The 51,717-nt window shown below is 63.8% G+C and carries 37 protein-coding genes and 1 tRNA gene; 22 read left to right on the top strand and 16 right to left on the bottom strand.

The window, feature by feature from the left end:
• A partial coding sequence (locus ACH196_RS28985; protein WP_396650319.1) for a molybdopterin-dependent oxidoreductase occupies nucleotides 1–2,598 on the top strand: 2,598 nt, incomplete at its 5' end.
• 43 nt (nucleotides 2,599–2,641) lie between these two features.
• On the opposite strand, the gene ACH196_RS28980 is transcribed toward ACH196_RS28985, so the two are convergent.
• The 5 genes from ACH196_RS28980 to ACH196_RS28960 all read right to left on the bottom strand — a co-directional run bounded on the left by ACH196_RS28980 (nucleotide 2,642) and on the right by ACH196_RS28960 (nucleotide 9,045).
• Nucleotides 2,642–3,685, bottom strand: a complete 1,044-nt coding sequence (locus tag ACH196_RS28980; protein WP_396650318.1) for a DUF1254 domain-containing protein — start codon at nucleotides 3,683–3,685, stop codon at nucleotides 2,642–2,644.
• Between the two features lie 11 nt (nucleotides 3,686–3,696).
• Nucleotides 3,697–5,109, bottom strand: coding sequence for a DUF1254 domain-containing protein (locus ACH196_RS28975; protein WP_396650317.1), 1,413 nt, complete (start codon nucleotides 5,107–5,109; stop codon nucleotides 3,697–3,699).
• 61 nt (nucleotides 5,110–5,170) lie between these two features.
• The gene (locus tag ACH196_RS28970; RefSeq protein WP_396650316.1) at nucleotides 5,171–6,190 is read right to left on the bottom strand and encodes an HAD family hydrolase; all 1,020 of its coding nucleotides are present in this window, start codon (nucleotides 6,188–6,190) and stop codon (nucleotides 5,171–5,173) included.
• Between the two features lie 83 nt (nucleotides 6,191–6,273).
• The gene (locus ACH196_RS28965; protein WP_396650315.1) at nucleotides 6,274–8,088 is read right to left on the bottom strand and encodes an arylsulfatase; all 1,815 of its coding nucleotides are present in this window, start codon (nucleotides 8,086–8,088) and stop codon (nucleotides 6,274–6,276) included.
• Nucleotides 8,089–8,133: 45 nt separating this feature from the next.
• Nucleotides 8,134–9,045 (bottom strand): formylglycine-generating enzyme family protein, encoded by a 912-nt coding sequence (locus ACH196_RS28960; RefSeq protein WP_396650321.1) that lies wholly within the window; start codon nucleotides 9,043–9,045, stop codon nucleotides 8,134–8,136.
• A 327-nt stretch (nucleotides 9,046–9,372) separates the two neighbouring features.
• On the opposite strand from ACH196_RS28960, the gene ACH196_RS28955 reads away from it, so the two are divergent.
• A complete protein-coding gene (locus ACH196_RS28955) occupies nucleotides 9,373–11,883 on the top strand; it encodes an SH3 domain-containing protein (protein ID WP_396650314.1) in 2,511 nt (836 codons plus the stop codon).
• A 417-nt stretch (nucleotides 11,884–12,300) separates the two neighbouring features.
• Complete coding sequence (locus ACH196_RS28950) at nucleotides 12,301–14,334, top strand: adenylate/guanylate cyclase domain-containing protein (protein ID WP_396650313.1); 2,034 nt, start codon at nucleotides 12,301–12,303, stop codon at nucleotides 14,332–14,334.
• Between the two features lie 3 nt (nucleotides 14,335–14,337).
• Here ACH196_RS28950 and ACH196_RS28945 read toward each other — a convergent pair whose 3' ends face one another.
• The 7 genes from ACH196_RS28945 to ACH196_RS28915 all read right to left on the bottom strand — a co-directional run bounded on the left by ACH196_RS28945 (nucleotide 14,338) and on the right by ACH196_RS28915 (nucleotide 23,231).
• Complete coding sequence (locus tag ACH196_RS28945) at nucleotides 14,338–15,339, bottom strand: ABC transporter permease (protein WP_396650312.1); 1,002 nt, start codon at nucleotides 15,337–15,339, stop codon at nucleotides 14,338–14,340.
• Between the two features lie 424 nt (nucleotides 15,340–15,763).
• Nucleotides 15,764–16,762, bottom strand: coding sequence for an ABC transporter permease (locus tag ACH196_RS28940; protein WP_396650311.1), 999 nt, complete (start codon nucleotides 16,760–16,762; stop codon nucleotides 15,764–15,766).
• Nucleotides 16,763–16,925: 163 nt separating this feature from the next.
• Nucleotides 16,926–18,428 carry a sugar ABC transporter ATP-binding protein gene (locus ACH196_RS28935; protein WP_396650310.1) on the bottom strand — a complete coding sequence of 501 codons (1,503 nt, stop codon included), beginning with the start codon at nucleotides 18,426–18,428 and terminating at the stop codon, nucleotides 16,926–16,928.
• Between the two features lie 359 nt (nucleotides 18,429–18,787).
• Nucleotides 18,788–19,771 (bottom strand): ABC transporter substrate-binding protein, encoded by a 984-nt coding sequence (locus tag ACH196_RS28930; protein WP_396650309.1) that lies wholly within the window; start codon nucleotides 19,769–19,771, stop codon nucleotides 18,788–18,790.
• A gap of 158 nt (nucleotides 19,772–19,929) precedes the next feature.
• Nucleotides 19,930–21,066, bottom strand: a complete 1,137-nt coding sequence (locus ACH196_RS28925) for a LacI family DNA-binding transcriptional regulator (RefSeq protein ID WP_396650308.1) — start codon at nucleotides 21,064–21,066, stop codon at nucleotides 19,930–19,932.
• A 186-nt stretch (nucleotides 21,067–21,252) separates the two neighbouring features.
• On the bottom strand, nucleotides 21,253–22,575 hold the full coding sequence (locus tag ACH196_RS28920) for an ATP-binding protein (protein WP_396650307.1): 1,323 nt from the start codon (nucleotides 22,573–22,575) through the stop codon (nucleotides 21,253–21,255).
• A complete protein-coding gene (locus tag ACH196_RS28915; protein WP_396650306.1) occupies nucleotides 22,572–23,231 on the bottom strand; it encodes a response regulator in 660 nt (219 codons plus the stop codon). Before ACH196_RS28915 ends, ACH196_RS28920 begins: the two co-directional genes overlap by 4 nt.
• Nucleotides 23,232–23,357: 126 nt before the next feature.
• On the opposite strand from ACH196_RS28915, the gene ACH196_RS28910 reads away from it, so the two are divergent.
• The 6 genes from ACH196_RS28910 (at nucleotide 23,358) to ACH196_RS28885 (ending at nucleotide 28,352) form a co-directional block, all read left to right on the top strand.
• A complete protein-coding gene (locus ACH196_RS28910) occupies nucleotides 23,358–23,636 on the top strand; it encodes a PepSY domain-containing protein (protein ID WP_396650305.1) in 279 nt (92 codons plus the stop codon).
• Nucleotides 23,623–23,853: a hypothetical protein gene (locus tag ACH196_RS28905; protein ID WP_396650304.1), complete on the top strand. Its 231-nt coding sequence runs from the start codon at nucleotides 23,623–23,625 to the stop codon at nucleotides 23,851–23,853. The genes ACH196_RS28910 and ACH196_RS28905 overlap by 14 nt, the downstream gene beginning before the upstream one ends.
• A gap of 2 nt (nucleotides 23,854–23,855) precedes the next feature.
• Nucleotides 23,856–24,638, top strand: a complete 783-nt coding sequence (locus ACH196_RS28900; protein WP_396650303.1) for a glycosyltransferase family 2 protein — start codon at nucleotides 23,856–23,858, stop codon at nucleotides 24,636–24,638.
• Nucleotides 24,635–24,928 (top strand): lipid-A-disaccharide synthase N-terminal domain-containing protein, encoded by a 294-nt coding sequence (locus ACH196_RS28895; RefSeq protein WP_396650302.1) that lies wholly within the window; start codon nucleotides 24,635–24,637, stop codon nucleotides 24,926–24,928. Before ACH196_RS28900 ends, ACH196_RS28895 begins: the two co-directional genes overlap by 4 nt.
• 191 nt (nucleotides 24,929–25,119) lie before the next feature.
• Complete coding sequence (locus tag ACH196_RS28890) at nucleotides 25,120–26,505, top strand: ArnT family glycosyltransferase (protein ID WP_396650301.1); 1,386 nt, start codon at nucleotides 25,120–25,122, stop codon at nucleotides 26,503–26,505.
• 380 nt (nucleotides 26,506–26,885) lie between these two features.
• Entirely contained in the window at nucleotides 26,886–28,352 is a 1,467-nt protein-coding gene (locus ACH196_RS28885; RefSeq protein ID WP_396650300.1) for a calcium-binding protein, read from the top strand.
• 217 nt (nucleotides 28,353–28,569) lie between these two features.
• Here the strand turns inward: ACH196_RS28885 and ACH196_RS28880 are convergent.
• Nucleotides 28,570–28,646: transfer RNA gene (locus ACH196_RS28880), tRNA-Arg, on the bottom strand.
• Between the two features lie 249 nt (nucleotides 28,647–28,895).
• On the opposite strand from ACH196_RS28880, the gene ACH196_RS28875 reads away from it, so the two are divergent.
• The 12 genes from ACH196_RS28875 to ACH196_RS28820 all read left to right on the top strand — a co-directional run bounded on the left by ACH196_RS28875 (nucleotide 28,896) and on the right by ACH196_RS28820 (nucleotide 46,442).
• Nucleotides 28,896–30,170: an aspartate kinase gene (locus ACH196_RS28875; RefSeq protein WP_396650299.1), complete on the top strand. Its 1,275-nt coding sequence runs from the start codon at nucleotides 28,896–28,898 to the stop codon at nucleotides 30,168–30,170.
• 78 nt (nucleotides 30,171–30,248) lie between these two features.
• Nucleotides 30,249–32,519 (top strand): phosphoenolpyruvate--protein phosphotransferase, encoded by a 2,271-nt coding sequence (gene ptsP / locus ACH196_RS28870; protein WP_396650298.1) that lies wholly within the window; start codon nucleotides 30,249–30,251, stop codon nucleotides 32,517–32,519.
• Nucleotides 32,520–32,804: 285 nt separating this feature from the next.
• Nucleotides 32,805–34,160, top strand: a complete 1,356-nt coding sequence (locus ACH196_RS28865) for an amidohydrolase family protein (protein ID WP_396650320.1) — start codon at nucleotides 32,805–32,807, stop codon at nucleotides 34,158–34,160.
• A 181-nt stretch (nucleotides 34,161–34,341) separates the two neighbouring features.
• Complete coding sequence (prfA, locus tag ACH196_RS28860; RefSeq protein WP_396650297.1) at nucleotides 34,342–35,421, top strand: peptide chain release factor 1; 1,080 nt, start codon at nucleotides 34,342–34,344, stop codon at nucleotides 35,419–35,421.
• A complete protein-coding gene (gene prmC / locus ACH196_RS28855) occupies nucleotides 35,414–36,307 on the top strand; it encodes a peptide chain release factor N(5)-glutamine methyltransferase (protein WP_396650296.1) in 894 nt (297 codons plus the stop codon). Before prfA ends, prmC begins: the two co-directional genes overlap by 8 nt.
• A gap of 328 nt (nucleotides 36,308–36,635) precedes the next feature.
• Nucleotides 36,636–37,529: a DUF4167 domain-containing protein gene (locus tag ACH196_RS28850; protein WP_396650295.1), complete on the top strand. Its 894-nt coding sequence runs from the start codon at nucleotides 36,636–36,638 to the stop codon at nucleotides 37,527–37,529.
• 206 nt (nucleotides 37,530–37,735) lie between these two features.
• A complete protein-coding gene (gene clpB / locus ACH196_RS28845; RefSeq protein WP_396650294.1) occupies nucleotides 37,736–40,348 on the top strand; it encodes an ATP-dependent chaperone ClpB in 2,613 nt (870 codons plus the stop codon).
• A gap of 456 nt (nucleotides 40,349–40,804) precedes the next feature.
• Nucleotides 40,805–42,343: a hypothetical protein gene (locus ACH196_RS28840; RefSeq protein ID WP_396650293.1), complete on the top strand. Its 1,539-nt coding sequence runs from the start codon at nucleotides 40,805–40,807 to the stop codon at nucleotides 42,341–42,343.
• 142 nt (nucleotides 42,344–42,485) lie between these two features.
• Nucleotides 42,486–42,914: an endonuclease domain-containing protein gene (locus ACH196_RS28835; protein ID WP_396650292.1), complete on the top strand. Its 429-nt coding sequence runs from the start codon at nucleotides 42,486–42,488 to the stop codon at nucleotides 42,912–42,914.
• A 512-nt stretch (nucleotides 42,915–43,426) separates the two neighbouring features.
• Nucleotides 43,427–44,251: a hypothetical protein gene (locus ACH196_RS28830; protein ID WP_396650291.1), complete on the top strand. Its 825-nt coding sequence runs from the start codon at nucleotides 43,427–43,429 to the stop codon at nucleotides 44,249–44,251.
• Nucleotides 44,252–44,433: 182 nt separating this feature from the next.
• Nucleotides 44,434–44,826, top strand: a complete 393-nt coding sequence (locus tag ACH196_RS28825; protein ID WP_396650290.1) for an MmcQ/YjbR family DNA-binding protein — start codon at nucleotides 44,434–44,436, stop codon at nucleotides 44,824–44,826.
• A gap of 143 nt (nucleotides 44,827–44,969) precedes the next feature.
• Nucleotides 44,970–46,442 carry a L,D-transpeptidase family protein gene (locus tag ACH196_RS28820; RefSeq protein ID WP_396650289.1) on the top strand — a complete coding sequence of 491 codons (1,473 nt, stop codon included), beginning with the start codon at nucleotides 44,970–44,972 and terminating at the stop codon, nucleotides 46,440–46,442.
• 22 nt (nucleotides 46,443–46,464) lie between these two features.
• Here the strand turns inward: ACH196_RS28820 and ACH196_RS28815 are convergent, their stop codons facing one another.
• The 3 genes from ACH196_RS28815 to ACH196_RS28805 all read right to left on the bottom strand — a co-directional run bounded on the left by ACH196_RS28815 (nucleotide 46,465) and on the right by ACH196_RS28805 (nucleotide 50,902).
• Nucleotides 46,465–47,541 carry a class I SAM-dependent methyltransferase gene (locus ACH196_RS28815; RefSeq protein WP_396650288.1) on the bottom strand — a complete coding sequence of 359 codons (1,077 nt, stop codon included), beginning with the start codon at nucleotides 47,539–47,541 and terminating at the stop codon, nucleotides 46,465–46,467.
• A gap of 204 nt (nucleotides 47,542–47,745) precedes the next feature.
• Nucleotides 47,746–48,723 (bottom strand): alpha/beta fold hydrolase, encoded by a 978-nt coding sequence (locus ACH196_RS28810; protein ID WP_396650287.1) that lies wholly within the window; start codon nucleotides 48,721–48,723, stop codon nucleotides 47,746–47,748.
• Nucleotides 48,724–48,943: 220 nt separating this feature from the next.
• Nucleotides 48,944–50,902 carry a M23 family metallopeptidase gene (locus tag ACH196_RS28805; protein ID WP_396650286.1) on the bottom strand — a complete coding sequence of 653 codons (1,959 nt, stop codon included), beginning with the start codon at nucleotides 50,900–50,902 and terminating at the stop codon, nucleotides 48,944–48,946.
• Nucleotides 50,903–51,254: 352 nt separating this feature from the next.
• Between ACH196_RS28805 and ACH196_RS28800 the strand changes: the two genes are divergently transcribed.
• Nucleotides 51,255–51,563 (top strand): hypothetical protein, encoded by a 309-nt coding sequence (locus tag ACH196_RS28800; protein ID WP_396650285.1) that lies wholly within the window; start codon nucleotides 51,255–51,257, stop codon nucleotides 51,561–51,563.
• The last annotated feature ends 154 nt before the right edge of the window (nucleotides 51,564–51,717 follow it).

Raw genomic sequence — 51,717 nt, 5'->3', positions numbered from 1 at the left:
GCGGACGGCAGCGTTGCCGTCCGCGGCGACCCCGATCATCCGGCCAATTTCGGAAAACTGTGCTCGAAAGGTTCGGCACTCGCCGAGACGCTTGGGCTCGATGGCCGCCTGTTGCATCCGGAGATCGGCGGCAAGCGGACGGACTGGAACGTGGCGCTCGACCTCGTGGCGCGCCGTTTTTCCGAGACGATAGCGACGCACGGCCCGGATTCGGTCGGCTTCTATGTGTCGGGCCAATTGTTGACCGAGGATTATTACGTCGCCAACAAGCTGATGAAGGGTTTTATCGGGTCGGGCAACATCGATACCAATTCGCGGCTGTGCATGGCCTCGTCGGTCGCCGGCCACCGGCGGGCCTTCGGCGAGGATATCGTGCCGGGCAGCTACGAGGATTTCGAACAGGCCGACCTGGTCGTGCTCACCGGCTCGAATACGGCCTGGTGCCACCCGGTGCTCTACCAGCGCCTGCTCGTGGCCCGCGCGGCGCGTGGGACCAGGATCGTCGTGATCGACCCGCGCCGCACCGCCACGGTTGCCGACTGTGACCTGCATCTTGCGATCAGGCCGGGCACGGACGTGCTGTTGTTCAACGGCCTGCTGGCGCATCTGGTGCGCACCGGCGCGGTCGACGCCGACTATGTCGCGGCTCACACCAGCGGCTTCGACGCGGCGATCAATCTTGCGGATGCCGACGCGCCGACGATCAGGCGGGTTGCCGAGGGATGCGATGTCGCCGTCGCCGATATTGAGCGCTTTTACAGTTGGTTCGCGACGACCGAGCGCTCGGTGACGGTCTACAGCCAGGGCGTCAACCAGTCGGCGCACGGCACCGACAAGGTCAACGCCATCGTCAACTGCCATCTCGCCACCGGCCGCATAGGAAGGCCCGGCATGGGACCGTTCTCGGTCACCGGCCAGCCCAACGCCATGGGCGGGCGCGAGGTCGGCGGCCTCGCCAACCAGCTTGCCGCCCATATGGGCTTTGACAACCCGGCAGATGTCGACCGCGTCGCCCGCTTCTGGGGCGCGCCGCGGATCGCAAGGCGCGCCGGGCTGAAGGCCGTCGACATGTTCGAGGAGGCCGCCGACGGGCGCATCAAGGTGCTGTGGATCATGGGCACCAATCCCGCCGTCAGCATGCCCGACGCGGGAAGGGCGCGCGCGGCGCTGAAAAGGTGCGACTTCGTCGTTGTCTCCGACATCGTGCGCACCGACACCACGCGCTTCGCTAACGTGCTTTTGCCCGCCGCCGGCTGGGGCGAGAAGGACGGCACCGTCACCAATTCCGAGCGTCGAATGTCTCGCCAGCGCCCTTTCGCGCAAATGCCCGGCGAGGCCCGCCCCGACTGGTGGATCGTCACCGAAGTGGCCCGCCGCATGGGGTTTGCGGAAGCCTTCGACTATTCAGGGCCGGCGGCGATTTTTCGTGAGCACGCCGCGCTCTCGGCGTTCGAGAATGAAGGCGCCCGGCTGTTCGACATCGGCGATCTCGCGGACATGAGCGACGCCGGCTACGAGGCATTTTCCCCTCGGCATTGGCCGGCGCGGCGCGGTTCGTCCCCGACCGCAGACAGGCTCCTGTGTGACGGGGCTTTTCCGACGCCGGACGGGCGTGCGCGGTTCATCGCTGTCCGCCAGGAAGGCCCGGCGCTGCCAGTGGATGCCGCCCATCCCATCGCGCTCAATACTGGCCGCCTGCGCGACCAGTGGCACACGATGACGCGCACCGGCCTCGTGCCGCGGCTGATGGCCAATGCGCCGGAGCCGGCGCTTGAGATCAACCCGGCCGACGCCGCCGAAATCGGCCTGCGGGAGGGCGACCTCGCGCGTCTTGACAGCCGCTACGGCGGCGGCCGCGCCAAGGTGCGCATCACCGAAACCCAGCGCCGTGGCGAGGCCTTTCTGCCGATGCACTGGAGCGGCCGATTTGCCGCCAACGCGGCGGCGGGTCCGTTGTCGACGCCGCTCGCCGATCCGCTCTCCGGCCAGCCCGAACTGAAACACGTGCCGGTGCGGATCTCCCGCGAGCCGATCGAATGGGCCGGCGTGCTGATGACCCGGCGCGACCTCCGCCCGACCGGTTTTGTCCACTGGAGCCGCGCCGCTGTTGCGGGCGGATGGGTCTATGAGCTTTGCGGCACCGAATCCCCGGACCAGGGCATCCTGCTCGCCCGCGGGCTGCTCGACATCGTCCCCCGCGACCAGTTGCTGGAATATACCGACAGGCGAGGCCAGGCATTCCGCGCAGCGGCCACCGACGCCGCCGGCGGACTTGCCGAGGCGCTGCTGGTCGGTCGGCCCGGGCAGTTGCCCGGGCGCGAATGGCTGCTGTCGCTTTTGGCGTCGGGCGAACCGCTGTCGCCGCAGGACCGCCGCGCGCTGCTGTCGGGACGCGCGCCGGTGCCGATGCCGGCGGTCGGCCGTATCGTCTGCTCGTGCTTCAGCGTCGGCATCAACCAAATTGCCGCTGCGGTAACGGGTGGTTGCAGCAGCGTCGAGGAGGTCGGCGGGGCGGTACGCGCCGGCACGAATTGCGGCTCCTGCCGGTCCGAGATCAAGTCGATCCTCGATATGTCCCGCTTGCAGGCGGCTGAATGATGTCGTCAGAAGCACCGGCCGCCGGCGTTCTTCCAGCAGGTCTTCACTTCGCCGGTTGCGGCTCCGGGAATGTCCACTTGCCGCCCAGTATCTCGGCCCTCGGGCGATAGAGCCGCACCGTATAGTTCCAGCCCTCCATGATCGGCAGGCAGTTGGCAACCTTACCGTCGCAACCGCCGAACTGGATGGTGACTGCGCCGCCATCGCCCTTCTTGGCGGTGATGTTGTTGACGGAATAGGCGTTGTACGGATTCTTTTCGTAATAGCCCTCGGCATTGTAGAGGCTGACCGACCAGAAGGCGTCGACCGGCACGTCCTTGACGTCCAGCTTGTAGACCGTGGCGCCGTCGTTGCCGGCGGGCGTGACGTTGAGATAGATCGCGTCCTTGTCGGGATTGCCGCCCCAGGCGGCTGCGCTGCCGATCAGATGCCGGACCGGATCGACCTCCTCCTTCGTACCGAATGCCTTTTTGAAATCGGGAAGGGTGCTGCTGAGGACGAGCAGTGCGTCGCGGACCTTCTTCTGGCTTGCCTGGTCCCAGGCGGGAGCCTCGAATTTTCCCGGCCCGCCGGGCTGGTCGACCTTGATCGCATCCTGCAGCGCGTGGACCCTCTTCACATCCTCAGCATCTGCGGGGTCGACCAGGGTGCGGATCGCGACCAAGACATAGCGCGTGCCCACCTTCTGCTTGTCCAGCGTGTAGCTTCCCGCGCCATAGTTCACCTCCGGCACGTAGTGATCCTCATTGATTACCTGCATCGACATGAAGCGGTCTCCCGCATCGGGCAGCGTGATGGTGACCGGCCCGGCATCGAGATCGAAACCGGCGCCGGAATAAAGCGTATCGCGGTTCATGCGGATTACCGGCTGACGGTCGATCGGCGTCGGTTCGCGATGATGCAGGAATTTGCCGATGCCGCCTGCATCCTTAGTGGTCGATCCGAAATAGAGATCGCTTTCCGCGCGAACGAAATTGTCGGCGGTGACGGGCACCGTATTCTCGGCGGAAGCGGCCCCCGTCAACGAAAACACTGCAACATTTCCAGCCGTCACCAGGACGGCCGCGCCGGCAAAAAGACGTTTCATGACTTCCTCTCCTACTCTGCCGCTGCCTTCTCGACATCCGGCAGCCGCCACGTCTTGTCGAAGAGTGCTTGTGTCGGTGCATAGAGGCGGAACATCAGCTCAAAGCCGCGCTGCGGGTCGGTCGGCACCCAATTCGTCTCCTTTCCGGCCGGCGCCTTTGGTCCGAAGAAGATGTCGACCGAACCGTCGGCGTTCTTCTGAAGCTCGGCGGCGTTCGAGGCGCGGCTGGCGCGCTCCATGTTCCTGACAAGCGCATGGGTCTGACGGTCATAGACGGTGACGGACCAGTATTGATCAACCGGCGGATCCGGCGGCACCGTCAGGCGGTAGGATTTGCCGCCGTCGTAAGGGTCCCCATCCTTGTCGCGGATGGAAATAAGATAAAACTGGCCTGCCCCCAGGCGCTTTATCGAGATGTAGGCGTAGGTGTAGCCGAGCCCGCGCGCATCGATCGCGTATTTGTTCCTGTCGGCGTAGGTTGTCCCCTGGGCTTCTATCGCCTCGGGCAGGGCCGGCATGGTCCAGCGGCTGCCATCCCAGAAAGGCGGAAAGCCAGCATCGTATCGATGCTCCAGAAGAGCCTTCGCCTCGCTGATCGCTGTGGCGAAAATTGCCTTTGTCGCCTCGTCCGGCGCGAACGGCTTGCCCTTCTCGATGCCGATCGTGCGCAGTTGGTCGATCATCGCGCGGTCGCGTTCGATCCAGGGCTCCGACTGCACGACCCGGTCGAGATGTTCGTAGAAGCTTGGATCGTAGCGGATCGTGGAGTCGAACTCGATGTCCCTGACATCGCTAAACACCGTCTCGGGCGGATTGGCCGCGGCCGAGAGCGGATAGAATTTCACACGCTTGGCGTAATCGATCGAGGCGGCGACGTCAGCGTCGGCATGGCTCTTCAGGTTCGGGCGCACGAGCGCATAGCCGCCATAGGTGTCGGATTGAAGCGGACTATAGCCCTCCGGCACCTTCTGGTCGTAGCCAGGCGGCAGGATCACGAACTTGCCGCCGGCCCCTTTGTCCACGCCGAGCAGGCCGACATCCTCAAGCGACGTCTGCCATTGCGTGACGATATTGCCGTTGAGCGACCCGTTTTTATCTCCAGGCGGCACTTCGAGCACCATCGGCCCTTCTTTCGTGTCGAAGAAACCCATGAAGTAGAGCGTGTCGGGATTGGGCGTCAGCGTCTGGTTGCGATCATCGAGTGGCCGCCCCCAGTAGATGAACTGGTTCACCTTGCCCGGTGTCTTGGTCAGCATCTCCTGGCGCATCAGGTCGGTGTTGACCGCCGGCATCCCCCAGATCGCTGCCTCCACCGCGCGGCGCTCGATGGCGTGCTTCTGAAGTTCCCCGGCGTTGAAATCCTGCGCCAGCGCAAATGGCACGGCGCATATCAGGGCCAGCGCTGCGAGTACCGCTTTGATCACGATATCCTCCTCGGAACCTCAAGCGCGGCGTCTGAGGCACAATTCACCGCCGCGCTTCCGATCACTGTGCTGCCGGAAAAATCACCTTCCAGTCGTTCTTCATGCTGATCACCGGCCAGCCCTTCGCCGCCGCCTCGTCGAGCCCCTTGTCCAGCTTGCCGATCTGCGAGGTGCGGTCATAGGCATATTCGCGCTCCGCATCGTCGTGATGCACATAGAGAGCGAGGCGCGCGCCCGGCCCGCCCGACACATATTGCAGCATCTGCAGGTCCCCGTCGGAATTGCCGAAGGCGATGATCGGCCAGCGGCCGATATGCTGCTGGATGCCGACCGGTTTGCCGGGACCGTCGTCGATGAATTGCACCTTGTCGGTCTTGATCAGTTCAGGCTTGCCGTCGCTGGTAAGCCGGAATTCCGTCACGCCGGACGAACCCACCACCTGTTCCGGCGGAATGCCGTAGGCAGTTTCCGTCCAGGGCCGCATGAAGTCGATGCCGCCGCCCGACACGATGAAGGTCTTGAAGCCGTTGGCGCGCAGATACTGCATCACCTCCAGCATCGGCTGATAGACCAGTTCGGTGTAGGGCCGCTCGAAGCGCGGGTGGCGCGCGGTTTTTGTCCAGTCGAGCACCGCATTCGAGAATTCGTCGGTGGTCATGCCGCCATGCGTCGCCGCGACGACGGCAAGCAGACCCTTCTCCCCGATAGTCGCGGCCGTCTTCACGTCGCCCTCCAGCAGCGCCTTGAAGGGCTGTTCGTCCTTCCACTCCGGATGCTGCGGCGCCATTGCCTTTACGCGGTCGAAGGCGAAGGCCATCTGGAAATAGAAGGGCTGCTCGCACCAGAGAGTGCCGTCATTGTCGAATGTGGCGATGCGCTCTTCGGCCGACACGAAGTCGGGTGAGCCCTGCGTGGTAACGCGCTGAACAAACTGGGTGATCGCCGACTTGGCAGCGCCGTCGTTCCACGAAGGCAGCGGATCGGTCTGCGCGAGCGCACGAAATTGCGGAAAGGCGATTAGCCCGACGGCAAGCAGGGCTGCCAGGAACGTCCGCCTGGTCAGGGAAGCAAAAGAAGACATACAATCCCTCTATACTGCTTTGAGCTCGTAGGAGATGCGCACCGGCCCGTCTTGCGGGCGGGCTGGTGCGCAGGCAATGCCTGCTACGGGCTCTGCAACTGCTGCTGGATCATCTGATTCAGCGCGCCACGAACCTTGTCGAGGTCAAGGTTCTCCTTGAAAGCCTCATTGCGCTTCATGGCATCCATCGTCGTTTCCATGACGTTCGCCGGGTTGAAGCTCGGCGGGAAGGAACGCGGCGGAAAATCCTTGAACGTCGCCACGAACTGGAAGACCTCGTCCATCACCCCGTACATCATGTGGACATGGTTCATCTGCCAGTCCCAGAAGGTGTTGGACGTGATGTCAGCCCGTTCGAACGGATCCTGGAACAGGTTGAAGATCTTCTGCAGGCGAAGCGTGGTGAACGGCTCGGCCCAGACGCCCATCGTGCCTTCCTTGCGCTGCTCGGAGAACACGTATTTGTAGTCGCCCTGCCGCATGCCCACCAGCAGGCCGTCGTCGTCGGAATAGAAGAACTTGTCGCGGGCGCTTTTCGTGCCGTTGTTGGTGGCGGCGCTACCAGTCACGCTCGTCAGGAAGACCGACTGGTCGTAGCCGTCGAGATGCACCTTGTAGTCGATGCCGTTGGCCTTGTAGCCGGCCTTGAGCTTGGCAACGATGTCGGGTTCCCCGGCGATCGCGCAGAGCGTCGGGATCCAGTCGTTGTGGCTCATGATCTCGTTGGTGACGGTGCCGGGTGCGATCTTGCCCGGCCAGCGAACGAGGCAGGGAACGCGGAACGCGCCTTCCCAATTGGTGTTCTTCTCCGAGCGGAACCATGTCATGGCGCCGTCCGGCCAGGTGTTCATGTGCGGCCCGTTGTCGGTCGAGTAGATGACGATGGTGTTGTCGGCGATGCCCATGTCGTCAAGGGCCTTGAGCAGGCTGCCAACCGTATCGTCGTGCTCCATCATGCCGTCGATGTATTCGCTGTCCCCGTGGGTATAGCGGCCGCGATGGCTGTCGCGGACATGCGTGCGCAGGTGCATACGGGTCGAATTGAACCAGGTGAAGAACGGCTTTCCGGCGGCCTGCTGCCGTTTCATGAAGTCGATGGCCGCGGACGAGGTCTCGTCGTCGATCGTCTCCATCCGCTTCTTGGTGAGCGCGCCGGTGTCCTCGATGGTCTGCTTGCCGACCTTGCCGAAACGCGGATCCTCGGTCGGATCGTCGATTTCGGTCGCCTTGCAGCGCAGCACACCGCGCGGGCCGAACTTGGCAAGATAGGCCGGATCCTTCGGATAATCAGGCAGTTCCGGCTCTTCCTCGGCGTTCAGATGGTAAAGGTTGCCGAAGAACTCGTCGAAACCGTTCACCGTCGGCAGCGACGGGTTGCGGTCGCCGACGTGGTTCTTGCCGAACTGGCCGGTCGCATAGCCGAGGTTCTTCAACAGGCCGCCGACCGACGGGTCGAGTTGGCTCATACCCATCGGTGCTCCGGGAAAGCCGACCTTGCTTAGTCCGCTGCGGATAATGTGCTGGCCGGTCAGGAATGCCGAGCGCCCGGCTGTACACGACTGCTCGCCATAGTAGTGCTGAAACTTCAGGCCTTCCCGGGCGATGCGGTCGATGTTCGGCGTCTCGTAGCCCATCAGGCCGTTGGAGTAGGCGCTGATGTTGGCAATGCCGATGTCGTCGCCCCAGATGACCAGGATGTTGGGCTTGCCTCCCGTGGAAGCGGGCGCGGCAGGCTGTTCCTGAGCCTGTGCGGCTGTCACGAACGATGTCAGCGACGACGTTGCGGCAAGAGCGGTTCCGGCGAAAAGGATACTACGCCGGCTTACATTGATATCTTCGGGGTGGCCAAGAGCGTTTCCGCGCGCGCGACCGTCGTCGCCTTTCGAGGTGTCGTCCATGTCCTGCTCCTCCTTTTCATGCCGATAGTGCCGAACGGGTTTCCGTCATTTTCTGCGCACACAGCGGAAGCTGACATGGCTGGTCGAGGTGTCCACTGCCTCGGCGTGGCGGGCCGCGGGGCGATAGCGGCGGCAGTAATTCGGCGCGCAGAGATGCGAGCCGCCCTTCAGCACTTTTTGCGGAATCCTGCTTTCCGGCTGGCGCGGATCGTAGCTGCCCTCTTCCGGCGCGCCGCGCGGATTGACCGGGACGCAGCAGGCTTTCGCCTCGTCCGCCGGGTGCCGGGTCGACCACCAGTCGGACGTCCATTCCCACGTATTGCCGATCATGTCGTAAAGGCCGTAGCCGTTGGGCGGATAGCTCCGGACCGGCGATGTACGCTCGTGGCCGTCGGCCAGTAGGTTCTGATGCGGGAATTCGCCCTGCCAGGTGTTCGCCATATGCTTGCCATCGGGCGTGAATTCGTCGCCCCAGGCAAATTCGGCGCCGTCGAGTCCGCCGCGCGCCGCATATTCCCATTCCGCCTCGGTTGGCAGGTCCTTGCCCACCCATTGCGCATAGGCCAGCGCGTCGGCATAGGCGACATGCACGACAGGGTGGTTGTCCTTTTTGAAGAGGCCGCTTCCCGGCCCGATCGGATGCCGCCAGTTGGCGCCCCGGGCGAATTCCCACCAGTTGCTCCAGTTCCTCAGGTCCACCGGGCCGGCGGATTTGCGGAAGACCAGCGAGCCCGCGAACAACATATGCGGCAAGGCGACCGGATAGTCCTTGGGGTCGGGCACTTTCTCCGCTACGGTGACATGGCCGGTCGCCTTCACGAATTCTTTGAACTGGCGGTTGGTGACGGGCGACCTGTCGATGAAAAAGCCATCGACCCGCACCCGGTGCGATGGCGCTTCTTCGGCATAGTGGCTGTCCGAGCCCATGCGGAACATGCCGCCCGGAATGTAGGCCATGTCCGGAGGGCAGGCCGCAACCGCGTCCGCGCCGGAAGCCCCGGAGACGTTCACGTCTCGCACCCGCCGCAAATCGGTCGTGCCAGGTTGCCCATGACGCGTCCCTCCGGTTGTCGGCATTTCCCAGCTCGCCCGACACCCTCGACGAAAGAGGACGCGGGAAGCACCTGAAAGCTACGGCGGGGCTCGCTGTCTGACAAGAGGAGCGAAGGGGCTGGCCTATATCTTGATAGGTTGAGACGTGCTCCAGCTCTTTAACGCAGGCGCCGTTTGCGGCGAGTCGCGTTGCTAGGTTATTCTATCCAAGTCCGTGCCCGGAGATACCAGATGCGCATCGTCACGCTCGCCACTCTTCTTCAAGGCCTGGTTCTGGCGGCGGCATTCGCCGGCCCGGCCACCGTCACTTCCAAGGTCAATCTGCGTTCCGGCCCGGGCACAAGCTATCAGAGCCTCGGCATGATCCCCGAGGATGCCAAGGTCGACCTCGCCGAATGCGATGCGGCGGGCGGTTGGTGCGCGGTGACTTACCAAGGCAAGACCGGCTTCGTCAGCGGCAAATATGTCAATGAGCAGGACACCGGCCGTCCGGGCTGGCCGCGCTCCTACACCACCGACAAGGGCGCCGAGATCGTGCTTTACCAGCCGCAGGTCTCAAGCTGGGACAAGTTCACCGACCTCACCGCGCTGGTCGCCACCGAGTACAAGGCCAGCAAGGATGCGAAATCGGTATTCGGCGTGATCGGGCTGACCGGCAAGACCCAGGCCGATGCGGACGCCGGCGAGGTGGTCATCACCGACATCAAGATCACCGAGCTTAATTTCTCCGCTCTCGATCGTTCGCAACTCGCGGATTTCGCGCTGGAAATCGGCAAGATCCTGCCGACAGGGGCGGTGACGGTCACCGAGGAGCGGCTCACCGCCAGCCTCGCCGACTATCAGCGGATGGACGACGCAAAGGGCCTGAAGGCCGATCCGCCGCCGATCTTCGTTTCCAAGTCGCCGGCGGTCCTGGTGCAGACCGATGGTGAGGCGGTTTTGGCGCCGGTCAAGGGCGCGCCAGGCGTTTCCTTCGTCGTCAACACCAACTGGGATGTGTTCAGGATCGACGCGGACCAAAGCTATTTTTTGCGCGACGAGAAATCGTGGCTGACAGCAAAGGCGCTTGACGGCGATTGGCAGCCGGTAACGACGCTGCCGGATGCGCTGTCGAAACTCCCCGACGAGGACAACTGGAAGGATGCGCGCGCCGCCATGCCGCCCGCGCCATTCGGCGACGGCGCCGTTCCCAAGGTCGTCTATTCATACAAGCCTGCCGAGCTGATCAATATCGACGGCGAGCCCAAGCTCGAACCGGTCGCGGGCACCGGCCTCGAATGGGCGTCGAACAGCGACGGCGACGTGTTTTTCCACAAGGCGAGCGGCAACTGGTACGTGCTGCTCTCCGGCCGCTGGTTCTCGGCAAAATCGCTTGACGGCCCCTGGACTTTCGCGACGCCCGACCTGCCCGAGGATTTCCAGAACATTCCGGACGATGCACCCTACGCCAGCGTCCGTTCGTCCGTGCCGAAGACTTCGGAGAATGCCGAGGCGCGGCTGAAGGCAAGCATTCCGCAGATGGCGCGGGTGTCGACCGACGGATCGGTCAAGGTCGACGTCGCCTATAGCGGCGATCCGAAATTTGAGCCGATCGAGGGCACGTCGCTCAAATATGCCGTCAACACCAACGAGACGGTCATCCAGGTCGGCGCGAAATATTTCGTGCTGAAGGACGGTGTCTGGTTCGTCGGCGACAGCCCGACCGGGCCGTTCGTCGTCGCCACCGCGGTGCCCGACGAGATCTACACGATCCCCGCCTCGTCGCCGGTCTACAACGCTACCTACGTTCGCGTTTATTCGACGGAATCAGACGCGGTCTGGTTTGGCTACACGATGGGCTATCTCGGCGCCTATCTGGCCTGGGACGCCCTGGTCTACGGCACGGGCTGGTACTATCCCGTTTATTGGGACACCAACTGGCATGGTGGCTACTGGCCGTACTATCCGAGGCCGGTCACCTATGGAGTTGGCGCCTTCTATAATCCGGCGCGCGGTACGTTCGGCCGCTATGGCTACGCCTATGGCCCGTATCGTGGCATCGTGGCCGGCGCCAGCTACAATCCACGCACCGGCACCTACATCCGCGGTGCGGGGGTGTCCGGACCGGCCGGCGAGCGCGGTTTCATCGCCGCCTACAATCCCCGCACGGATACCGGCGTGATCGCGCGGGGCGGCACCAATGTCTACGGCTCGTGGGGCTCGGCCAGCGTGCGGCACGGCACGGACTGGGCGCGCGCCAGCGGCGGCTCGACAGCCGCCGGAGGGCAGGGCGCCCGCTGGAACACGTCTGACGGTAATCATGGTTTCGTCGCACAGGGGCAGGGCGGCGACATCTATGCCGGCCGTGACGGAAACGTCTACCGGCGCGAGGACGGCCAGTGGCAGAAACGCAGCGATGGCGACTGGCAGCCGGTCCAGAAGCCCGACACCGACAATGGAAGGAAGCCCGGACAACAACTGGGCGACGGCGGCTCGAACCTCGCAAATCGGGCGCAGCAGGGGCAGGGCGCGCCGGCCGCCAATCGTCCTTCGCAGCAGCGCAAGATCCAGCAGGTCGCCCCGGATCACCTTGGGCTCGATCGTGCCGGCCGCCTGGCCGGCAACCAGAGTTCGCTCGCACGCCGCTCGGAATTCAATCCGCAATTCAATGGCGGCAATTTTGATCGCGGTGGATTCCAACGCGGCGGTGGGCGTGGCGGCGGTGGATTCCATGGCGGAAGGGGAGGGCGTTTCCGCCGTTGACCTTTGGCGCTCTCGCCTACTTCGCAAGGCGCTTGGCAGTGCCGGTATAAAATTCGAGGGTCGGCGCTCTCCTTGGGCCGCTCGGCGGATGCCGATCCGATGCCGGCAAATGGCGTTGTTCCGGAGAGCCGCGAACTTCCATTGTCGGAGGAGTGCCGGATCGAGGCGAAGTCGGCAGTTGACCGGGCAAAAAGGTACTTGGCCGGCGCGAGCGCGGGTGCAGCAGATGAAATGCTTTGGCAACCTGGTGAATTTGCTGCAAGGTCGCCCGGAGGGAAGCGTCTATGCCGATCAGGAATCAAATCCCGCGCGAGAGCCGCGGGTTGTCGTTTGCGAATCGCCCGGCCTACGTTTGCGGCGTTTGCGCCATTTCCCCGGCTGCTCCGTCTTTCAGCGAATTCGACGGAAAGCGCTAGGATGGCGCAGCAGGTCCCGGCGTCATCGACGCCATCCGCTATTCCTGCGGCCGACGCGGCCTCAGCCGAGGCGAATGCGCGCTCTTCGCTTGCGGTTACCTCGCCGAACTACGATGCCCCTCCTGCTCCGACACGCTGGGTCAGGCCGCTGCGCCTGCATCTCAGCATCGTCATCATCCTGCTTCTGATCGGCATATCCGCACCGCTGATGGGGCTGACCTACGAGCAGGGTAGGCGCATGGCGCTGGCGACCGCCGAAGAGCAGATGAACCAGCTCAGCCAGCACACGATCGACCGCTATCGCAGCCTGTTCAACGACGGTTATTCCACGGTCACCGTCGCCTCGGTGCTGAAGCCGCTGCTCTCGCCGCCGTCGGTCGACCTCGACGCCAAGACCGATCTCATGATCAAGACGCTCGAAGGCTCGCCTTATATGGACGGCTTCTATGTCGGCTATCCCGACGGCGCCTTCCTGCATGCCGTGGCGGTCGAGCGCAATCCCGGCTGGGCGCAAGCGGTCGGCGCGCCGGCGGGCACGGTCTTCGCGGTCCGCACCATCGACCGCTCGGACACCGTCCCGGTCTCCACCTGGCGGTTCCTGGACCAGGCCGGTACGGTGGTGGGCGAGCGCTCCACCAGCGAGGTGTCCTACGACCCGCGCAAGCGTCCCTGGTACCGCGCCGCGTCGAACGGCGGCGAACCGGTGGCCGTCGGGCCCTACGTCACGGCGACCACCAGATCGCTGGCGCTGACGCTTGCCGCGCCGATGGCTGGCAACCGCAAGGTGGTGGTCGGCGCCGACCTGCTGCTCGCCACCATCAGCCGCCTGCTCGCCCGCGAGGCGGTGTCCGAAAACGCGCGCGGCTATGTCTTCGACCGCGAGAAGAAACTGATCGTCCATTCCGACGAGGCGATCATGGGGCAGGTCCTCGAAGGCCTGCTCGCGGGCGGCAAGAATGGGCACAATTCCGCCGCCGACCCGGCGCTGGAGCCGATCCGCGAGGAACTGCGCGTCATCGCCGAGGGTCAGGACCGCACCGCGCGCTTCGAGGTCGACGGCGAACCCTATATCGCGCGCATATCGTCGGTCGGTTTTTCCGACCTTTTGCGCGGCAACACCATCGTCATCGCCGCCCCACTGTCGGATTTCATCGGTCCGAGCCAGCGCCTGCTGACGAAGAACCTGATCGTCACCGGCATCGTGCTGATAGCCGGCATCTTCGTGGCGCTGGTGGTGGCGCGGCTGATCAGCCGGGCGCTGCTGGCGTTGTCGGAGGACGCGCACCAGATCGGCAATCTCGATTTCAAGGCGCGGCCGGCCGGCTTCTCGTGGATCGCCGAGATCAACACGCTGTCGCGCGCGCTGGCCTCGGCGCGCGAGGCGATCCGCACCTTCGCGCTCTACGTGCCGCGCGAACTGGTCCGCAACATCGTCGCGTCCGGCCAGGCGAGCGCCGGAAAGGCGGTCCGCCAGGAGGTCTCGGTGCTGTTCACCGACATCCGCGACTTCACCACCATCTCCGAGCAGCACTCGCCCGAGGAGGTGGTCGGCATGCTTTCCACCTATTTCGACCTGATGAACCCGATCGTCGAACGCAACAACGGCGTGATCGTGCAGTATCTCGGCGATTCCATCTACGCCATGTGGAACGCGCCGGTGGCCGACCCCTCGCATGTCGACGACGCCTGCCGTTCAGCGTTGGAACTGAAGGCCGCGATCGACGCCTTCAACGCGGCCAACCGCCAGGCCGGCCGTCCGGAACTGGTGACGCGCTTCGGCGTGCACACCGGCGAGGCGGTGGTCGGCAGCGTGGGGGCGCAGGCGCGCCGGCAGTATACGGGGATGGGTGACACGGTGAACGTCGCCTCGCGCCTCGAAGGCATGAACAAGGAGTACGGCACGACGATCCTGGTCAGCGGCGCGGTGCGCGAACGCTGCACCGAACCGTTTGACTTCCGCAGCCTCGGCGTCGCCAAGGCCAAGGGCCGCAACGAGGGGATCGAGATTTTCGAGCTGACTGGTCCCTCGGCTTGACTCTCAAGCGCCGCTTCTGGCCCCCGCAATCTTCGCCTGCAAGATCACCACGCCGAGCAGGAAAAGCCCGCGGGTCACCGACTGCCAGTAGGCGGAAAGCGAGATCCATCCCAGCCCGTTCTCGAAATTCAGAATATTGAACACCAGCCCGAGCAGCAGCGCCCCGGCCAGAGTCGCCCCGACCGAGCCGACACCGCCGGTGAGCAGCGTGCCGCCGACCACGACGGAGGCAATCGCGATCAGTTCCCAGCCCTGGCCCTCGATCGGCTGGCCGGCGCCGAACTGCGAGGCGAGGATGACGCCCGCCAGCCCAGCCAGCACGCCCGAGGTGATGTAGACGCCCATCAGCGTCCGCTCGACTTTTAGTCCCATCAGCGTCGCCGTCGCCTCGCCGTCGCCGATGGCCAGCACGCGCCGTCCGACCGGATGCCGCTCCAGCGCGATCCAGCCGGCGACATACACGATTAAGGCGATCCAGGCCGGGATCGGAAAACCCAGGAAATCGCCCTGGCCGATCTCGGTGAAACCGGTGTCGTAGGACACCGAGACCGACTGGTTGTCGGCGAGCAGCAGGCCGGTGCCGTAGGCGGCCAGCATCGCCGCCAGTGTGGCGATGAAGGGCTGGATCTTCAGCCTGGTTATCACCATGCCGTTGACGACGCCCACCGCCAGCCCGGTCGCCAGCCCGCCCGCCAGGCCGGCCGCCCAATGATAGGGCGACAGCAGCGCTGCGACCACGCTCGCCAGCGCGGCGGTCGCGCCGACCGACAGGTCGATCCCTCCGGTCATGATCACCAGCGCCATGCCCAGCGCGATCAGCGCGAACATCGAGTTGTAGCGCAGGAAGGAGAGCGCGTTGAAGGCCGACAGGAACCCGTCGTAACGCAGCCCGCCGAACAGGATCAGCGCGATCAGCGCCACCACCACGCCCAGTCGCGCCAAGTCGATGTTGGAGCGCGGGGCCAGCGGGCCGAGGAAGGAGAGGCGGGAGGCGAGGGCGTTCATGAGGGGCTCCGGCTTGAAGGGCGACTCGTCGCACCCAACTCTGTCCTGCCGGACATCTCCTCATCGAGGACAGGGGAATCGCATATGAGTTTGGTTGACACCGATCCTCCCCGCCTCGCCTGCGGCGAGACGCTGAGGCAGCACCCCCTCACCGGCCCTTCGGGCCACCTCTCCCCCTGCCCGGGGGAGAGGATACGCAGCGTAGGCGATTGGCGCCCAACCTTGCGGCCGGCTATCCTCTCCCCCGGGCAGGGGGAGAGGTGGCCCGAAGGGCCGGTGAGGGGGTGCTGCCGGACCGGGCCGGCGAAGCCGGTTCGGAGCGGATGACTTCCATATGCGATTGCCCTGCCCTCTGAGGGGTAGATGTCCGGCAGGACAGAGGGAGGTGCGAAGGAACGCTGCATCTCCGTGTACCGCTGCATCATCACCCCCTCGCCGCCCTGAGCTGAATAAACACCGCCGCAATAATCAGCCCGGCCTTGACGATGCGCGCCGCGGCATCCGGCACGCCGTTGGCGAGCAGCGTGTATTGCACGAGCTGGATGACGAAGGCACCGAGCAGCGTGCCCAACACATTGGCGCGGCCGCCGGTGAGCAGCGTGCCGCCGACCGCCACGGCCGCGATGGCGTCCAGTTCCATGCCTAGCCCGACCAGATTGGCGTCGCTCGCGGAGTTACGGGCGACGACGATGAGGCCTGCAATGCCGGCCAGCGCGCCGCTGATCACATAGACCAGCCGCTTTACCCGCACTGCCGGGATGCCGGCCAGCCTTGCGGCCTTTTCATTGCCGCCGACGGCGATGATCTGGCGCCCGAAGCCGGTGCGCCGCACGACGAAGGCGGCCGCCGCCACCACAACCACCATGATGATCACCTGCGCCGGAATGCCGAAGACGCGGCCGAGCGCGATGAACTGGAACGCGTCGTTCTTGAACACCTGCAGATTGCCGTTGGTCATCACCTGCGCGATGCCGCGCCCGGCGATGAACAGCACAAGCGTGGCGACGATCGGCTGGATCGACCATCGGGTGATCAGGAAGCCGTTGAACCAGCCGAGCGCGCCGGCGGCGATTACAGGCACGATGAAGGCGAGCGTCATCGCCAGCACCGGGTTTTCGATCGGATAGATCGTGCCGAGAAAGATCATCGGCGCCAGCGCCCCGGAAATCGCCATCAGCGAGCCGACGGACAGGTCGATGCCGCCTGTCGCGATCACCAGTGTCATGCCGGTGGCGACGATGACGATGGTCGCCACCTGGGTCAGGTTCACATTGAGCGTCTGCCACGACCAGAAGTTTGGTGTGATGGCGACGTTGAAGATTATCAGCGCCAGGAAGGCGGCAAGCGTGCCATAGCGGCTGATCCAGGCGAGCGCGCTGCCTTTCGGGCGGGCTTGCGGCGAGGTGGTTTCGACGGTGGTCATGATGGCTCGCCCTTCCCTTCTCCCCGTTTACGGGGAGAAGGTGTCACGAAGTGACGGATGAGGGGCAGCGCCAACCGTCGCTGCTTATGCCGCCCGTCCTTCGGACCCCCTTGCCGGGACCTTCTCCCCGCAAACGGGGAGAAGGAAGACTGCCGCACCATCATCACGCCGCTTCCCCGTCCTGATGCGCCATCGCCGCCATCAGCCGCTCCTCGCTAAGCTCGCCCGCATGGATACGCGCCACGGACCGGCCGTCGCTGAGCACCGTCACATGGTCCGCTGCCGCGATCAGTTCCTCCAGTTCAGAAGAAATCATCAGCACGCTCAGCCCCTCATCGGCCAATCCGCGCAGCAGCTTCAGAATTTCCGCCTTGGCGCCGACATCGATGCCGCGTGTCGGCTCGTCAACGATCAGCAGGCGCGGGTTGCGGCAGAGCCAGCGCGCCAAGAGTACCTTCTGCTGATTGCCGCCGGAAAGCTCGCGGATCGGCTGTTCCGGCGAGGCGCATTTGACGCCGAGCGCCTTGATGTAGCGGTCGACGATCTCCTGCTGCCGCTTGCGGTCGACGATGCCGGATTTTTGGAGCAGCGGCAGGATGGCCAGCGTCAGGTTTTCGCGCACGCTCATTTCCGGCACGATGCCCTCGACCTTGCGGTCTTCCGAGACGAAGCCCATGCCGTCGGCGATGGCGTCCGATGGCGCCACATAGCTTGTCTGCCTCCCGCCCACCGAAACCGTGCCGCCGTCGCGGCGGTCGGCGGCGTAGATCAGCCGCGCCGTCTCCGTGCGACCGGAGCCGAGCAGCCCGGCAAGCCCGGCGATCTCGCCTTTGCCGATGTTCAGCGACACGTCGCGCACCCGCACGCCCGCCGACAGGTTTTTCGCGTCGACCAGCGTCGCGCCGTCCGTCTCCTCGCGGTTGCGCGCCGAGGCGGTGAAGGCGGTCAGCTCCTTGCCCAGCATGGTGCGCACGAGATCGAGCTTCTTGATGTCCTTCATGGCGCTCACCGCCACCGTGCGGCCATCGCGCATGATGGTGACGCGGTCGCAGATGGCGTAAAGTTCGTCGAGGCGGTGGCTGATGAAGATGGTCGCCACGCCGTCCTTTTTGAGCGTGCGGATGGTGTCGAACAGCACCGCCACCTCGCGTTCGTCGAGCGAGGAAGTCGGCTCGTCCATGATGACCAGGCGGGCATTCTGGGTGACGCCCCGGGCAATCGCCACCATCTGCCGCGTGGCCGCGCCGAAATCCTCCAGCGGACGATCCACGTCGATGTCGAGGTTGAAACGCTTCAGCACCGCGCGCGCGTCGGCCCGCATTTTCCGGCGGTCGACCAGGCCAAGTGCAGTGCGCGGTTCGCGCGCCAAAAAGATGTTTTCGGCGATCGTTCGGTGCGCGGCGAGATTGATCTCCTGGTAGATCGTGGCGATGCCGGCCGCCTGGCTGTCGGCGGTGGACGAGAAATTCACATCCTTGCCCTGGAAGGTGACGCTGCCTGCATCGCGCGAATAGGCGCCGGTCAGGATTTTTATCATGGTCGACTTGCCGGCGCCGTTCTGGCCGACCAGCGCCATCACCTCGCCCTCGGCCATCTCCAGCGACGCCGCGGTCAGCACCCGCACGCCAGAAAAGCTCTTGTCGATCGCCTTCATCGATAAAAGCATTTTAGGCACCTCCCGGAATGAGTTTGCCTGCGTGAGAGGCGGGGCGCAATGCGGGTTGGGACGAGTGAGAGGCCGATGAAGAGGTCAGTCGTTCGCGCTCTACGTTGCCCCCCTCTGTCCTGCCGGACATCTCCCCCGCAAGGGGGGAGATTGGCCGGCCGCTTCGGTTTCGCCAATCGCGGACGTTGCAGGACGAACGGCAAAGGCGAAGCTGCCAATCTCCCCCCTTGCGGGGGAGATGTCCGGCAGGACAGAGGGGGGCAACGTAGAGCGTGACGCTCGACTGCCCTCTGTCGCCCCCACAAAACGTAACGGAGCCGGCCGGCAAGACTGCACCGACCGGCTCCGCCCGGGAGAGCTCAGTATGCGTTCGCCAGTTCGGCGGCCGCGTTGGACGGGTCGTAGAACTTGTCGTCATTCTTTACCCAGGCCTCGATCGTCTCGCCCTTGGCGTATTTCGCCATGGTGTCGAAAGCCTTCGGCCCGAAGCGCGGGTTGCACTCGACCACCGCGTTGATCTTGCCGTCGACCACCGCCTGCACGGCTTCCTTGCCGCCGTCGATCGAAAGCACGATCACGTCCGTGCCTGGCTTCTTGCCAGCGGCTTCAAGTGCTGCGATGGCGCCCATCGCCATCTCGTCATTGTGGGCATAGATGATGTCGGCGTCGGGATGCGCCTGCAGCAGCGATTCCGCCACCTGCCGGCCCTTGTCGCGGGCGAAGTCGCCCGACTGGGAGGCGAGGATGGTGAAGCCGCCGGCCGCGGTGATCGCCTCGTCGAAACCCTTCTTGCGGTCGTTGGCGGGCGACGAGCCGGTGGTGCCTTCCAGCTCGATGATCTTCGACTTGCCGTTGGCGTTCTTGGCCAGCCATTCGGCGATGCGCTTGCCTTCGTCGATGAAGTCGGAGCCGATGAAGGTGACGTAGTCCTCGCCCGCCTTGGCCAGCGACTGGTCGACATTGCGGTCGAGCAGGATGACCGGGATGCCGGCCTTCTTGGCGGCCATGACGGCCGGGATCAGCGGCTTCTCCTCGCGCGGGGCGAGGAAGATCAGGTCGACGCCCTGGGCGATCATCGAGTTGACGTCGGCGACCTGTTTGGCGGCGGAGCCGGCGGCGTCGGTATAGACAAGCTGGTAGCCGAGTTCGGCCGCCTTGTCCTGCATCGACTTGGTCTGGGCGATGCGCCACGGATTGTTGCTCTCGGTCTGGGCGAAGCCGACCTTGTACTTGTCCTTGGCGGCAAGCGGCGGCAGGTCGGCCAGCGCGAAACGGGACATGGCGGCGACGGCGCTGAGAGCGCCGGCGGTAATCAACAGGCTACGGCGGGTAATCACTCGCATGGGTTCTCCTCCATTTTCCCAATGGCCCGGCGCCTCTTCGTCGGGCGGAGGCCGGATTGCTCCGCCTCATATTTTGATCATATCTTTCGATTTTATGAGCAGTCAATCGGAATCGCTGAGCGCCCGCATTGTTGTGGCGTTCTAGTCTTCAACGCGGATCAAGCCGGCTGGAGGTCGCCGCCTCCGCCCGACCGTGCCAGCTGGTGGCCCCTCGCCGAAAATGGTCTTGGCGCCGGTTTCGCGGTCGTTGCCCTCAGCACCAGCGGGCCGTCGATCTTGATCGTCATCGGTTTCAGCGTCTTGCCATGGACGGTGATGTCGAGCAGCGCCTCGGCGGCGCGCTGTCCCATCTCGTAGTTCGGCAGCACCAGTGTAGTCAGTGGCGGATGGGTGTAGCGGGCAAGTTCCTGGTCGTCGTAGCCCATAATGGTGAGGTCGTCGGGAACCTTGAATCCCATCTCCTGAGCGGCCTCCAGCGCGCCCACCGCCATCAGGTCGTTGCCGCACAGGATCGCGGTGGGCGGATTGTCGGTGGAAAGCAGGTCGAGCGCGTGCTGGTAGCCCGTCAGCGGCAGCCAGTCGCCGCTGCGCACCAGCCGCTCGTCGAAGCCGATATCGGCCGTCGCCAATGCCTGGCGGTAGCCTTTCAGCCGGTCGAGCGAGGCGTCCATCCACGGCTCGCCATTGATGAAACCGATGCGGCGGTGCCCCAATTCTGTCAGATGCGCGGTTGCCGTAAAACCGCCGGCGACCTCGCCGGGCTGGATGGAGATGTGTTTTCTCGGCTCCGCATAACAGTTGAGCAGCACCGTCGGGATGTCTTCCAGCGATTTCGGCAGTTTGACGCGGCGGGTAAAGATCGACGAATAGATGACGCCGACGACCGACTTGTCGCGCTTGACCGCCTCGATCGTCGCTTCCTCCAGTTCAGGATTGGAGCGGGTCACATAGGTGGCGACGAGGAAATCCTGCTCGAAGGCGAAGTCCCGCGCGCCGTCCAGGCTGACCACCGGATGCGGGCTGGTCGAGATCTCGTCGACGAGATAGGCGATGGTCCGCCGCTCCGTTCCGGCCGCCGCCTCATGCCTGGTGCCGGGCAGCTTGTATCCGACCTGCCGCGCCGCATCGAACACCCGCTGCTGGGTTTCCGGCGATATGCGCGCGCCCGACATCTGGTTCAGCACCAGCGACACACTCGACTGCGAAACCCCGGCGATGCGGGCGACATCGGTCATCGTCGGCCGACCGCGGCGCCTCTCGCTCCCGTCGTCTTCGTTGGCGTCGGTTCTTGTCATGCCTCCTCCAACTCGCCGTCACGGTGCTAGCCATCAACACGGCTTTGCGCGCGACGCCGTGAAGTCAGAATAATCATGAAATTCGCGCTTCGCCAGTCATATTTTCCCAACAGATTAGGCATAAAATTATCGGTCTTGACCGCTCATCGCGCGCAGCATCGCCGGCGCCGCCAGGTTCGGTTCGGGTCACGCCGGCAGGTGCAGTTCTGCTTCAAATCCGTCCTTGCGGCCACGGGCCGGCGAGGCGAGCGTCAATGTGGCGCCCATCTGGCGCGCCAGCCGGTCGACGATGGCCAGGCCCAGTCCCGATCCCGAGGCGGCCGAGGCGTTGCGCTTGAAGCGGCTGGTCAACTGAGGAAGCAACGGTTCCGGCACGACCGGCCCCTCGTTGGCGATGGTCAGCGTTCCCTTAGAGGAGATCGTCACATGCACCGGCCGGTCGGGAGCGCCGTGCAGGAAGGCGTTCTCGACAAGGTTCCTGAGGATGATGCCGAGCGCGTCGGCATCCGCCCGTCGGACCAAGGGCGCGTCCTCGGGGATGCCGTCCAGATGAAGCTGCAGTTTGCCTGCATAATCCGACATGCGGTTGAAGTCCTCGGCCACGAGCTGAACGACCCCCACGACATCGATGGGGGCCGCCGACGCGCCGAAGCCGGAGTCGGCCCGGGCCAGTTGCAGGAGTTTTTCCGTCAGGTGGCCCAGCGCTGACAGCGACGCCTCTATGGTGCGTGCCCGCGTCTGCTCCGGACCGGGAGACAGTTCGGCGATCAGCCGCTGCGTCTGGGCGAGCGCCCCGGCGATCGGCGTGCGGAGTTCATGCGCGCTGTTGGAGGCGAATTCCCGTTCGGCTTCCAGCGCGGTCCGCAACCGCTCCAGAAGCCTGTTCACCGAGATGTTGATCGGCTGCAACTCGACCGGCAGGTCATTCACCGCCAGCGGTTCGAGATTGCCGCCGTCGCGCGCGCCGATCTCCTGCCGCAACGCCCCCAGCGGCTTCAGCGAGCGCCTGACGAAATACCAGATGCTGATCATGCTGAGCGGCGCGAGCAAAAGGATCGGCAGCAACAGCGACAGCAGGCCCTCGGCCATCGCTTCGCGCCGCTCGTCGAGATTGTCGGCGACCTGCAGGAAGATCGTGCCGCTTACCGCCTCCGCGGTATAGATCCGGTGCTTCGCGGTGTCGAAAAAACCGCGCCGCAAGGGCGCGTCGAACGGCTCGGGCCGGGCGCCGTGAGAATGGAGCAGCACCGCGCCATTCGCGTCGCGGACCTGGTAGGTCAAATATTCGTCGTCGTCATCCCCGCCGGCGATACGCCTTGGCTCATCCACATTGTCGCGCTGGAAGAGATCGTCGACGACGAGCGGCATCAGGCGCTCCGCGGTTTTCTGCAGGGCGCTGTCGAACACTTCGTCGAATTCCTCGCGCATGACGAATGCGCCGAGACCGGCCGCCAGGATCCAGAACAGGATGGTCGAACCGGTAAGCCACAGCATCAGCGTTCGGGTCATGACGCTGCCAGCCTGTAGCCGATACCGCGGACCGTCGCGATCGTGTCGGCGCCGAGTTTCTTGCGCAGCCGGCTGACATAGACCTCGATGGCATTGCTCTCGATTTCCGCGCCGAAGGCGTAGAGCGCATCCTCGATCCGAGCCTTGGAGACGATCGATCCGGGCCGGCCGAGCAAGCTGTCGAGCACCGCCCATTCGCGCGCCGTGAGTTCGACCGGTTCGCCGTCGCGGCTGATCCTGCGTTCGGCCGGCACGACGCTGAGGGGGCCAAGCGTCATCTGCGGCTCGCTGCGCTGGCCGTAGCGGCGCGCGACAGCGTGGATGCGCGCCGACAGTTCGCCGAGGTCGAACGGTTTGACCAGATAATCGTCGGCGCCTGAATTGAGGCCCTCGATCCGGTCGGATATCTGGTCGCGGGCGGTAAGCACGATCACCGGCGTGGCGTCGGAGCGGCTGCGCATGTCGCGCAGATAGGAGATGCCGCTGCCGTCGGGCAGTTGCAGATCAAGCAGCACAAGTCCGTAGGCCGCAACATCGGCGAAGCCGCGCGCATCGGCCAGCGTCATCGCCCAGTCGACGGCATGCGCGTCGGCGGATGCATGGTCGCGCACGGCGCTGCCGATCGTCCTGTCGTCCTCGATGAGCAATATGCGCATACACGGCCTTCCTGCGGTTCCCCGCCGTGCCTTTTACACGACGAAACATGCCGATGCAGCGCTTTCAGCTTGCTGTCAGGTTCGTCCGTCATGAGAGCGTCATGTTCAACGCCGGCAGAAAGCCTGATGCGGACGCTTCTCGTTACCGCCCTGATGCTCCAGTCCGCCTGCGTCGGACGCGCATTGGCCGACGCTACATGCGACGTGCCGGTCGCGGAGTGGCAGCCGCGCGAGACGTTGAGATCGAAACTCGAAGCCGACGGCTGGCAGGTCCGTTCGATCAAGGCACAGGACGGCTGCTACGCGGCGGACGCGACGGACAAGAATGGCGTCGAGGTGCATGCGGTCTTCGACCCGAAGACGTTCCAGCGCCTCGATGCGGCGAAACAGAATGGCGCGGGATGAAGGTCAGGTCGAAAGGGGCGCGGGAGGCGTCGCACGGCGGGCAAATGAAGGCATCTTCATGAAGCACCGTATCAATTTAGTGCATGCCGCGCTGCTGCTCGGCCCGGTCCTGCTTGCCATCGTCTTTCTGTCCTTCGGCTTGAATCGAATGAGAAGTGATGTCTGTGCACAGCCGTTCGGGCAGGACATGCCTGTGCGGGCAAACGGGTGCCGCTGACGATGCTGAGCCGTGTCGAAGGGGCGGCTGCGCTGGACGAAGGGATCACGGTGGTGGTCCCGGTTCTCAACGAGGCCGAAAACCTCCATGCGCTGATCGGCGAGATCGTGCTGGCCGCCAATCGCAGCCCGATCCGCGAAATCGTCTATGTGGACGACGGCAGCACGGACGAGACGCTGGCTCGCTTGGCTGCCTTGATGCGCGACGTTCCGATGCTTCGCGTCGTCCATCATGACCGCCCGCTCGGCCAGTCGGCCGCCTTCCTGTCCGGAGCGCGCGCCGCAAGCCAGGATCTGCTGGTCTTCATGGACGGCGATTTGCAGAACGATCCGGCCGACGTGGCTCTGCTTTTCGAGCGCTACAAGGAGAATGACGCCGACAATGGCAGGATCGCCGTGCTCGGACAGCGGGCGGTGCGCAAGGACAATTCGCTGCGCCGGATTTCTTCAAGACTGGCCAACCGCTTGCGGGCCGCCGTGCTCAAGGATGGGACGCGCGACACCGGATGCAGCCTGAAACTGATCCGCCGCGAGGACTTTCTGGCGCTGCCCTATTTCAATCACATGCACCGGTTCCTGCCCGCCATGCTGATGCGGGACGGCGTCGAGCTTCGGCATGTTGAGGTCGCACACCGTGCCCGCATAAACGGACGGTCGAAATACGGCTTCTGGAACCGGGCACTGGTCGGCGCCGTCGATCTCGCCGGGGCCGCCTGGCTGCAGCGCCGTCGATTGCCGGCTGACTATGCCCCGAAAGAAATCCTCGCTCCGGTGAACCATCAATGACATCGTCGACGATCTGGCTTGGTATCGGGCTTGTCGGCCAGGCCCTCTTCTTCATGCGTTTTCTGGTTCAGTGGATCGCCTCGGAACGAAGCCGACGCAGCGTGGTGCCGCGCGCCTTCTGGTATTTCAGCATCCTGGGCGGCCTGACGCTGCTTGCCTACGCGATCAGGCAGCGTGACATCGTCTTCATCGTCGGCCAGGCCACAGGCATCCTCATCTACACCCGCAACATCTATCTCAGCCGGCCGCAGGCGACGCTGCCCGAACCGGCCTTGAGCGAGATGAGATGATCGGTCATTCTGCGGGGCTGGTTTGGCCTCCTTTCGGAACTTTCGGGCGTCGTCTTGTCCGAGCTACCAGCCCGACCCGGGACGAAGCCGTCGACCTTGGCCCGAACCTTCGCCAGCAGAGTGGCCGCCGATCATCCCGTCCTGCTCGAATGTGGATTTCGAAACCGGTCGATTCCGCGCTGCCTTACGTCTTGCTCGCGCTGTTCTTTGCGGTGTCGTTCTCGGTACGCCCGCTGTTGCCGCTCGATGAGACACGCTATCTGACGGTCGCGTGGGAAATGTACCTGCGGGACAGTTTTTTCGTTCCGACCCTGAACTTCGAGCCCTATTTCCAGAAACCGCCGCTGCTGTTCTGGCTCATCGACCTCTCCTGGGGTCTGTTCGGTGCAAGCCGGGCGGCGGCGCTCGCCGTCGTCTTCGTGATCTCGTCGTCGGTCATCTACCTGACCCAGCGCCTCGCCCTGGCGCTTTTCCCGGATGTCGAGGGAATGGCGGAGAGGATGCCGTGGCTGATGCTGGGAAGCGTCATCTTCGTCATCTATTCCAGCCTGATCTTGTTCGACCTGCTGCTGACGGCCTGCGTGCTCGCCACGTTCCTGGCGCTTATCGCCTTTTCCAGAGGCCGAGGTTGGCGGTATGCCATGCTCGCCGGGCTTTTCCTTGGGCTGGGCGTGCTGACCAAGGGGCCGGTGGTGCTCATCCACATCGCCTGCCCGATCGTTCTTTACCCGCTGTGGCGCGATTGGCGGTCGAGCCTGCCCGTCCGCAAGTTCTTTTCGGGCATATCGCTGGTCATTCTCGCCGGTTGCATTCCGGTGGCCGCATGGCTTGGGCCGGCGTTGCACCAGACCGGACTTGATTTCGCCTACAACCTGATCTGGCGGCAGGCCGAGGGCCGGATCTCCGGGTCGCTGGAGAGCGCCCATGCCCGTCCCTTCTATTTCTACCTTCTGCTGCTGCCGGTGGCGCTGCTGCCGTGGGCGTTGTCCTTCGACCTGTGGCGGTCGCGCCCGTGGCGGCGGCTAGGTCGCGATGGTGACATCGGGTCGCAAGACAGGCGTGTGCTCATTTTCCTGTTTTCGTGGCTGGTGCTTGTCGTCGTCATCTTCAGCCTGATATCGGGGAAGCAGCCGCACTATCTGGTGCCGCTGCTGCCGGTCGTGACCTTGCTGTTCGGGTACTTCATGGCGAGCATTCGCCACGCCGCGATCGCGTACAGCGCGGCCTTTATGCTGGCCCTGTTCGGGGCGGGCCAGTTGGTGGCGGCGGCAACGATTTTTCACCGCTATGACCTTTTAGGCCTTGCGGATTTTGTTGCCGAGAGAAAGACGGCAGATTGGGCTTATGCCGGCCGATACCAGGGGCAGGTTACGTTTCTGGCGGGTTTCGAAAAGCCGTTCGAGATCGTCGGGGAAAACGCCGCCGACGAATGGCTGCGGGCACATCCGGCCGGCTATCTCATCACCGACGTCTCCCATTATCCGGACAACAGCCAGAGCGTCGCCTACAGCCATCTCGGCGAGCGCGGCTATTTGGTCGTGTTGCGCGGCGCACAGACGCCACCTGCAGAACAATGACGCATCGGATACTTGCGCATCCGACATCTGGGCATGGGCCGAAACGATACCTGCCGAATCAGCAACAACGGCGGATCGACCGCCGAGGCATCCTCGCAAGACACCACAGACAAGCTGATGCGCCCGGCTACCCATACGCCAAGGCTGGCATGTCTGGAGCCACTCGCCTTGCTTTTTGAAGGTTAAGCCGGGATGTGGATGTAATTCCTCAGGTTATCGATAAAAATTCCCGGGCCGAAAAGCAGGAAGGGTGGATTTACCTTACTCTGTATAGCTTTTTTTAAAGACTTCAATTGTCCCTTCTGCCATTCTGGAAATTGTCGCCGGCCACAGGCAGGGGGTCTGATTTGCGGGCCGGCGACTTAACAGGGGAGGGGGTAATGCCCAACGTAACTCAACGCGTATCGGCGCAGAGCGAAAGTCTTTCGGGAACGCCATTCGATCAACTGACCCAGTCCGTCATCGAAGTCGACGACGCGGGCGGCGATTTCTCGTTCCAGTCGAGCAGCGGCTTCATCTTTGGGACGAACACCCAGACGTCGCCGGGCGTCTTCTCGCTTGGCACGCATTCGATCGTGGTGACGGGGACCAATCTCGGTTACGACCCGTTCATCGGCTTCTATCCGTTTTCCGGCGTCGTCACGTCGGTCACGGTCTTGCGTTCCGGCGCGACATTCAACGGCACCTATCCGCCCACCGGCAACGCCGTGTTCGATGTAACCGGCCTCAATCTCAATCTTGGCGATTCGCAGGTTCGTAACGCCTTCCTCGACGTTTTCAACTCGAACGATACGCAGGCGCTGGAGGATCTGCTGGCGACCCTCCCCTATAATTACGTGGGCAGCAGCGACGCCGACATATTCGAAGCCGGCAATGCAATCGACGACGTCAGGGGCGGCCTGGGCAATGATCGCCTGTCGGCTTTCGGCGGCAACGACAAGCTCTATGGGCAGGACGGCAACGATACGCTGATCGGCGGCTCCGGCGCCGACTATCTGAGCGGCGGAACCGGCGTCGACACGGCGTCCTATGCGGGCGCCTCCGCCAAGGTAAAGGTGAATCTGGCCGATGCCGGCCAGAACACCGGCGACGCGGCGGGGGATGTCTTCAATTCGATCGAGAACGTGACAGGCACCGGCTCGACCGACAGCCTGATCGGCGACACCGGGACGAACGTCCTCAACGGCGCCTCCGGCAACGACTCGCTTTATGGTCAGGACGGCTCCGACACCTTGATCGGCGGCAAGGGCGCGGACAAGCTCAGCGGCGGGACGGGAAGCGACACTGCGTCCTATGCGGGTGCGACTGCGGGCGTGACCGCCAGCCTCGCCAACCCGGCGATCAACACTGGCGACGCCGCCGGCGATACATATTCGTCGGTCGAGAACCTGACCGGCTCCAGCCTTGCGGATATCTTGAACGGCAACAACAGTGCCAACAAGATCGACGGCGGCGCCGGCAACGACACGATCAAGGGCTATTCCGGTAATGACACGCTGACCGGGGGGGCGGGCGCCGACCGCTTCGTATTCAGTTCGGCATTCGACGCGGCCAACAATGTCGACCGGATCGTCGATATGAACGAGAACGGCAACGATACAATCTGGCTCGACAACGCCATCTTTACTCAGCTCACCGGGGCCGAGATGACGACGCTCAGTGCCGCGCAATTCACCTCCAACACGACAGGCCTTGCGACGGCCGCCGGACAACGCATCATATTCGAAACCGACACCGGCGAACTCTATTATGACAGCAACGGCAACGCCGGCGGTGGCACCTATGTGCTCTTCGCCCGGGTGGACGCCAATATTTCGCTGACGAACGCCGACTTCTTGATCGTTTAAGGGTTGTCGGTCAATATGATGTCCTTGGCACGGACTGGTCGGGGCACATCTCGTGCCCCAGCTCGCGGGCCGGCGCGACTGCAATGATCGTGGCCGGCCGCGTTCGAAGTCGACTGCGGCCCGCTCGCCTGGAACACGCGGTGAACGCCATGCGGCAAGAGCTGCCGAACATGCCGCACTGTTCCACATTTGTTCCAAGCCAAGTGCTTGATTTTGCTGGTGATCCCGACAGGAATCGAACCTGTGACCTACAGATTAGGAATCTGCCGCTCTATCCTACTGAGCTACGGGACCAACCGAGACGACACATAGACGGTTCCGGCGGATTCGCCAACTGATTCCGGAAGGTCCCGCTTGACTTGGCCGAGCAACAGGCGGCCAGCGAAAAATCGGTCGCGGTGCGGCGGCAGGTGAGCCTTGCGCATAATATGCGTTTTGGATAAGCAGGCCGCGCATCGGCGCAGGGTCCATACCCGGCGCCTCAATCGCATCATTCCAAGGCTTCCGCGAGCCCAGGACAGTCGAACGGGGCATCCGCTTTCTATGGCGCGTATCGTGATGAAGTTCGGCGGAACCTCCGTCGCCGACCTCGCCCGCATCCACAACGTGGCGCGGCACGTCAAACGCGAGGTCGATGCCGGCCATGAGGTCGCCGTCGTGGTCTCGGCCATGTCGGGCAAGACCAATGAGCTCGTCGGCTGGGTGCAGGGCATGCCAAAGGCGACCGGTGGCAATGCGCCGTTCTTTGATGCCCGGGAATACGACGCCGTTGTCGCGTCCGGCGAGCAGGTCACTTCGGGACTGCTGGCGATCGCGCTGCAGTCCATGGGCATCCATGCGCGCTCCTGGCAGGGCTGGCAGATCCCGATCCGCACCGACGGCGCGCATGGCGCGGCGCGCATCACCGAGATCGACGGCTCGTTCCTGATCAAGCGTTTTGGCGAAGGCCAGGTCGCAGTGATCGCCGGTTTCCAGGGGATAGCGCCCGACAACCGCCTCTCGACGCTCGGGCGCGGCGGCTCCGACACATCGGCGGTGGCGATCGCCGCCGCGGTCAATGCCGACCGCTGCGACATCTATACCGACGTCGACGGCGTCTACACCACCGACCCGCGCATCGAGCCCAAGGCGCGCCGGCTCGACCGCATCTCCTTCGAGGAAATGCTGGAAATGGCCTCGCTCGGCTCCAAGGTGCTGCAGGTGCGCTCGGTCGAGCTTGCCATGGTCTATAAGGTGCGTACCTTCGTGCGGTCGTCCTTCGACGATCCCGACGCGCCGGGCATGGGCGACCTTCTCAACCCGCCCGGAACGCTTATTTGCGACGAGGATGAAATCGTGGAACAGCAGGTCGTCACCGGAATTGCCTATGCCAAGGACGAGGCCCAGATCTCGCTGCGCCGCGTCGCCGACCGCCCGGGTGTTGCCGCCGGCATCTTCGGGCCGCTGGCCGAGGCCAACATCAATGTCGACATGATCGTCCAGAACATTTCGGAGGACGGCAAGTTCACCGACATGACCTTCACCGTGCCCTCCGGCGACGTGGGCAAGGCGCTGGCGGTGCTGGAAAAGGGCAAGAATTCGGTCGGCTACGACGTCATCCAGCACGACGAGGGCATGTCGAAGGTCTCGGTGATCGGCATCGGCATGCGCAGCCACGCGGGCGTCGCCGCCACCGCCTTCAAGGCGCTGTCGGAAAAGGGCATCAACATCCGCGCCATCACCACATCGGAGATCAAGATTTCGATCCTGATCGACGGCGCCTACACCGAACTTGCGGTTCGCACTTTGCATTCCGTCTACGGCCTCGATAAGCATTAGCGTAGAAGAAATCCGGCGGAGGATTCGCGGCCTGCCGGGCGGCAGAGCCGCCAATGCCTGTTTGGAGACGGAACCGACATGCGTGACTCGGTCGTGGGACCACGCGTATTGCTGAGACGGCTCAGGGAGCTCATGGCCGAGCCTCTCGGGCCGCAGGAACGTCTCGACCACATTGTCCGCGACATCGCCCGCAACATGGTCGCCGAGGTCTGCTCGCTCTATGTGCTGCGCGCCGATTCCGTGCTTGAACTCTACGCGACCGAAGGCCTGAACCCCGGCTCCGTGCACCTGGCGCAATTGCGCCTCGGGCAAGGTCTCGTCGGCACCATCGCCGCCAGCGCCCGGCCGCTCAACCTTTCCAACGCCCAGGAGCATCCAGCCTTCGCCTACCTGCCGGAAACCGGCGAAGAGATTTACCATTCCTTCCTCGGCGTTCCCGTGCTGCGCGCCGGCCGCACACTGGGCGTGCTGGTCGTCCAGAACCGCACCATGCGCACCTATCGCGAGGACGAGGTCGAGGCCCTCGAAACCACGGCGATGGTCATCGCCGAGATGATTGCCGCCGGCGATCTGGCGCGGCTGTCGCGGCCCGGCATCGAGCTCGATCTCAGCCGGCCGGTCTCCTTCACCGGGCTCGCCTTCAACGATGGTGTCGGCCTCGGCCATGTCGTGCTGCACGAGCCGCGCATCGTCGTCACGAACCTGTTCAATGAGGATTCCGAAGCCGAGACCCGGCGCCTCGAGGCCGCGCTGGGCTCGCTGCGCCTGTCGATCGACGACATGCTGTCGCGTCGCGAGGTCGCCTTCGAGGGCGAGCATCGCGACGTGCTCGAAGCCTACCGCATGTTCGCCAATGATCGCGGCTGGGTGAGACGGCTGGAAGAGGCGATCGGCAACGGCCTGACGGCCGAGGCGGCGGTCGAGAAGGTACAGTCCGACATGCGCGCGCGCATGGTGCATATGACCGACCCCTATATGCGCGAGCGCATGAGCGACTTCGACGACCTCGCCAACCGGCTGCTGCGCCAGTTGATGGGCCGTTCGCCGGACGATATCGCAGCGGCGCTGCCGAAGGATTCGATCATCGTCGCGCGCTCCATGGGTGCGGCTGAACTGCTCGATTACCCAAGGGAGAAGCTGCGTGGGCTTATCCTGGAGGACGGCGCTATCACCAGCCATGTGGTGATCGTGGCGCGTGCCATGGGCATCCCCGTTGTCGGCCAGCTCAAGGGCGCCGTCTCCATGTCGGAGAACGGCGACGCCATCATCGTCGATGGTGAGGACGGAGCGGTGCATCTGCGCCCGCAGTCCGACGTGGAGTCGGCCTATGCGGAAAAGGTGCGGTTCCGGGCTCGCAAGCAGGAACTCTATCGCGAACTGCGCAAAAAACCTTCCGTCTCCAGGGACGGTGTGAGCGTCGATCTGATGATGAACGCCGGGCTGGCTGTCGACCTGCCGCAGCTTGCGGACGCTGGCGCTGGCGGCATCGGACTGTTCCGCACCGAATTGCAGTTCATGGTGGCCTCCACCTTCCCGCGCGCCGAGGCCCAGGAACGGCTCTATCGGGATGTGCTCGACGCGGCGCGGGGCAAGCCTGTGACCTTCCGAACCATCGACATCGGCGGCGACAAGGTGCTTCCCTACTTCAAAGGCACGGCGCAGGAGGAGAATCCGGCGCTCGGCTGGCGCGCCATACGCCTGACACTCGACCGTCCCGGGCTGCTGCGCACGCAAGTGAGGGCGCTGCTGCGTGCCGCCGGCGGGCGCGAACTTCGCGTCATGCTGCCGATGGTCACCGAACTCGGCGAGGTGGCGCAGGCGCGCGAGATCATCGACCGCGAGGTCAGGCACCTCTCCCGCTTCGGCCACCACCTGCCGACCAGTCTGAAGATCGGCGCGATGCTGGAAGTGCCGTCGCTGCTCTTCCAACTGGACGAGCTGATGCAGACGGTCGATTTCGTCTCGGTCGGCTCCAACGACCTGTTCCAGTTCGTGATGGCGACTGACCGGGGCAACAGCCAGCTTGCCGACCGCTTCGACGCTCTGTCCGTGCCGTTCCTGCGCATTCTCAGGCAGATCGCGGAAGCCGGCAAACGCAACGAGACGCCGGTCACGTTGTGCGGCGAACTTGCCGGCAAGCCGATCTCGGCAATGGCGCTGATCGGCCTCGGCTACCGGTCGATCTCGATGTCTCCCGCAGCGATCGGCCCGGTAAAGGCCATGCTCACCGAACTGCCGGTGGAGGCGCTGACCGCCTTCATGAACGAAAACCTCGCCGGCATGAGCGCCAGGCTACCGATGCGCGCGCTGCTGCAGACGTTTGCGGACGACCGGGGGATACCGCTTTAGTTTTTGGCGTAGTCCAATCCTTGAAATATTCAACCCGAACCGCCGCTTGGAATCTTCAGCCGGGTCTTCTTTGAGCCGGTAGCAAGAAGGTTCGTCACCCACATCAAGGCTGCCCGGAAAGTCGATCGCCGATAGACCGATGACGTTGCCGCGTTGAGCTGGCGCCCAAGTGCTCCAATAGGTTGAAGGTGCCTTGACGCCCATGACGCGAATACTAGTCTGACGGATCGCAGGGGGATGTGCAAAATCAGCTTTGCGGAGCAGGTCGTGACCCAAGCAGCCACTATGTTTTCGCTCGTCCGAACCGCCGTCAAGCGGCTATTCCCCGCCAGACAATGGCTTGCGGCAACTCTCGCGCTCGGATTTTGCTCGACGGCGAGCGCCGGTGACGTGCTGTTTGAGAATGTCCGCATCTTCGATGGAAAGGGAGCCGCTCTCTCAGACCCATCGAACGTGCTGGTCCAGGGAAATGTGATCGCTCAAATCTCGACAAGCCCCATCGAGACCGAAGGAGCCGAGCGCATCGCCGGCAACGGGCGAACATTGATGCCGGGCCTGATCGACGCGCATTGGCACGCGATGCTGATCGCGTCCACCCCTTTGGAGACGATGAACGACATCGGCTTTGCCACTCTCGCGGCCGGCGACGAGGCGGAAGATACGCTGATGCGCGGCTTCACCACCGTTCGCGATGTGGGCGGACCGGCGTTCGGCCTCAAGCGCGCGATAGATCAGGGCGTCATCGAGGGACCGCGCATCTATCCCGCGGGTGCCATGATCACCGTGACCAGCGGGCATGGGGATTTCCGCCAGATGAGCGACTTGCCACGGCGGGTCGGCGGCTTGTTCACCCCCATGGAGATCAATGGCGGCAGCATCGTCGTGGATAGCCCGGACGAGGTGCGTTTGCGCGCCCGCGAGCAGTTCATGCAGGGGGCCGTGCTCTTGAAGCTGACCGCGGGCGGCGGCGTGTCGTCGCCCCACAGCCCGCTCGACGTAACCACCTTCACCCTGCCCGAATTGCGGGCGGCCGTCGAAATTGCCGAGCATTGGGGCACCTACGTCGCGGCGCACGCCTTCACGCCGGAAGCGGTCGAAATGTCCATCGAGGCCGGCGTGAAGTGCATCGAGCACGGCTTCCTCATGAGCGAGGAGGACGCCAAGCTGATCGCCGAAAAGGGCATCTGGCTGAGCTTGCAGCCGCTTCATGATTTGATGAGGACAAGCCTGCGGGAGGGTTCGGTCGAGCGGGCCAAGGCGGACGAGGTATGGCCCGGCATCGACCGAACGTACAAGCTGGCGAAGAAGTACAAGATCAAGACGGCGTGGGGCACGGATATCCTGTTTTCCCGTGCATTGGCGACGCAACAAGGGGCAATCCTGGCCTCGCTGGTCCGCTGGTACACGCCTGCCGAAGCGCTCGCCATGGCGACCGGCACCAATGCAGAATTGCTGGCGCTGTCCGGCAAGCGCAATCCTTATCCGGGGAAGCTCGGTGTGGTCGAGCAAGGCGCGCTGGCGGACCTCCTTCTCGTCGAAGGCAATCCGCTGGAAAACATCGACCTGATTGCCGATCCTGCCAAAAACTTCAAGATCATCATGAAGGACGGCGTCGTCTACAAGAACACGCTGGCCGAATGAGGCTCTAAACCCGTTTGTCGAGCAGGCGACAGGCGGCGATCGACACATCCCGCTTCTGTCCTCGATGCTGCCTTCGCCAGGCTGTCTTTCGGCAAGATTGAGCTTTTTCGCGATCTCCGATATTGGCAGCCCTCCTGGCCGGCCTCCTGCGTGCCGGCAAGGAGGCAACAAGGCGCCCAGTATGATTTCCCTTCCCCGTGACCGCATGGACCAGGTCGTCAAGCGTTTCGAGATGCTCGAGGCGCAGATGTCGGCCGGGCCAGAGCCGGACGCCTATGTGAAGATGGCGTCCGAATATTCCGATCTCCAGGAGATCGTCGGCAAGGTGCGGGCGCTGCGCGCCGCCGAGGCCGAGGAGGCCGATCTGCAAACCCTGCTGGCCGACAGGACGACCGACGCGGAGATGCGCGAACTGGCGGAAGCCGATCTGCCGGACGTCGAGGAGCGCATCGAGGCGTTGCAGCACGACATCCAGATCCTGCTGCTGCCCAAGGATGCCGCCGACGAGCGCAACGCCATTCTCGAAATCCGCGCCGGCACCGGTGGCGACGAGGCGGCTTTGTTCGCCGGTGATCTGTTTCGCATGTACGAGCGCTACGCAGCTTCGAAGGGCTGGAAAGTCGAGGTCGATTCGATCAGCGAGGGCGAGGTCGGCGGCTTCAAGGAAATCATTGCCACCGTCTCAGGGCGCGGTGTCTTCGCGCATTTCAAGTTCGAATCGGGCGTGCATCGCGTGCAGCGCGTGCCGGAGACCGAGGGCAGCGGGCGCATCCATACATCCGCGGCGACCGTCGCCGTGCTGCCGGAAGCCGAAGAGGTCGATATCGAAATCCGCCCCGAGGACGTGCGCATCGACACGATGCGCGCATCGGGAGCCGGCGGCCAGCACGTCAACACCACCGATTCGGCGGTGCGCATCACCCATCTGCCCACCGGCATCATGGTGGTGCAGGCGGAGAAGTCGCAGCACCAGAACCGTGCGAAGGCGATGCAGATTCTTCGCGCCCGCCTTTACGACATGGAACGCACCAGGGCGGCGGAAGAGCGCTCGGAATCGCGAAAGCTGCAGGTCGGCTCGGGCGACCGGTCCGAACGCATCCGTACCTACAATTTCCCGCAAGGCCGCGTGACCGACCACCGCATCAACCTGACGCTCTACAAGCTCGACCGGGTGATGATGGGAGAACTCGACGAGATCGTGTCGGCGCTGATCTCGGACCATCAGTCGAAGCTGCTTGCCGAGATCGGCACCGATGCCTGATGGCGGTGACACGACGCTGGAGGATTTGCTCCGCGTCGGCCGCGAAATGTTGGCACGGGCCGGGATCGACGATCCGGCGCTCGATTCGCGGCTGCTCGTCGAGCATTTCACCGGCACCACCCGCGCCCACGCGATCACCGCGCCGAAGCGGCCGGTCCAAGGCGAGGTCGCCTCTCACATCATAGCCGCGTTCGAACGCCGGCAGGCGGGCGAGCCGGTGCATCGCATCATCGGTTTTCGCGCCTTCTACGGGCTCGACCTGCTGGTCTCCCCGGCGACGCTGGAACCCAGGCCGGATACGGAGACATTGGTCGATGCGATGCTACCGATCGTGCGGGAGACCGTGCGCCGGCGCGGTTCATGCCGCATTCTCGATCTTGGCACGGGCACAGGGGCCATCGTGCTGGCGCTGCTGTCCGAAGTGAGCGATGCCGTCGCCACGGGCGTCGATATTTCGCGCGAGGCGCTCGATACGGCAAGCCGCAATGCCGGGCGAATCGGTGTCGGCGAACGTTTGACGCCGCTTCATTCCGACTGGTTCGAAAATGTTTCCGGCCGATGGGATGTAATCGTCTCAAACCCTCCCTATATACCGACGGAAAGCATCGCCGGCCTGGCGCGTGAGGTTCGTGATCATGAGCCGATAGCAGCGCTGGATGGTGGCGAGGATGGGCTTGATGCCTATCGCCGGATCGCCGGCCAAGCCTTGGATTTCCTGGAAGAGGACGGTCGAATCGGCCTGGAGATAGGGTTCGACCAGAAACAGCAGGTGACTGCGGTGTTTCTCGATAAAGGCTACGATCTCGAAGGATCGGCAAAGGATCTCGGCGGCAATGACCGCGTCTTGATATTTGCCACGAAATCTTCACGCGGTGCTGTTATTTGACGAAAAATGCCCCGGAATAGCGCTTGGCAAGCCGGAAGAATGCGGATAGGGTCCGCGCACCGGATGAGACGAAGCAGGCAGTGCTCTGAACAATTCGGTTCCCTGAGAAGTCAGCTGCCTGATCGCGCAAACGATGCTGAAGCTTCGTACGGGGATCGTCCGGGTCGTGTCATGAGACCGAAACAGGATGGCATGTGACGCCAACGCAACCGATGCGGGCGAACACCGTCGGAGGATTACGAACCGGATGGCCGGCAGGGCGCACCGTTCGTGAATGATTTTTCTAAGCGAAGAGAGTCTGATGAGGCCACAACAGCAGAATAGGCGTATGCGCGGTCGCAACAACGGCGGCGGCGGCAACAACAATAACAACAACAACAATCGCAGGGGCCCCAACCCTCTTACCCGCAATTACGAGAGCAATGGCCCGGACGTAAAAATCCGCGGCTCCGCGCAGCAGATCGCCGAAAAATACACGACGCTGGCCCGGGACGCCCAGAGCTCCGGCGACCGCGTCATGGCGGAAAACTACCTCCAGCACGCCGAACACTACAACCGCATCATCGCCGCCGCGCAGGCGCAGTTCGCGTCGCAGCAACCCCAGTCTTCGCCTCGCGACGATCTTGATGACGATATGGACGATGCTTCCTACGGCTATGAGGGGGGTATGAACGGCGGCGAATCCTATGCTCCGCCGGCCCAGGCACCGGTCCAGCAGCACCAGCCGCAGCCTCAAAATCAGCACCAGCCGCAGCCTCAACATCAGCCGCAGCACCAGCCGCAGCCGGTGAGCGGCTCCGGCCCGCAGCCGGTGATCGAGGGGGTTCCCGCCGAGGTCGCGTTGAACAGCGAGCCCGCGGGCCGGCCGACCGGCGGTGGCCGCCATCGCGACCGTCGCCATCAGCACCCCCGGCACAATGGAACGAACGGCGCTTCGGTCAGCGCAGTGAACGAAGCCACGGAAATCGTGTCGAGCGGCGCGGCGGAAGAAACGCCGGTTCAGCAACTCGCGCCCGAGCAGGCGCCGGAGCCGGTCCCAGCCGCGGTTGCCGCGAGCGAGGTCCAGGAGGCACAGGCGACAGAGGAACAGCCGCGTCCGCGCCGCGGGCGCCGTCCACGCCGCAGCCAGGATGCACCGGCTTCGGATGCAGCGGGCAGCCAAGGCGAATTGCTCGGCGGGTCCGAGGGCGCCGGCGGAGAGTCCGCTCCCATCGAAAGCTGAAACTTCCGATAATTTTCTCGTGCGAAAGGCGGCTGGGCAGCGATGTCCGGCCGCCTTTCTTTTTTGATCCCGCTCAATGCGTCTTGAGGGAAATCCGCGAGATACCCATATCCGGCAGAGTTGAACCGGCCTCGCTTCGAGGGGGTTCGTCATTCTGAGCCTAACCGGTGCCGCAAAGCGGGCCGGGATGGAAAGGAGACAGATATATGAACGTCGAAAAATACTCCGAGCGCGTGCGCGGTTTCATCCAGTCGGCACAAACGCTCGCACTTTCCCGCAACAACCAGCAATTCACGCCCGAGCACATTCTGAAGGTCCTCATCGATGACGAGGAGGGCCTTGCCGCGTCGCTGATCGAGCGTGCCGGCGGCCGTGCCCGCGATGCGAAACTGGGCGTCGAGGCGGCAATCGAGGCGCTGCCGAAGGTCGAGGGCGGCAACGGCCAACTCTATATGGCGCAGCCGCTGGCCAAGGTCTTTTCGACCGCTGAGGACCTCGCCAAGAAGGCCGGCGATTCCTTCGTCACGGTCGAGCGGCTCCTGCAGGCGCTCGCCATGGAGAAGTCGGCCAAGACGTCCGACATTTTGGCGAAGGCCGGCGTCACCGCGCAGGCGCTGAACGCCGCCATCAACGACATCCGCAAGGGCCGCACCGCCGATTCGGCTTCCGCCGAGCAGGGTTACGACGCGCTGAAGAAATACGCGCGGGACCTCACTGCCGACGCGCGCAGCGGAAAACTCGATCCGGTGATCGGCCGCGATGACGAGATTCGCCGCACCATCCAGGTGCTGTCGCGGCGCACCAAGAACAACCCCGTGCTGATCGGCGAGCCCGGCGTCGGCAAGACGGCGATCGCCGAGGGCCTGGCGCTGCGCATCGTCAATGGCGACGTGCCGGAATCGCTCAAGGACAAGAAGCTGATGGCGCTCGACATGGGTGCGCTGATCGCCGGCGCGAAATATCGCGGCGAGTTCGAGGAGCGGCTGAAGGCCGTGCTCAACGAGGTCACCTCGGCCGATGGCGACATCATCCTGTTCATCGACGAGATGCACACGCTGGTCGGCGCCGGCAAGGCGGATGGCGCCATGGACGCATCCAACCTGCTGAAACCCGCTTTGGCGCGCGGCGAGCTGCACTGCGTCGGCGCGACCACGCTCGACGAGTACAGAAAACATGTCGAGAAGGACGCCGCGCTCGCCCGCCGCTTCCAGCCGGTCTTCATCGAGGAGCCGACGGTCGAGGACACCATCTCCATCCTGCGCGGGCTGAAGGAGAAATACGAGCAGCACCACAAGGTGCGCATCTCCGACTCCGCGCTGGTTTCGGCCGCGACGCTGTCCAACCGCTACATCACCGACCGTTTCCTGCCGGACAAGGCGATCGATCTGGTCGACGAGGCCTCGGCGCGCCTCAGGATGCAGGTCGATTCCAAGCCCGAGGCGCTGGACGAGATCGACCGCCGCATCATGCAGCTCAAGATCGAGCGCGAGGCGCTCAAGCTGGAGAAGGACGACGCCTCGAAGGATCGGCTGGCCCGCATCGAGAATGATCTTGCCTCGCTGGAGGAGGAGTCGACAGAACTCACCGCCAAATGGCAGTCGGAGAAGCAGAAGCTGGGGCTCGCCGCCGACCTGAAGAAGCAGCTCGACGACATGCGCAACGAACTCGCCATCGCGCAGCGCAAGGGCGACTTTGCCCGCGCCGGCGAACTCGCCTACGGCAAGATTCCCGAGGTCGAGAAGAAGCTGAAGGATGCCGAGGCGCAGGACGGCAAGGCCGGCATGGTCGAGGAAACCGTGACGCCGGACCACGTCGCCCACATCGTGTCGCGCTGGACCGGTATCCCGGTCGACAAGATGCTGGAAGGCGAGCGCGAGAAGCTGTTGCGCATGGAGGACGAGATCGGCGTGCGCGTCGTCGGCCAGGGCGAGGCGGTGCAGGCCGTCTCCAAGGCCGTGCGGCGCGCCCGAGCCGGGCTCCAGGATCCGAACCGGCCGATCGGCTCGTTCATGTTCCTCGGCCCGACGGGGGTCGGCAAGACCGAGCTCACCAAGGCTCTGGCCGACTTCCTGTTCGACGACGAGACCGCGCTGGTGCGCATCGACATGTCGGAATTCATGGAGAAACACTCCGTGGCCCGGCTGATCGGCGCGCCTCCCGGCTATGTCGGCTACGAGGAAGGCGGCGCGCTGACGGAAGCGGTGCGCAGGCGGCCCTATCAGGTCGTGCTGTTCGACGAGATCGAGAAGGCGCATCCCGACGTGTTCAACGTGCTCTTGCAGGTGCTGGACGACGGCCGCCTGACCGACGGGCAGGGCCGCACGGTCGACTTCCGCAACACGCTGATCATCATGACGTCCAACCTCGGCGCCGAGTATCTGGTCAACCTCGCCGACGGCGAGGACGTCGACAAGGTGCGTGACGAGGTGATGGCGGTGGTGAAAGCCTCCTTCCGGCCGGAGTTCCTGAACCGCGTCGACGAGGTGATCCTGTTCCACCGCCTGCGGCGCGAGGACATGGGCCGCATCGTCGAGATCCAGCTCAAGCGGCTGGAAAAGCTCTTGACCGACCGCAAGATCAGGCTCGACCTCGACCAGGACGCGATCGACTGGCTGGCCGCCAAGGGTTACGACCCCGCCTATGGCGCGCGCCCGCTGAAGCGCGTCATCCAGAAGGAACTGCAGGACCCGCTTGCCGAGCGCATCCTGCTAGGTGACGTACGCGACAACTCGACCGTGAAGATCACGTCGGGCTCCGACCGGCTGAATTTCAGGCCGCGTCCGTCGCTGACGGCGGGCAGCGAGGCCGAGGCGGCGTAGCGGAAACGCTGGTTGCCCTCCCCTTGTGGGGAGGGCAACCGCATCTCGACATTATCCTTTCCGAACCGGCTTCGCCGGTTCGTCTCGGCATCACCCCCTCACCGCCTCGCTTCGCTCCTCTCCCCCATTCTTCATGGGGGAGAGGTGGCCCAAAGGGCCGGTGAGGGGGATGCCTCAGCGCCTCGCCACAGGCGAGGCGGGGAGGATCGCGTAGCGAAGCAAGCCCATATGCGATAGTCCTTCCATTATGGGGAAAGGTAGCCGGTTCGCGGCTGTGTGGGACTAAAATCAATGCTCCAGATTAATACAGGCAAGCTCTTCAGTCGGGGAGTTGGCAGACGAAATCAACTCCGAGGTGTTCTTTACACGAACGCTCGTCTCCCTTGGAATCGAGACATTGTAACGGCTGCGGGCACTCTTCGAACCACAGATGGGGGCCGGCGGAATCGCGCGGTTGTGTACGAGCTAGAAGAGCGTATTGAGCAGGAGGAAGATCGTCCTGGCGTACTTCTTTCACATACTATCCTGCCGTTCCTGAATGACTTTTCGGTGGTAACGTCATTCCAAATGAATGTTCTGTTCTCTCCAGACCTCCAGATTGTTGATCGCTTATCCAGCGGGAGAATGGAATTCTCCTCCTACGATTCGCCGAAGGAGTTTGTAAGACGGTTTTTTGATGATCAGCCGGTGATACAAGATTTAGAGGCAGACGAACTAGTTGCGTTCGTCAATCAGTTACTAGCGTTAGAACGTCGCTATTTCTTGGCGGCGATGCGCGCAATGAGAACGTATGTAGCTGGTATGCACAGAATAGCTGACGATTTGGCACTAGCCTATACGCTTCTCGTTTCAGCGATTGAGGCGTTAGCTCAGGACTTCGATGGTTTTTCAACCTCTTGGTCGGACGTTGACGAGCGAAAGCGAATCCCGATCGATCGCGCGCTTACTCGAGCCGGCAAACGGATCGGAGAGTCCGTGCGCGAAGCGGTTATCAACTCAGAACATGCGTCGCTTGCGCGTCGGTACAGAGCATTCGCTCTTAGTCATGTTGGTTCAGACTATTTCCACCATGCCAGTGGAACAGGTCATCGAGTTGGTAGGCGGGAACTCGATGCTGCGCTTCAACAGGCGTATTCCATCCGTTCAAGCTATGTTCACACCTTGAAAAAGCTGCCCGACGGTTTGGCACATCCTTTCGGTCGCGGGGAAAGTGCACAGGTCAAGGGTCGTCCCGTTCTGACTCTGCAAGGTCTCGCACGCCTGACACGACACATCATCAGGTCGTTCATAGCGAGCGCACCCAAAGTGGACCGAGAGCCCTATAACTATGTGTTGGAACAATCAGGGATCATGTCGGCGGAACTAGCCGCAGAATATTGGATAGGGCGACCTCTGGGGAAGCAAGAGGATGGCCGTCGCCGCTTTGAAGGTCTTCTCAACCAGTTGACGGGCATCATTTTGAAAACCGAAGGCGCGAAATTGACTGATCTTCGATCACTCTTGGCAGAAATCGAACAAAAATTTGATCGAACCAAGCAGGTTGGGAAGCCGAGATTCTACGCCCTGTATGTTCTGTTCAACGGCATCGTTCCACCCGAACTAGCATCCCCTGCTTGGCTGGATTTCATGAAACGGCATGCGGCACTTGGAGATGAGCCGGAGTCCGAAATTCTGATTGCTCGAACGTATTTTCAATCGACCTCTGAGTGGCCCATCGAGAAACACCGGCGTGCCTATGATCGCTATTGGAGCGAAAGATGGAAGCCCAGTGGGTTGCACGCACCTCGTTTTTTTGAGGCTGCAATGACTCTTGCTCTTGCGGAGCGCTATCGAACTGAGGGTAATCTGGGGGAAGCACACACACTGCTGACTCAAGCGGCGGACGAATATCCAGAGCGGCAAAGGCTTCGAGAGTTTGCGGAAAGGTTCGATCACAATTCGGCGATTGAGTGGCGAACTGTTCTTGTTGGCTCTTTGGCCAAACAGATCGAATGATCTTGCGGTCGCAAGACTATGTCGTCCCTCAATCGGACACTCCCACCGTCGTAACCATCGCCGAAATGCGCAAGCGTTACAACACATCCGGTTTTTGCCTTGGTACGAGGCAGCCCCTTGCGCCGAAGGACCGGTGAGGGGGATGCCGAACCAGAACAACACGACCCGTTCCCGCCGTCGCTCCGGCGCAACTCTGCGGGCCCGCGCCCTGCGCAAGGGCGACAATCTGGCCGAAGGCCGGCTGTGGGTCGAGTTGCAGGACCGCAGGCTCGGCGGGTTCAAATTCGTCAGGCAACTGCCGATCGGTCCGTATTTCGCCGACTTCACCTGCCGGGAACACAGGCTCGTCGTCGAACTCGACGGCAGCCAGCATGCCGACAGCGAATACGACCGGCGCCGCGACGATTTCATGAACGATGCAGGCTATTCGGTGCTTCGCTTCTGGAGCCATGAGGCGCGGTCGCAGACAGCGTCCGTTTGCGAGACCATATTGGCCGTCTTGACCGGAAAGCTGGCCGAAAGGACGGTTGCACCCGATCTAAGGTACTTTCCGGCGAAGCAGCGGGGTTGAAGACCCCCTCACCGGCCCTTCGGGCCTCCTCTCCCCCACTTTGTGGGGGCGAGGAGGGCGCCAGGCTTTGCAGGAGAGGCGCCAAGCCTTGCGGCCGGCGCTCCTCTCCCCCATTCTTCATGGGGGAGAGGTGGCCCGTAGGGCCGGTGAGGGGGAATGCCGTCCAACAGCACGACCCGTTCCCGGCGCAACCCGCCTCGATCGCATTCGGAGGCGCCATGGTCGTCCCCATCGGCGCTTTTGCCGGCCTTGTTTGGTCCGGCTTGTTGCGCAAAAATGGACCGACCCTGCGGCTAACTGGCTGATTCTACGGTCTTTTACAAGCATGACCTCCTTTCCGGCTGGCCCTTTCTCCCAGGCTGGGAACACCCCCGCGCCTCTAAAAAAGTCTAGCATTTCCAAGGCCTTGGTGTGTGTCACCTAAAAGGTTAAGGGTTTATATTCCTAGGACTATTTACATCATTGCCGACCGATGCGATAATCCCCGCCGGCATGGTCTTGAGAGGGCGGCGATGGATGCGATGATTGGACGGGACCCGGTCGAGAACTACCGCGAGGCGCTGAAGCGCATCGTGGCCGGGCTCGTCGCCATGGTCGAGATGGGCGCGGCGAGCCTCGTTTCGCGTGGCTGTGTGGGCGGCATGGTGCCGCGCCATCTGCACCGCGCCGTGCTCAGCCTGCTGCGGCCGGCCGAATCCGCGGCGCGGCGGCTCGTCATCGTACTGTCGCGTGGACTTGTCGTTACGGTGCGGCCGCCGCGTTCGCGCAAGGCCAGGCCGAAGCGGACGTCCATCTATGTGCGCGACGGCGTCGGCACCGGCATCGTGTTGCGGCCGGGCATGCCGGTTCCGGGCCGCCCCGTTCCCGCCGGGGACGCGCCGCTTTCCTTCCCGCTGCTCGATCCGCTGAAGCGGTTGAGCGGCCGCCACCGCCGCGTGGCGCCCAGGAGCGTGCCGCGCATTTGGATAGCCGGCGTCACCGAGCGCCTTCCCGTCCCGGTGCGCAAGCCGCCGCTGCCCGACGATCCACTCGACGCGGGCCGTCTCGGCCGGCGGCTGGCCGCGCTCGCCCGCGTGCTGGACGACCTGCCGGGACAGGCACAACGTCTCGCGCGCTGGAAGGCGCGCAACGACGCCGCACGCGCGCGGGTGAAGCAAGGGCTGGAGCCATGGAAGCCCCGGCGTGTCTCGCCGCTCAGGGGAGGGCCTGCGCCCGGCGGGCGGCTGCGTCGCTTCGATCCGGACGCCCCGCGCCGGAAGAACATCCGCGAGATCGACGAAATCCTCGTGCACGCCCATGCGATGGCCCATCATGTGCTGAATTACGACACGTCCTGACGCCCGGGCTGCCGCCGGGGAACTCCCGGGGACAGTTTACTTAATTCCGCCCGCGTCAACCCTGAAGCGCTGCGTCTTTCTGCGGAATTAAGTAAACTGTCCCCTGCACTTGCCGATCAACAGCCAGGCCGGCGAAAATCCGGAGCGTGGCAATGATCCCGCATGTGTGCGAGACAGGGTCCATGACCCTCGACGACTACAACGCCTTCTGCGCCTCGCTTCCCGCCACCACCCATGTCGTGCAGTGGGGCGGGGCGCATGTGTGGAAGGTCGGCGGCAAGGTTTTCGCCATCGCCGGATGGAGCGACGGCGAAGCCTTCGCGGTCACCTTCAAGACCTCCGAAATGGCCTTCGACATCTTGAAGGAGCAGCCCGGCTGCCGCCCTGCGCCCTACCTCGCATCGCGCGGCATGAAATGGATCCAGCGCCGGACGGACGAATCGATGGATGACGAGGCCTTGTGGGATTATCTGCGCGAGAGCCGGCGACTGGTTGTGCTTGGGCTGACGAGGAAGGTGCGGCGGGAACTGGAGCTGGATCAGCCCGAACCGGCCATTCGTGAGCCCCGGCAATGACGATTCGAGGCCGCGTATCGAAAATGCTGGCGGCCATCTTCATGCCCCGTTCATACTGGAACAACTAGATTCGCAGGCGCGTTACCCCTGATCCGTCCTTGGGGCGCGGCGGGAACGACGGGAACCGGAGAGAACGACCAAAAATGCTTCGCGGGCTGATTTTTCTTCCGGCCATCGCAATCGGCTTCGCGGCTGGTGCCGCGGCCGCATCCGAATCGCCTGCGCCGTGGGTGCGCGACGAGGCGCGGCGCGCGCCCGCGCATGGCGAGATCCAACTCGCGCAATACCGTCAGGCCGAGGTCTATTTCGACGGCAGCGGCAACCGGGTCATCGTCGATGCGGTCACCGGCGAGGTCATCGCCGTGCAGCCGCGCGAGTTCAATGCGCGGCGCGAGCAATTGCGAGAGCGTCGCCGCGAAATCCGCCGCCAGGATCGCTATTATCTGGACGATCCGGAGGACATGGCGCGGCTGAGACGCGATGAAGGGTGGCGCGAGGTCCCGTCGGACGGCGGCTACTCCGAACCGGATTTCGCACAGCCCGAGGATGACTACGGCTATCGTGAGCCTGCGCCGGATGAATTCCCGGCCGCGCCGCGCCCGCCGGGCGTGGAGGATGAGGCTCCGCCGGTGATCGCCCGCCAGGAGCCGATAGAGCGCGCGCCGCTTGGTGATGGGCAGGTCACCTCGACCGAGCCGGACATTACGGGCACTGTCGAGCCGCGTCCGGACACGACCATCAACCCGGCGACGCCGCCGGCGTTGACCTTCACGGCGCGCGAGGATGTCGCGGCAATTCAGGTGCTTATGGACAGGGCAGGGGCTTCACCCGGCGTCATCGACGGAAAATTCGGTTCCAATGTCGACAAGGCCTTCGCTGCCTATCGCGAATTGACCGGCACCAATCTGAAGTCGACCGACACGATCGGCATCAAGGCGGCGCTGGACGCCAGCGGCGGCGACGCTTTGGGCATGTACGAGATCACGCCGGAGGATGCCGCCGGGCCGTTCGTGGCGGCGGTGCCTGCCGACTACAGCGAGAAGGCCCAGCTCGAGCATATGAGCTTCACCTCGGTCACCGAGATGCTGGCCGAGCGATTCCACATGGACGAAGGCTACCTCAAGGCCTTGAATCCGGAAGCGAATTTCTCGCGGCCCGGCACCTTGGTGCGGGTTGCCAATTTCGGCTCGAACGTCACCACCAAGGTCGCCCATATCATTGCCGACAAGGGCCAGAAGCAGGTGCGGGCCTATGACGCGGGCGGCAAGCTCGTCGTCGCCTATCCGGCGACGATCGGCTCCGCCGACACGCCGTCGCCAACCGGCACGCATGCGGTGTCGCGCGTCGCGATCAATCCGAACTACACGTATAATCCGAAGCTCAACTTTAAGCAGGGCGAGAACGACAAGGTGCTGACCATCCCGCCCGGGCCTAACGGCCCGGTCGGTTCGGTGTGGATCGCGCTGGACAAGCCGACCTACGGCATCCACGGGACGCCGGACCCGTCGAAGATCGGCAAGACCGAGAGCCATGGCTGCATACGCCTGACGAACTGGGACGCGCAGGAACTTGCCAAGCTGGTTTCGGCCGGGGTGATCGTCGAATTCGTCGAGTGATTTCCGCGGCGAACAGGCTGCTTTAGGCGGTCGCCTCAAGCACCATGTTGAACGGCGTCGACGTTGCGACGCGCACCGTGCCAAAACCGCCGGAGCGGATGACATCCTTCAGCCGGCTTTCACCCGCCTGCGCGCCGAGTGCTGCGCCCTCTTCCTGCGCCAGCGACGTCGGCACGCAGATCATCGTCGACGCTGAATAATAGAGGCGGCCGACCGGATTGAGGTTGGCTTCGACCGTGTCCTGCGCCATCGGCTCGACGATCATCCAGGTCCCGTCGGGTCTCAGCGACTTCCGCACATGGGCCGCCGCGCCGTGGGGATCGCCCATGTCGTGCAGGCAGTCGAAGAAGGTCACGAGATCGAGATCCCGTGCGGGATAATCCTTTGCCAGCCCGACCTCGAAACGCAGATTGTCGGTGACGCCGTGCGCCTTGGCGCGGGCGTTCGCCTCCGCGATCGAACCTTCGTGGAAATCGTAGCCGATGAAGGTGGAGTTCGGGAACGCCTTTGCCATCAGCATGGTCGACACGCCGTGTCCGCAGCCGACGTCGGCCACCTTGGCGCCGCGCTTGAGCTTTTCGACGACGCCTTCCAGGGCAGGCAGCCAGGCGGAGACGAGATTGTTGAGGTAACCTGGCCGGAAGAAGCGGGCGACGGCGCAGAACAGACAGCCCGCCTGATTGCCCCACGCGACGCCCTTGCCGCTGCGGAACGCGGTCTCCACCGTCTTCTGATTTTCGACCATCGCCGCCATCATGTCGAAGGCGCCGATCATGTTGACCGGGCTGCCTTCCACGGCAAACACCATGGCCTGTTCGGGCGGGAGTGAAAACGCCCCGGTCCGGGCGTCATAGGCGAGGTAGTTCGATGCGGCCTGGGCGCTCAGCCATTCGCGCAAGTACCGTTCATGACAGCCGCTGGTCTTGGCGAGCGCGGCCGGGGTCATCGAGCCTTTTTCGTGCAGCGTCCGATAGAGGCCAAGCGCGTCGCCGATCCTGACCAGTGGAACGCTGGCTGCGCCGCCGAGGTCGGATAGCAATTGTCCGATAAAACTGTTCAGTTTGTCTTCGCTGACCGTGTTCTGGCTAGTTGCGTCCATCTCGGGTCTCCTCCGGTTTTCGTATGGCGACACCGGTAAATCGGGCGGGCCGTCCATGTTTTCGACAAGCTCGACGCGGCCGCGGCAAGGGGGCCGGCAAAGCGATGATGTCGGTGAGAAAAACGCGCATCGTCGCCGAGCGCATGGGGCACCTGTCCCGGCCGCCCCGAAAAAACGGCGGCCGATCTGGTGGGCCTGTCCCGATCAGTCCTTCAGGGCGAGCACGATGGCTTCCGCGCGGCTGTGCACGCCGAGCTTGTCGAGCACCGAGGACACCTGGTTTCGCACTGTCTTCTCCGCCTTGCCCAGCCGACTGGCGATCGCCCGGTTGTCGAGGCCGGCGGCAACAAGTGCCAGAACCTCTGTCTCGGCCGAGGTCAAGCCTGCGCTATCGAGGGATGTCCTGCGAAGACTTTGGGACATAGGTGTCAGAAAGGTGCTGACCTCCGTCTGGAACTGGAGCCAGGCCGGCTCGGACGGAAGTAGCGTGTGGTTATTGCTTTCCAGCGGCACGAACCTGGCGTCGGGGATAAGCCCGGCCAGCCTGCGGCCTTCCTCGAAAGGCACGCGTTCATCCCCACGGGCATGCAGCACCAGCGTTGGAACCTTAAGCTGCTCGGCCATCGCCGTGACATCGATCTGGTGAAGCTGTTCGAGGGTGCGCGCAGCGATCTCAGGGCTTGTTGTGATGCGTTCAAGATCGTTCCACCAGCGATGCTGTTCCGGCGTACCGCCAGGGATGAACTGGCTGGTAAACACCTGGCGGAAGGCAGGATTGTCCCGCCCCCAGCCGATACGGATGAGATTGATGAGTGTTCTGGCTTCCAGCAACTCCGTCTCGTTCTGGGCCCGGCGTAAGGCACCGCGGGCATAGGCGCCGAAGAGAATAAGGTGGGAGACCCTTTCGGGATGGCGGCGTGCGAAGGCGATGGCCAGAGCACCTCCTTGCGACATGCCGAGTAGCGGGAAGGATTTCTGCTCTATCGTGTCGGCCACCGCTTCGAGATCAGCCAGCCAGCCATCGAACGAGATGTCGGTGGGCTGCCGGTCGGACAGACCGCAGCCGCGCTGGTCGTAGCGTATATAGGTGCTGCGCTCAGAAAATGCCTTCAACCAGGGGCGCCACACCGGACTTTCGAGGTCGTATTCGACGTGGCTCAGCCAATGCGCGGCGCGCAGCAAGGGCGGGCCGCTTCCGACGGAAGCGACAGCAATCCTGGTTCCGTCGCGCGAGGTGCAGAACCGTATGGTCTGTCGTAGCGCCATGATCGCGGACAGTACGCGTGGACCATTGCCAGCGGTAGATGGCGCCTGCCGCGAATGTGCGGGGCCGACGCCAACATGGACGCGAGGAAGGGATTGGCGACAGTCAGTATATATGGCGAGGCGAGTATCGCCTTGGCTATTCTCCGGCGCTGGCGACCTTGAGCGCCGAGCCGTCCTTGTCTTCCTTCAGCAGGTCGTCGATGCGCTTGCGCTCGACCTGGAAGCGTTCGAGATCCTCACCCTTCAGTGCGCGACCGGAAGGCAGGCGAACGCGCATCGGGTCGACCTTGGTGCCGTTGACGATCAGCTCGAAGTGGAGATGCGGTCCGGTAGAGAGGCCCGTCGTGCCGACGAAGCCGATCACTTGGCCCTGGCGGACGCGCACGCCGGGCTTGATGCCCTGGGCGATGGCGCTTTGGTGGTTGTAAGAGGTTTCGTAGCCGTTGGCGTGGCGCACGATCGTCTGGCGTCCATAACCGCCGGCCCAGCCGGACTTTTCGACGACGCCATTGCCGGCGGCGATGATCGGCGTGCCACGTGGTGCGGCCCAGTCGACGCCTGTATGCATGCGGGTAAGCCCGAGGATCGGATGATTGCGGCCGCCAAAACCCGAGCGGAAGACGGCGTTCGGCACCGGCTTGCGTATCAGGAACTGCTTCGAACTGCGGCCATCCTCGTCAAAATAGTCGATCGAACCGTCGGGGAAGGCGAAGCGGTAGAATTTCTGCGCGACGCCGCCGAAATTGGTTGCGACGTAGAGCAGCTCCGAATCGTCCGACACCGCGTCGCTGTCGTCCGGTTGCGAGAAGAACACGTCGATCTGGTCAGACGGGCTCAGCCGCGACTGGAAGTCGACATCGGAGGCGAGCAGCTTGATCAACTGGCGCGTCATCTGGCGCGACATGCCGTAGGAATAGGCTGCCTGGTAGATGCCGTCATAGATGGATGGCAGGGCGCCGCGCGCCGTGACGAATGGCGTGTCGTCGAACGCCGTCTGCAGACCGGGATTGGGCTCCGCCTCGGGCGTGGTGACGATGGTGTTCTTGTCGTTGACGGCGACGGTGACGAGATGCTGGGTGCGGTCGTAGACGCCGAGCCGCACCATGCGGGCTTCCTCGCCGCGCACTTCCAGCCCGATGCAGAGCACGGTGCCGGCCTTCAGCGTCGTGGCGTTCAGCCGGTCGGCGACGGCGGCGGCCATGTTCTTCGCGTCGTCGCCGGCATAGCCGGCATCGGCCAGGGCATCCGCGACATCGCGGTCGCTGTTGAAGGGGACGAGATCCTCGGCATAGGCGAGTTCATTGTTGGCTTCGACGCTTCGGGGCGCGACCGAGACGTTTTCCTGGGTAATGCGGATGCCGTAGGAGGCGGCGGCCAGTGCCTGGGCGTCGAGGGAGTCGCCGAAACGCTGCGGGTCGACATAATGCAAGGCGGCGACCTGGATGGCGCCGTCGGTGAGACTGGCGCTGGTGGTTCGCACGACTTCCTCGACCTCCGAGGAGGTCAGGTCGTTCTTCTCGTCGAAGGCGGCCGTGGCGATCGGGAAGTCGACCGTCTTCAGGCTCATCTCGCTCTCGATCTTCGAGCCGTAGATCTGCGCGCCGGTTGTCGCCGCGGCTGCGGCCGCCGCGGCGCCGTCCTCGGCGAAGACGGCGAGCGGATCGAAAGGCGGATAGGCGCGGGTGGTCTTGTAGCCGGCGGCCAGCGGCATCTTGATCTGCACGAAGGGCATCGTCTTAATGACGTCGCGGTCGCCGACGCGGGTCATCATGGAGACTTCCATGCGCCGCCGGTTTTTCGCACGCGCGACCTGGCGGGGAGGAACGAGCCGCGTGGTCTTGGCTTCCTCGCCACCGCTGTCGTCCTGGACCGAAGCGAGGTCGGCGATCTCCGGCGGCGTGGCGAGCTGCTCGCGCCCGTCGAGCGCCACGACAAGCGCCACGCCCATCAATACCGTCGAGGTGACGCCGGTCAGGAACGTGCCGGTCAGCCAGCGCGCGGAAACCTCGCGGCGATCCGGCGGGCCGCTGCGCCCGTCCGCGATCAGAGGCGGGTCGTTGCCGAGTTCGGCTATGGTCAACTCGGTCTCTTGCATTCCGCGGGCGGATTTCCCCGATGGATTGGATGTCTTTTTGGTTGGCCACGACAATTGCCCGCCGGGGCCGCGCAAGTCAACGAAGCGGTTGGAATTAGCACCGCTCTATCGTCTCGATCCCCCGATTCATATATCGATATGTCCGGTGAGCGTCTTGAAGCGAGGACTGGGACGCCAATGCGGCGGCAATAGGGCTCCGGCGCTGCGGCGGTTTGGCAGGGCTTGCCGCTCTCTGTTTCACGCGGACTCTTCCCATCGAACGCATCGTCGTCTCGCGACCGGAACTCCCGGAGCGCCGCAGGTCCGTTCGGCCTGGTTTAAAGAGCGGCCGACCTGAACGCGCCGGCGGTGATTGGCGCGCCGATTCATAGATGAGCGGCGCCGGATTCTTGCCGGCGTCACGACGGAAACGCCGATCGAACCGGCATCGAATCCGAAAGCCGACGTGCCACGTAAAAAGGATAGCCGATTACGGGTTCGGGAATCGAAAGGCCGGGCTGAAACCGGGGCGGGCCAAGGCTTGGGCATTATTTTCCGCGACATGACGCAGGAGCCAAAAGGGATTGCGGAGACCGTCGCAAAAAATTCAAAAAACTTCGAAATCGTTGTTGACACTTTGAAGGGTGGCCGCCTATATACGCCACACCAACGACGGCGGTGACGCTGCTGGCGACGAAGGAGTTCGCTCCTGTGTTTCGCATAGTTGGACGAAATCAAGAGAGCCGCGTAAGCGACACTCGGACGGCCCGGAGCCAAAAGCACAACGGGCCACGATCTTGCGTTTTGCGAGGTCTGTTCTTTGAAAACTGAAGATT

Origin of the sequence: Mesorhizobium sp. IMUNJ 23232 (assembly GCF_044326205.1) — a bacterium.
In the GTDB taxonomy this organism is placed as follows: Bacteria; Pseudomonadota; Alphaproteobacteria; order Rhizobiales; family Rhizobiaceae; genus Kumtagia.
This window is presented reverse-complemented; position numbering and strand designations above follow the sequence as displayed.

Excerpts from the sequence above, each read along its gene's own strand:
- ACH196_RS28970 (WP_396650316.1), bottom strand. The coding sequence starts at position 6,190 with ATGTCTTCTTTTGCTTCCCTGACCAGGCGGACGTTCCTGGCAGCCCTG.
- ACH196_RS28885 (WP_396650300.1), top strand. The coding sequence starts at position 26,886 with ATGCCCAACGTAACTCAACGCGTATCGGCGCAGAGCGAAAGTCTTTCG.
- ACH196_RS28835 (WP_396650292.1), top strand. The coding sequence starts at position 42,486 with ATGCCGAACCAGAACAACACGACCCGTTCCCGCCGTCGCTCCGGCGCA.
- prfA (WP_396650297.1), top strand. The coding sequence starts at position 34,342 with ATGATTTCCCTTCCCCGTGACCGCATGGACCAGGTCGTCAAGCGTTTC.
- ACH196_RS28820 (WP_396650289.1), top strand. The coding sequence starts at position 44,970 with ATGCTTCGCGGGCTGATTTTTCTTCCGGCCATCGCAATCGGCTTCGCG.
- ACH196_RS28895 (WP_396650302.1), top strand. The coding sequence starts at position 24,635 with ATGACATCGTCGACGATCTGGCTTGGTATCGGGCTTGTCGGCCAGGCC.
- ACH196_RS28805 (WP_396650286.1), bottom strand. The coding sequence starts at position 50,902 with ATGCAAGAGACCGAGTTGACCATAGCCGAACTCGGCAACGACCCGCCT.
- ACH196_RS28865 (WP_396650320.1), top strand. The coding sequence starts at position 32,805 with ATGTTTTCGCTCGTCCGAACCGCCGTCAAGCGGCTATTCCCCGCCAGA.
- ACH196_RS28920 (WP_396650307.1), bottom strand. The coding sequence starts at position 22,575 with ATGACCCGAACGCTGATGCTGTGGCTTACCGGTTCGACCATCCTGTTC.
- ACH196_RS28875 (WP_396650299.1), top strand. The coding sequence starts at position 28,896 with ATGGCGCGTATCGTGATGAAGTTCGGCGGAACCTCCGTCGCCGACCTC.
- ACH196_RS28945 (WP_396650312.1), bottom strand. The coding sequence starts at position 15,339 with ATGAACGCCCTCGCCTCCCGCCTCTCCTTCCTCGGCCCGCTGGCCCCG.
- ACH196_RS28940 (WP_396650311.1), bottom strand. The coding sequence starts at position 16,762 with ATGACCACCGTCGAAACCACCTCGCCGCAAGCCCGCCCGAAAGGCAGC.
- ACH196_RS28900 (WP_396650303.1), top strand. The coding sequence starts at position 23,856 with ATGCTGAGCCGTGTCGAAGGGGCGGCTGCGCTGGACGAAGGGATCACG.
- ACH196_RS28935 (WP_396650310.1), bottom strand. The coding sequence starts at position 18,428 with ATGCTTTTATCGATGAAGGCGATCGACAAGAGCTTTTCTGGCGTGCGG.
- ACH196_RS28910 (WP_396650305.1), top strand. The coding sequence starts at position 23,358 with ATGCGGACGCTTCTCGTTACCGCCCTGATGCTCCAGTCCGCCTGCGTC.
- ACH196_RS28825 (WP_396650290.1), top strand. The coding sequence starts at position 44,434 with ATGACCCTCGACGACTACAACGCCTTCTGCGCCTCGCTTCCCGCCACC.
- ACH196_RS28925 (WP_396650308.1), bottom strand. The coding sequence starts at position 21,066 with ATGACAAGAACCGACGCCAACGAAGACGACGGGAGCGAGAGGCGCCGC.
- ptsP (WP_396650298.1), top strand. The coding sequence starts at position 30,249 with ATGCGTGACTCGGTCGTGGGACCACGCGTATTGCTGAGACGGCTCAGG.
- prmC (WP_396650296.1), top strand. The coding sequence starts at position 35,414 with ATGCCTGATGGCGGTGACACGACGCTGGAGGATTTGCTCCGCGTCGGC.
- ACH196_RS28960 (WP_396650321.1), bottom strand. The coding sequence starts at position 9,045 with ATGGCCTACATTCCGGGCGGCATGTTCCGCATGGGCTCGGACAGCCAC.
- ACH196_RS28850 (WP_396650295.1), top strand. The coding sequence starts at position 36,636 with ATGCGCGGTCGCAACAACGGCGGCGGCGGCAACAACAATAACAACAAC.
- ACH196_RS28905 (WP_396650304.1), top strand. The coding sequence starts at position 23,623 with ATGGCGCGGGATGAAGGTCAGGTCGAAAGGGGCGCGGGAGGCGTCGCA.
- ACH196_RS28930 (WP_396650309.1), bottom strand. The coding sequence starts at position 19,771 with ATGCGAGTGATTACCCGCCGTAGCCTGTTGATTACCGCCGGCGCTCTC.
- ACH196_RS28815 (WP_396650288.1), bottom strand. The coding sequence starts at position 47,541 with ATGGACGCAACTAGCCAGAACACGGTCAGCGAAGACAAACTGAACAGT.
- clpB (WP_396650294.1), top strand. The coding sequence starts at position 37,736 with ATGAACGTCGAAAAATACTCCGAGCGCGTGCGCGGTTTCATCCAGTCG.
- ACH196_RS28830 (WP_396650291.1), top strand. The coding sequence starts at position 43,427 with ATGGATGCGATGATTGGACGGGACCCGGTCGAGAACTACCGCGAGGCG.
- ACH196_RS28980 (WP_396650318.1), bottom strand. The coding sequence starts at position 3,685 with ATGAAACGTCTTTTTGCCGGCGCGGCCGTCCTGGTGACGGCTGGAAAT.
- ACH196_RS28965 (WP_396650315.1), bottom strand. The coding sequence starts at position 8,088 with ATGGACGACACCTCGAAAGGCGACGACGGTCGCGCGCGCGGAAACGCT.
- ACH196_RS28915 (WP_396650306.1), bottom strand. The coding sequence starts at position 23,231 with ATGCGCATATTGCTCATCGAGGACGACAGGACGATCGGCAGCGCCGTG.
- ACH196_RS28955 (WP_396650314.1), top strand. The coding sequence starts at position 9,373 with ATGCGCATCGTCACGCTCGCCACTCTTCTTCAAGGCCTGGTTCTGGCG.
- ACH196_RS28950 (WP_396650313.1), top strand. The coding sequence starts at position 12,301 with ATGGCGCAGCAGGTCCCGGCGTCATCGACGCCATCCGCTATTCCTGCG.